Raw genomic sequence first — 56638 nt, forward strand, 5'->3', positions numbered from 1 at the left:
AGCATCCGCATTGGCGACGAGCGCCGCGCCTTCGTGTACCGCGACGGCAAGATGACCGTGCATCCGGGCGGCTTCGGCCTGTACGTGGTCAATGCGATCAACGACGACGAACTGGTGATCGGCGCCCAGTACACGGGCAAGCAATTCAGTGCGGCTTTCATGCACTCAGGCCAGCCGGCTGTGGTCACCCACGGCGGCCAGGATCTGCTGTCGATTATTGCAGCGGTGTTGACAGTTGCCGCTACGCTGGTGATATGCCGGCGCCGATACCGTGGCATCGCCGGGCTGGGCGCCAACCGTGGTCACGCCTGAACTTGCCCGCCTGGCTGCCGAGGCTGTCGCCGGCAGCGTAACACGTGTGTTGAGCAAGCCTGCCCCGTAACATCCGCACGGACCATGCAGGTCCCGTAACTGTCGTTGCCACCACGCCGATCCAGGAGCGGCCTGCGTGGCGGCCGGTCGCAAAAAAGCCGCGCGGCGGTGGCGGCGCGGCTTTTTTACGGCTGACAATCGTCTTACAGTGCCGTCAGGTCCAGTTCCACGCCGGTGGCGGCAACGATCTGGTCCCTGGTCACGCCCGGCGCCAGTTCGATCACCTTGAGGCCGGTGTCGCCGACTTCCAGCACGCCGAGGTCGGTGACGATCAGGTCCACCACGCCCACGCCGGTCAGCGGCAGGTCGCATTTTTTCAGCAGTTTGTGCGACGTGGTGCCGTCCTTGGCGGTAGCCACGTGCTCCATCAGCACCACCACCCGCTTGACGCCGGCCACCAGGTCCATCGCGCCGCCCATGCCCTTGACCATTTTGCCTGGAATCATCCAGTTGGCCAGGTCGCCGCGCTCGGACACTTGCATCGCGCCGAGGATGGCCAGGTTGATCTTGCCGCCCCGGATCATGCCAAACGAATCGGCCGAGCTGAAATACGCTGCGCCCGGCAGCGCGGTGACAGTCTGCTTGCCGGCATTGATCAGGTCGGCGTCGACTTCATCGTCGGTAGGGAACGGGCCGATGCCCAGCAAGCCATTTTCCGATTGCAGGAATACTTCCATGCCCTCCGGTACATAGTTGGCCACCAGCGTAGGCAAACCAATGCCGAGGTTGACGTAATATCCGTCTTGCAGTTCCTTGGCCGCGCGCGCGGCCATTTCATCACGAGTCCATGCCATGTTTTTCTCCGTTATTAGTTCGATGCCGGGTTGGCGCGGACCGTGCGCTGCTCGATGCGTTTTTCCGGCGTGGCGTTGACCACGATGCGGTGCACGAAGATGCTGGGCAGGTGCACGGCGTCCGGGTCGATCTCGCCGATTTCCACCAGCTGCTCGACTTCGACGATGGTGATCTTGCCGGCCATGGCGGCGTTCGGGTTGAAGTTGCGCGCGGTTTTGCGGAACACCAGGTTGCCGGCCTTGTCGGCCTTCCAGGCCTTGACCAGCGCCACATCGGCCACCAGGCTGCGTTCCATGACGTATTGTTCGCCGTCGAACTCGCGGATTTCCTTGCCGTCTGCGACGATGGTGCCCACGCCGGTCTTGGTGAAGAAGGCCGGGATGCCGGCGCCACCGGCGCGCAGTTTTTCGGCCAGCGTGCCTTGCGGCGTGAATTCGAGTTCCAGTTCGCCGGCCAGGTACTGGCGTGCGAATTCCTTGTTTTCGCCCACGTAGGACGCGATCATTTTCTTGATCTGGCGGGTTTCCAGCAACTGGCCGAGGCCGAAGCCGTCCACGCCAGCGTTGTTGGAAATGGCGGTCAGGCCCGTGACGCCGGAGTCGCGCAGCGCGCCGATCAGGGCTTCGGGGATGCCGCACAGGCCGAAGCCGCCCACGGCAATGGTTTGACCGTCTTGCACGACACCGGCCAGCGCGCTGGCGGCATCGGGGTAGATTTTGTTCATATTGTCCCTTGTTATCTCAATTCGCTCAATCAAAACGACTCAATACTAAACTTTTTTTGTTGTACGGAGTCTGAGCATAGAATAGCCTAAATAAAAGCACAATACCGTAGAACTACCGCCAATAACCACCGCCAATTGATCGCAGTTAATCTGTCCGTCATTACGCCATGAATCCATCCACCGTTATCGACTACGAAACCATCTTCCTGCAAGCGCCGGTCGGCATGTGTATCTCGGAAAACCGCGTGATCCAGAATGCCAACGACACCCTCGCTGCCATGTTCGGCTACACGCGCGCGCAATTGCAGGGCATGTCCTTCCTGGCGCTGTATCCGACCATGGACGAATTCCTGCGCACGGGCGACCGCATCATTCCCATCATGACGGCCAGGGGCCGTTATTCCGACGAGCGCATCATGCGCCGTGCCGACGGTGAGCTGTTCTGGTGCCACGTCACCGGCAACCCGATGCACGGCGAGGAACCGTTGGGCGCCGGCATCTGGACCTTCGAGGACGTCAGCGAAAAACGCCCGGTCACCGCCGACCTCACCCCGCGCGAACGCGAAATCGCCGCGCTGCTGGTGGAAGGCAAAACCAGCAAGACCATCGCCCGCCAGATCGACCTCAGCCCCCGCACCGTCGAAATGCACCGCGCCAAATTAATGCGCAAGTTTTCAGCGGCCACGTCTTCCGAACTGGTACATAAACTCGTCGGCATGCGCTTCTAATTACATTGCCGTCATTCCGTCATCCGCAGAAATGATAGCGCCGTTAATAAAATTGGCATCCTCTCCCGCCAACAGCAACAACAAGCCATCAAGATCTTCAGGCTTGCCCGGCCGCTTACGTGGCAGCAAGTCGATCAGGCGCTGGCCCTGCTCGCTGGCGAAATATGCTTCATTGATCTCGGTGGAAATGTAGCCGGGGCAAATGGCGTTGGTGTTGATGCCGTATTTGCCCCACTCCACCGCCATCGCCTTGGTCATTTGCACCACGCCGGCCTTGCTGGTGCAGTACACGCCGATCTGCGGCATCACGCGCAGGCCGGCCACCGAGGCGATATTGATGATGCGGTGTTTCTTGCTGGGGTCGCCCTTGGCGCGCGCGATCATGCGCTTGGCGGTTTGCTGGGCCACAAAAAAGGCGCCGCGCAAATTCGTGTCCATCACGAAGTCGTAATCGTCCGGGGTCACATCCACCAGGCGCTGGGTGGTGGAAACGCCGGAATTGTTGACCAGGATATCGATCGGGCCGGCCTCGGTTTCGGCATGGGCGATCGCCGACTTGATGCTGGCGTAGTCGGTCACGTCCAGGCTCACCACGTGGGCGGCACCACCGTCGGCTTCTATCTCGGCACGCAACTCTTTCAGGCGCTCGGTGCTGCGCGAAGCCAGTACCACCTGCGCGCCAGCCTGGGCCAGCACCTTGGCAAACCTGGCGCCGAGGCCGCTCGAGGCGCCGGTCACCAACGCGATTTTTCCCTCAAAATTGACTTCTATGCCCACGGCAGCTCCTCTGTATGACGATCACGAAATGCACAGCGCTTTTCTGCTCGCACTGTCTGATCGCAATCATTACACAAAATGCCAGATTAGATTGCGATGTCTAATGATGTCCCTCAGAATAGCGCCACCATTGCAATCGGACCGAAAAAGAAGCACACTCGTGCTAAAATTTTCCCCATCACCCAATATACGATAAGCACACTATAAAAATATGACACAGCCCCAGAATCTCATCGAACAGTACGGTCCACGCGAGGCGATGGAGTACGACGTCGTCATCGTCGGCGGCGGTCCGGCAGGCTTGTCGGCGGCAATCAAGATCAAGCAACTTTCGCCCGACACCTCGGTGGTCGTGCTGGAAAAAGGCGGCGAACTCGGTGCACACATCCTGTCGGGCGCCGTCATGGACCCGCGCGCGCTCACAGAGCTGATTCCCGACTGGAAAGAGAAAGGCGCGCCGCTCAACACCGCCGTCACCGAAGACCGCGTGCTGTTCCTCACCGAGACCAAGTCATACCAGACCCCGAACTTCGCCCTGCCCGCCTGCTTCGAGAACCACGGCAATTACGTGATCTCGCTCGGCAACGTGGTGCGCTGGCTGGGTGAGCAGGCCGAAAGCCTTGGCGTGGAAATCTTCCCCGGCTTCCCGGCCGCCGAGATCCTGTACAACGACGACGGCTCGGTCAAGGGTGTGGCGACCGGCAACATGGGCGTCAAGCGCGATGGCGAAGCGGGCCCCGACTTCCAGCTTGGCATGGAACTGCACGGCAAGTACACGCTGTTCGCGGAAGGCTCGCGCGGCCACCTGGGCAAGCAGCTGATCGCCAAGTACGACCTGAGCAAGGGCAAGGATCCGCAGTCGTACGGCATCGGTATCAAGGAACTGTGGGAAATCGACCCGGCCAAGCACCAGCCCGGCCTGGTGATCCACACCACCGGCTGGCCGCTCGACAGCAAGACCTACGGCGGCTCGTTCCTGTACCACATGGAAAACAACCAGGTAATGGTCGGCTACGTGGTCGGTCTGAACTACGAAAACCCGTACCTGTCGCCGTACGAGGAATTCCAGCGCTACAAGACCCACCCGGAAATCCGCCAGTTCCTCGAAGGCGGCAAGCGTGTGTCGTACGGCGCCCGCGCGATCACGGCCGGCGGCCTGCAATCGCTGCCCAAGCTGGTCTTTGCCGGTGGCGCGCTGATCGGCTGCGACGCCGGCTTCCTCAACATGAGCCGTATCAAGGGCAGCCACGCCGCCATCAAGTCTGGCATGCTGGCCGCTGAAGCTGCCGTGGCCGCGCTGGGCGCCGGCCGCCAGCACGACGAACTGGCCGCCTTCTCCACGGCCTTCGAACAATCGTGGCTGCACGAAGAACTGCACGTGGCGCGCAACGTCAAGCCATGGCTCAACAAGGGTTTATATATCGGCGCGCTGATGACCGGCATCGACCAGATTGTGTTCCGCGGCAAGGCGCCATGGACCCTGCACCACTCGCACGCCGACCACGAGTGCCTCAAGCCGGCGTCGCAGTTCGCGCCGATCGTGTATCCGAAACCCGATGGCAAGCTGACGTTCGACCGCCTGTCGTCGGTGTTCATCTCCAACACCAACCACGCCGAAGACCAGCCGATCCACCTGACGCTGAAAAACCCGAGCGTGCCGGTCGATGTGAATCTGGCCCAGTACGCGGGCCCGGAGGCGCGCTACTGTCCGGCCGGCGTGTACGAGTTCGTCAAGACCGACGCCGGCGCCGACCGTCTGCAGATCAATGCCCAGAACTGCGTGCACTGTAAAACCTGCGATATCAAGGATCCTACCCAGAACATCGTGTGGGTGACGCCGGAAGGTGGCGGCGGCCCGAACTATCCGAATATGTAAGGCGATCACTGCTTACAACACTCTACGGGGCGTCCAAGGACGCCCCGTAATTCTTTCGGGAAATACTCTATCCTGGGGCAAAGAATAGGCGTTACAATTGGTCATCATAAAATTAACGTTCTTCGCCCATGGATGCACACGATTCCACCGCCACGCCGGACGCCCTGTTGGCGCAGGCGATCGCCCACCACCAGGCCGGCCGGCTCGAGGACGCACTGAAAGACTATGACGCCATCCTCGCCAGCGCGCCCGACCATGCGCTGGTGCTGCACAATCGCGGCCTGCTGCTGGGACGGCTGGGACGGCATGCGCAAGCGGTGCTTGACTTGCGCCGCGCGGTGCAACTGGCGCCCGACGAGGGTGAGTTCTGGTTATCGCTGGCGCGCGGGCTGGTGCAAACGGGCGAGCCGGGCGAAGCGCTCGATATCGTTGACCACGTGCAATCGCGCGGTTATCAAAGCCCTACCATCGAACAACTGGTGGCGCAGGCCAGCGCCGCCCTGCCGGTAGAACCGAACGACGCGGCCCGGCAAGTCATCATCGACCTCTACAACGCCGGCCGCCACGCCGACATGGAGCAAGCCACGCAAGCGCTGCTGGCGCGTCACCCGCGATCGACCTTTGGCTGGAGCGTGCTGGGCACAGCCCTGCAACTGCAAGGCAAGAATCCGATCGCCGCCCTGCAGCGCCTGATCGCGCTGGCGCCGCACGATGCCGAAGCCCACACCCACCTGGGCGACGCCCTGCAAAATGCCGGCGACCCGCAAGCGTCGCTACCCTTGTACCTGCGGGCGATCGAACTTGCGCCGCAGTATGGCACTGCCCACTGCAACCTCGGTTCGGCGCTCGATGCGCTGGGCCGCCACACCGAGGCGCAGCAAAGCTACCGCCGCGCCCTTGGTGCCGACCCGGGTAACCTGGCCGCTCACTTCAATCTCGGCAACAGCCTGCGCGATGCGGGCCAACACGGGGAGGCCGTCGCCAGCTATCGCGCTGCCCTGGCGCTGGCGCCACAAGACCCGCAACTGCTGACCTACCTGGCCGATACCTTGCGCGCGATGCAGCGCTACGACCAAGCGCTGCCACTGTACCGGCAGGTTATCGATCTGCTGCCGGACAACGGTGAAGCCTGGGCCAACTTGGGCACGACCTTGCAAGGCATGGGCCAGTTCGATGGCGCCATCGATGCGCAACTGCGCGCGATCGCGCTTGATCAGGGCCTGAACGCCCTGCATGCCAACCTGGCACTGCTGTTGCACGCGCAACGCCGCAACGATGAAGCTGAACAACAGTACCGCCTGGCGCTGGCTGTGCAGGAGAACGATTCAGACCTGCACCGTGGCCTGGGCGACCTGCTGTGCCAGCGCGCCGCCTACGCCGACAGCCTGGCTGCCTGCGAACGGGCGCTGGCGCTCGACCCGGACAACATGCTTGCCCACATCGTGATGGCGGCTGCCCAGCAGGGCATGCACGATTACGAAAGCGCGCTGCGCAGCTACGACCGCGCGCTGGCCATCGATCCCCAGCATGCCGCAGTGTGGCTCAACAAGGCCATCGCACTGCAGGAAAGTGGCGACCTTGACACTGCGCTGGCGCATTACGAGCAAGGGCTGCGCCTGCAGCCGGACTCTGCCGATGGCTACGCCAACATGGGCGTCGCACTGCATCGACTCGGTCGCCACGACGAATCGATGGCGGCCTATCGGCGCGCCCTGGAGCTGGCGCCGGACCTGGCGCTGGCGCACGCCAATATCAGCGCGCTGTATTACAACCTGCGCGACTTCGCGACTGCCGAGCGCCATGCCCGGCAAGCGCTGACGCAACGCCCGGACTTCCTGCCGGCGCGGCGCAACCTGGTGTCGGCACTGATGCGGCAAGAACGCTACGCGGACGCGGTCGGGGAGTGCCTGGAGGGCCTGGCGCATGCACCCGGCGATGCGTCCCTGTATTCCGAGCTGGGTCGCAGTTACTTCAAGCTCGGTGACATCGATCAGGCCATGGCCAGTTTCGAGCAGGCGCTGGCGATCGAGCCCGCCCATCCCGAGACCCTGACCAGCATGGTGCCCATACTGCTCGACGAAGGGCAATTCGACCAGGCGGAGGCGGCCTGCCGCCTGGCCATGCAAGGCTTGCCCGATGATGCTTCGTTACGCAGCAACCTGCTGTTCATGCTCAGCCATGCCTCCTCCGACCCCGACCAGCTGTTCCACGAACACTGCCTGTTCGGCGACCAGTACGAAGCGCCGCTGCGCGCCTCCTGGGCGCCGCACCCGAACCAGCCGGACCTCGACCGCAAGCTGCGCGTGGGCTTCGTTTCCGGTGACTTCAACAACCACGCATTGGTCAGCTTTTTCGAGCCACTGGCGCTCTTGCTGGCGCGCGAGCCCGCATTGGAGCTGCATGCGTTCTACAACAAGCTGATGGAGGACAAGACCACGTCGCGTCTGAAACCGTTGTTTGCGCACTGGCACAGCATTGCCGAGCTTTCCCTCGACGGCGCCGAGCGACTGGTGCGCGAGCAGGAAATCGACATCCTGATTGATCTCGCCGGCCATTCTGCCGCCAACCGCCTGCAGCTGTTCGCCCGCAGGCCGGCGCCGATCCAGGCCAGTTGGCTCGGCTATGCGGGCACCACCGGGCTGCTTGGTGTTGATTATTACATCAGCGACAAGTTGCGCATGCCGGTGGGGCGGTTCGATCGCCAGTTTACAGAACACATCGTGCGCATCCCGCTGAGCTCCTCATTCTTGCCGGAACAGTACTCGCCGCCGATCAAGCCCTTGCCGGCGCTGACCACGGGCGTGCTGACGTTCGGCAGTTTCAGCCGCGCCAACAAGCTCAGCCGAGACGTCATCGCACTCTGGTCACGCGTGCTGCACGCCTTGCCAGACGCGCGCATGCTGCTGGGCGGCCTGGGCGCAGGGCGCTCGTCCGCGACGGTGCTCGGCTGGTTTGCCGACGAAGGCATTGCTGCGGACCGGCTCGACGTGCGTCCGCGCGGCTCGATGCGCGACTATCTGCTGCTGCACCACGAAATCGATGTCCTGCTCAATCCGTTCCCCTACACCGGTGCCACCACCTTGCTGCACGGACTGTGGATGGGCGTGCCAACCCTCACCATGACCGGCCCGACCATGGCCAGTCATGGCAGCGCGTCCTATCTTACCCATGTCGGTCTCGATGCGTTCGTCACCGAAGATCCCGATCTCTTTGTCAAGCGCGCGGTATTCCTGTCCAATAACATACCAACCCTGGCTGCCCTGCGCATCACGCTACGTGCACGCTACAACGAGTCGCTGCTGGGACAACCGGCCGTGGCCGCCTACGGCCTCGAACGCGCCCTGCGCATCATGTGGCAACGCTGGTGTGCAGGCATTGCGCCGGGGCCGATTGATGTCGAACTGGAAGATTTGCTGCCGGCTTCGGCAAGCGACAACGTATGAAAACCATTCGCACGCCACAAGATCTGGCTATTCATGGCGCTGTCCCGGCGTTTGCCGAATCGCTGCACGTGGGCCGCCCCAACATGGGCGACCGGGCCGCATTCATGCAATACGCCAACGACATCTTCGACCGCCGCTGGCTCAGCAACAACGGCCCGCTGGTGCAACAATTCGAGCGCGAGATCGAAGCCCACCTTGGCGTCAAGCATTGCGTGGCAATGTGCAACGGCACCATCGCGCTTGAAATCGCCATCCGCGCACTCGGCATGGAGGGCGAGGTCATCGTGCCGTCCTACACCTTCGTCGCCACCGCCCACGCATTGCAGTGGCAATCGATCACGCCGGTGTTCGCCGACATCGATCCGGTCACCCATCTGCTCTCGCCCGACGCAGTGCGGCGCATGATCACCCCGCGCACCACCGGCATCATCGGCGTGCACCTGTGGGGCCGCGCCGCGCCGGTGCGCGAGCTGCAGGACATCGCCGACGAACACGGCTTAAAACTGATGTTCGACGCCGCCCACGCGTTTTCCTGCATGCACCAGGGCAGGATGATCGGCAACTTTGGCGCGTGCGAGGTGCTCAGCTTCCACGCCACCAAGTTCTTCAACACTTTCGAAGGCGGCGCCGTGGTCACCAACGACGACGAACTGGCCCAGACCATGCGCCTGATGCGCAACTTCGGTTTTGCCGGTTTTGATCGCGTGGTCCATCCCGGCACCAATGGCAAGATGGTCGAAATCAACGCAGCCATGGGACTGGTCAACCTGAAGGCGCTTGACGACGTGGTGGACGCCAACCGGCGCAACTACCACGCCTACCGCGATGCCCTGCGCGACGTGCGCGGCCTGCGCCTGCTGTCGATGGAGACGGGCGAGCGTCACAACTACCAGTACGTGGTCGTGGAAGTCGGCCCCGAATGCCCCGCCACGCGCGACCAGCTGATCGACGCCCTGCAGGCGGAAAACGTGATCGCGCGCCGCTATTTCTGGCCGGGCTGCCACAATATGGAGCCGTACCGCAGCCTGTTCCCCCATGCCGGGCTGATGCTGCCCCACACGGGCGTGGTGGCTGCGCGCGTGATCGTGCTGCCAACCGGCCAGACCATGGATGCCGACATGATCGCCACCGTGGTGCAGATCATGCGCATGCGCATTCAAGAGCTGGGCTGATTGGAGCGCACCATGGCGCAGGGCGTCCTGATCCTTTCTGGTTATAACATCCGCGCCGTGGTCGCGTTTTGCCGCTGGGCCACGGCGCGCGGGGTGCCGTTCCACCTGGTCGCGCGCGATGGGTCCGACCCGATCTTCCTCACCAATTACGCCGCGCACGTGTTACTGACCCGCGACAGCTCGCAGTTGGCTCTGGCGCACTTCGTCCACTGGGCCGCATTGCTGCGCGCGCAGCATGGTTACGAGCGGCTGCTGCTGCTGCCCTCGACCGAGTTCCTCAACCGCTTCATGCTGGCGCACCGCGAAGAACTGGGACAGGCCGGCTGCGTGGTGCCGCTGGTGGACCAAGCGCTGTATTGCCGGCTGTCGGACAAGCATAGCTTCGGCCGCCTGTGCAGCGATGCCGGCATCGCCGTGCCGGGCGAATACGATACCTTGCCCGAGCGGTTCCCGTTTGTCGCCAAGCCACGCAGCTATGCGGGGATAGGCACCCGCCAGCTCAAACCGCACTTGGTGTACGGCCCGGTCGAACGCGAACGGTTCCTGCGCGGGGAGGACAGCCGCGACTTCTATTATCAGCAATACGTCGACGGGCGCAGCCTGTATCTGCTTGCGTACGTGCCGATCAGCGGGGAGCCTGTGCTGTTTTCCCAGGAAAACCTGGTGCAGCAGCCCGAGGGCGGCTCGGTCATCCTGGCGCGTGCTGACGATTTCCATTTGCAAGCCGATGCGCTACCCTACCTGGCGCTGCTTGCCCAGGTCCGCTTCCACGGCCTGATCATGATCGAGGTGCGGCGCGCAGCCGATGGCACATGCTATATGATCGAAGCGAACCCGCGCCTGTGGGGGCCGATGCAACTGGTGGTCGACCACCCGACCGGCATCTTCGACGCCTTCCTGGCCGATTACGGTTTCTGCACTGCAGCGGCAGCGGCAGCGGCAGCGGCAAATTCTGCCAGCGCCGCCCCCCTGCCATGCTATTACTGGTCCGGAGGCTTGCGGGCCGGGCCACCGAGCTATCACAACTTCAGCGCGGCCGCGCTGGCAGCGCAACAGGCGGCCATCGCTCCCAGTGATATTTTCCATCGGCATGACAGCATGCCGCTTTACCGTCACGAACAGGCCCAGCCATGAACCATCCCACTCCGACCCTGGCCGAGCTGTATAGCCGGACTAGCAAACACAGCAACTATCAGGTGCTGGCCCGGCCGCTGCGCGCACTGCTGGCTCAGGATCAGCTGGCCATCAGTTCGCGCCACGAGGAAGCGCGCCTCGACTATCTGCTGGCGCGCCAGCCGGTACGCGGGCTGCGCCTTGCCGACATTGGCGGCAATACCGGCTTTTTCACCCTCGAATGCGCGAGCCGGGGCGCCGCCGAAGTCCTGTATTTCGAAGGCAACGCAGCCCATGCGCAATTCGTCACTGCCGCAGCACGGGAACTGGGACTGGAACAAATCGTCAGAACCGAGGCGCGCTACGTCGACTTCCAGCACGACTTCCATGATGCTATTGACCTTTGTCTGCTGCTCAACGTGTTGCACCATATCGGCGACGACTACGGCGACCCGGGTCTGTCGCGCGAGCGCGCGCGGCAAAGTGTGCTCGACACGCTGAACCGCCTGGCCGGCTCGTGCCGCCACATGGCGTTCCAGCTAGGATTCAACTGGAAAGGCGACCGCAACCTGCCTTTGTTCGACACCGGCACCAAGGCCGAGATGATTGCCTTCATCCGCGACGGCACGGCCGGGCGCTGGGCCATTGACCACATCGGCATTGCCACAGGCAGCGCCGCTGATGCCACCTATCATGACCTGAACGACAACAATGTTCACCGAGATGACAGCTTGGGAGAGTTTCTCAACCGGCCGCTTTTCGTGCTGCGTTCACTGGTTTGAAAATAATTTCAGAAAATTTCTGGAAAGCATTTAATCAAGCGTCCCGTGATGTCGCCTTGTGTAGTTGAGAGCAGGACAACCCCGATGCTCTAAACTGACATCACCCAACCCAGGAGTAACAACATGCTGAGCCTTCACACCAACAACGCTGCCCTGTCCGCACAGAACGCAATCGCTAAAACGCAGAGCAACCTGTCGACGTCGATGACGCGCCTGAGCACCGGCTACCGCATCAACACCGCATCCGACGATGCAGCCGGCCTGCAGATCGCCACCCGTCTGAAGGCTCAGACCAGCGGCATGGCCATGGCCATGAAAAACACGCAGAACGCTACCTCGATGCTGCAAACCGCATCGGGCGCCTTCAACCAGGTGACCAACATGCTGGTCCGCATGAAAGATTTAGCCACCCAGGCAGCCGACGTGTCGTCGAGCACCAAGGACAAGGAAGCAATGCAGTCCGAGTTCGACGCACTGGGCAAAGAACTGTCCAACGTGATGAACAACACCACCTTCGGCGGCACCACCCTGCTGGCCGGCGGCACCCTGGCAAGCTCGATGACCTTCCAGATCGGCGCTTCGCAGTCGGAAACGATGACCGTGACCGTGGCCAGCGCCATGACCGGTCTGACCAGCGCGCTGAGCTCGGCATCGTCGAACTACACCACCGCCATCACCAACGCGGCTGAACTGACCTCGAACGCCAACGCCACCATCCAGCTGCTGTCGGACGCGATTGACAAAGTCGGTGTTGTGAACTCGGCACTGGGCGCGACCATCAACCGTCTGGACCACATCAACAGCAACCTGTCGAACATTTCGACCAACACCGAATCGGCTTCCGGCCGTATCATGGACACCGACTTCGCAACGGAATCGGCTTCGATGACGTCGAACCAGATGTTGCTGCAAGCTGGTACCGCAATGCTGAAGCAAAGCAACAGCATGTCGTCGCTGGTAATGTCCCTGCTGCAATAATATTGCATCGCCCGGCGCCTGATGGCGCCGGTCGCAGAGGAGCCAACCGGCATGTCGGTTGGCTTTTTTTTCACCCTTTATTGATGAGCAACGCGAATGGTAGACCGTCTCGGCGCAGCCGCGCGACCCGCCAGCATTCCCGACCGGCAGAACCCGCCAGGTCCGGTGCTGCGCGGCCCGCTCGATCCCGACAGCCGGTATGCGGTCGGAGCGCTACCGGTCGCGCTGCCGGCCGGCACCCTGCTCGATGGCCCCGACACGCAACCGGCCAACCATCCCGCCATGCAGGCGCTGGTCGAAGCAGCGCTCGACGTGGCCGATATCGTCGATTCGTCCGCCATGCGGCCCAACCAGGTGTTCCTGTCGCGCCAGCTTACCTCGCATCCGCCCGACGCCGCCATGATGGCCGCCTCGTGGCAAGTGATGGTGCGCACGTACGGCCAGCAGCGCGCCGCCTGGCTCGATCAAGCGAAGGGCCTGCATGTGCCATCGAGCCTGTTCATGGCCGACCACAATCCGTCTGCCGTGCGTGAGGGCCGTCCCGGCTTGCCACTGGTGACGGAAATGGAGCCATGGCGTTTTGCCGTGTTCGCATGGGGCACCGAACGGCTGGTGCTCAAGGTGGTGGTGCGCGAATCGGAAGACAACGCGCCGCGCCGGCGCCGGCCCCGGGTGGCGCTGCGCCTCGAATTGATGTTGCCGGGCATGGGCCGGGTGGTAATCCAGGTCGAACCCACCTCAGCCAACGGCGTGCTGATGGAAGTGGGCGCCGCCCATACTTCTGCCATGCAATTCATGCGCGACACGCTGCCACAGCTGGCGGCGCTGGTCAACCGCTACGGCCTAACAGTGGTGCGCTGCCACCTGCGCCGCGCCATCCCGGCTGGCGGCCCCGAGCTCGATCCCACGCCTGCTCACACTGCCATGCTGACGGCGCCGCTGTTCAAGGCAATGGCCGAAATGGCAGTCGTGCTATCCCAGCCACAAACCGCCAGCGAAGCCCGCTAGCCGCTTCAACCCGCACGACAAGGCCGGGAGGCTCTAGCCGACCGTACCGATGATGCTCACTTCGCGGTTTTCCGGGATCTCGTTATACGACAACACGTGCAGGCCGGGCGCAAACAGGCGCGCGTACCTGGCCAGCAGCGGGCGGATCTGTGGCAGCACCAGCAGCAGCGGCGGGGTTGCCTGCTGTTTCATCTGTTCGCGGGCGACCGGCATATTCACTTGCAATTGCGCAAGCAGGTTGGGGTCGATCGGATAGTTGTCGAGCACGACTTTACCGCCCTGGCGGGCCTGGTTCAGCGAGCCGAGCAGCATATTTTCCAGGTCGCCGCCCAGGTTGAACGCCTGCATCTCGGTGCGCTGGCCGAACAGGGAGGTGACGATCTGGCGCCGCAGCGCGCAGCGCACTTCCGCGGCCAGCAGAATCGGGTCCTTGGTGGTCTCGGAACTGTCCACCAGGGTCGTGGCGATCGGCACGATATCCTTGAGCGAGACGTTTTCCGCCAGCAGCACGCGGAACACGCGCAGCAGCTGCGTGTGGGTGAGCGACTTGTCGAGCGTGCCCGCCAGCTTGGGCGACAGCGCATTCAAGCGCTCGATCAGGTGCGGCACGTCTTCGTGGCGGAACAGCTCGGGCAGGTATTCCCGGATCAGCTTGGACAAGTGGGTGGCAATCGCGCTCGACGTCTCCACCACCTGGTAGCCCAGCCCCAGCGCGTTGGCTTTCTCGCTGGTCTCGATCCACGTCACCGGCATGCCGTAGGCCGGTTCGATGCCGGGAATGCCGTCGATGCTGCCGTAGACATTGGGCGACGGGATCGCCATCAGGCGGTCGGCAAACACTTCACCCTGGGCCACCACGCTGCCCGACAGGATCACCGAATACTGCGACGGCTTCATGCCGAGGTCGTCGCGCACCGAGATCGGCGGCAACAGCAGGCCCATTGCCTCCGACAGGCTCTGGCGCACGCCGCGCACGCGCTTGACCAGCGGTTCGCCCTGCGACTTGTCGATCAGGGAAACCAGCTTGTAGCCGAGCGCCACCTGCAGCGGCTGCGTGACCGGCAGGCTTTGCCATTCGATTTCCGGCGCATCCTCGCGCAGCGCCTTTTCAATGGCGGCGATATGCGTGGTGTCGGGCGCCTTGACCTGCTGCCCCAGCTTCCAGCCCACGTACGCCAACACGATGGCAAACGGCATGAACATCTGCCACGGCATGCCCGGCACCAGCGCCAGGATGAACATCATGCCGGCGGCGCTGAACATCACCTGCGGCGAGGTCAGGACCTGGTTGCCCACCTGCTGTTCGAAATCGCCAGTGTCGGAGATCCGGGTCACCAGAATGGCGGCGGCGGCCGACAGCAGCAGCGCCGGGATTTGCGCGACCAGGCCGTCACCGATGGTCAGCAGCGCATACTGCTTGAACGCGTCGCCGAACGACATGTCCTGCATGATGGCGCCGATCGCCACACCGCCCACCATGTTAATGATGAGAATGAGAATACTGGCGACCGCATCGCCGCGCACGAACTTGGAGGCGCCGTCCATGGCGCCGTAGAAGTCGGCCTCGGCCGCCACGTCCTTGCGGCGCACCTGAGCCTGTTCCTGGTTGATCAGGCCGGCATTGAGGTCGGCGTCGATCGCCATCTGTTTACCGGGCAACGCATCGAGGGTAAACCGCGCCGACACTTCCGAAATCCGCTCGGCGCCCTTGGTCACCACCATGAAGTTAATGATCATCAGGATCACGAACACCACGATACCGACCACGTAGTTACCGCCGATGACGACATGGCCGAACGCTTCGATCACCTGGCCGGCGGCATCGGTGCCCTGGTGGCCGTGCAGCAGCACCACCCGGGTGGAGGCCACGTTCAGGGTCAGCCTGAGCATGGTGGTGGCCAGGATCACGGTCGGGAATACCGAGAAGTCCAGCGGCCTGCGCGCCGACACCGACACCATGATGACGATCAGGGCCAGCACGATGTTGAACGTAAACATCACGTCCAGCAGGAAAGGCGGCAACGGCAGGATGATCATCGCCAGGATCGCCAGCAGGAAGGCCGGGGTGGCGAACTTGTGGCGGCGCGCCTCGACGATCAGCGCTTTGAAGAAATTCATGACTGCTTAACCTCGCTCATGGATGTGGGTACGACAACTTCTGTGGGTGGGACCGGCCGGGCATTACGGCGTCCGCCGTGGAACGCGCGCAATTGCAGCACGTAGTTCAGCACCTGCGACACCGCCTGGTACAGCTGCACCGGGATCTGCTGGTTGACCTGGCTGGTGTTGTAGATGGCGCGCGCCAGCGGCGGCAGCTCCATCACTTCGATCTCGAATTCCCTGGCAAGCTGGCGGATGTACAACGCCATCTCGTCGATGCCCTTGGCCACCACGAACGGCGCTTCGGCACGGTCGTGGTCGTATTTCAGCGCCACCGCGTAATGCTCCGGGTTGACGATGACGACGTCGGCCGTGGGCACGGTCTTGCGGGCGCTGCCGCGCGCCAGGGCCCGCTGCAACTGGCGGATCCGGCTTTTCACTTCGGGCCGGCCCTCGCTGGTCTTGTGTTCGTCCTTCTGATCCTGCTTGCTCATGCGCTGGTTCTTGGCGAAAAAATACGCCTGCGCCGGCACATCGACCAGCGCGAACAGCACGAAAATCACCACCATCGCCATCAGCCCGTCCATCATCAGCGACGCGCCCGCCACCATGGCCTGCCCCATCGGCATATGCTGCAACTCCATGTAGGCGCCGACGGTCGAGCGCGCCATATGGATGAGGACGGAGATCAGCACGCCGGCCTTGGCGATCGAAATCAACAGCTCGGTGCCGTGCTTGGCGCCGAACAGGCGACCCAGGTTGGCCATCGGGTTCATGCGCGAAAACTTGGGCGCCCAGTTCTTGGTGGATACCACCCAGCCACCGGGGATCATCGCTCCCATCATGATGCACATCGGAACGATGAACAAGGGCAGCACCATCTTGATGAACAACCACATCGACGTGATGAACAGCGTGGACATGGTGTTCTCGATCGCGCCTTCGCTGTCGAACGGCGCAAAGCTGGTGTGAAAAATCGCGTTGATGTCGGTCATATAGCTGGGCAGCAGGTACACGAACAATTTCAGGCTGACCAGGATGCCGATCGCGGTGGCCAGGTCGCGTGACCGGACCACCTGCCCTTCGTCGCGCGACTTCTTGAGCTTCTGGGCTGACGCCTTTTCGGTCTTGTCGCCGGTGCTGCCCTGGTCAGCCATGGGCGGCCGCCTGCATCTGCTGGCGTATCATTTCCAGCACCTGGTTGGTCATGCGCACGTAGTGCTCGGGAATGAATTTCACCAGTTCCCCCAGCATCATCAGGCCGAAAATGGTGATCACGGCAAAGCCGAGCGAAAACAGGTTCAGGCTCGGCGCCACGCGGTTCAAAAAGCCGAAACCCAGTTGCACCACGATGGTGGCAAACACCACTGGCAACGCCAGCAGCATCGCCGCCGAAAAAATCCACGCCACGTTGTAGGCCACCGCGTTGAGCAGCAGCGGCGAGTAGCCGTGCCCCAGTGGCCACGCATGGAAACTCTGGCCGAGGATGCCGACGATGACCAGGTGGCCGTCGATGGCAAAGAACACGATGATGGCCAGCGTGGACAGCAGCGCCGACACCACGTCCGAGGACTGGCCGTTGAGCGGATCGTTCATCACCGCCATCGACAAGCCCATCTGCGAAGTGACCATGTAGCCGAGCACGCCCACCACCGACATGGCAAAGTGGAATGCCAGGCCCAGCACGAAACCGATCAGCCCCTGCTCGATGGTGGCGACCACGCCGTGCATGGAAAACGGATCAATGGGGGCGTTCTGCGCGCCGATGCCGCCGGTCAGCGGCAGCATGACGATGGACAGCACCAGCGCGAGCAGGATGCGCACCGTGACCGGCGTGACCGCCTCGCCCAGCACCGGCGCGCCGATGAACATGGCAAGGATGCGGCAGAACGGCCACCAGATCGCGGTAAGCATGGGCAGCAGGTTGGCCAGGACCGGTTCCATGGGCAGCTAGCCCACCAGGGTGGCGGCGCGGGTAAAGATCGAGACGCAGTAATCCATCAGGTAGCCGGACATCCAGCGTCCCATCAGGATCACGGCCAGCAGCGTCACCAGCAGCTTCGGTAAAAAACTCAGCGTCTGTTCGTTGATCTGGGTGGCGGCCTGGAACAGCGCCACGATCAGGCCCACGACCAGGCCCGGCACCACCAGCATGACCACCAGCAGCATCACCATGTGCAGCGATTCGGCCACCAGGTCGACGGCGATTTCAGGAGTGAGCATGCAAGTTCCCCTTCGCCGTCAGTAGGCCTGGATACTGGTGACCAGCGTGTTGACCGTCAGCGTCCAGCCGTCGACCAGCACGAACAGCAGCAGCTTGAACGGCAGGGAAATGACCAGCGGCGAGAGCATCATCATCCCCATCGCCATCAGCACCGAGGCCACCACCAGGTCGATTACCAGGAATGGAATGAACAGCATGCAGCCGATCTGGAACGCGGTTTTCAGTTCCGACAGCACGAACGCGGCCAGCTTGACCGTGAAGGCGTGCTTGGTCGGGTCGGTGACATTATCTTCGCCGGCCAGGTGGGCGATCTGCCTGAGCGCGGCCTTGCTGGTTTGCGCCAGCATGAAGCGCGACACCGGCTGCTGGGCGATCTGCAGGGCGGTGTCGAGACCGATCTTGTCCTGGTCGTAGGGCACGAACGCTTCGGTCCATATCTGGTCGCCGATCGGGCGCATCACCAGCAAGGTCAGGATCAGCGCCACGCCGGTGATTACCCGGTTGGGCAAGCCCTGCTGCAAACCCAGGGCCTGGCGCAGCAAGGAGAGCACGATCACGAAGCGGGTAAAACTGGTCATCATCATGACCATCACCGGGAGCAAGCCCAGCAAGGTCATGATGATCAGGATCTGCATCTTGACCGTCAGCTCGGTCCTGGCGCCCGGCACCACGTTGGCCAGCAGGTCCACCGCGTGGGCGGCGCCCGGCAGCATGGCCAGCGCCACGGCAAGCGCAGCGCCGGCCAGCATGCCGATCTTCACCTTGTGCGTCGCCAGCTTGCCGGATCTTGACTCGACCACGGTCATGGGGTCATCAGGTCCAGGTTCAGGCCGTCGAGGTCCAGTACCTTGAGGCCGTAGTTCTCGCCTGCCACGACCACTTCGGCACGGCCGATGGCGGTGCCGTTGACCTTGATCACCAGCGGTTCGCCGGCCAGCACGTCGAGCTCGACCACGCTGTCGGGGCCGATGGCCATCAGGTCTTGCAGCGAAATGCGGGCGGAGCCCACTTCGAGCGTCAGCGTGACCGGGATCTTGCGCATCATGGCGGGCAGGTCGCGGCGCGGCGCCTGGGCGGCCACCGAGGTGTCGGCCAGCTCACCGCCGACTTGCTCGATGATCATTTCGTCGGACAGGTCTTCCAGCAGGGCGTCGTTGGGGTTGGCTACGTTCATGTTCATCGTTATTCAGCATCTTCAAAGGAGGTGAGGCAAAGCTTGCCCTTGTGCTCGGTCACGGCGGCCGTGAACAGGCGCGAGTCCTCGAGCAGGACGTCGGCCCGGTGCAAGCTGATCGGGATGATATCGCCGACTTGCAGGTCGTACAGGCTGCCCAGCATGACTTCCTTGCTGGCCAGGCGGCCCGTGATACCCAGGTGCAAGCGCTGCGCCAGCGGACCGGCCGGCTTGCGCTTTTTGGCGCCGTCGCGGTCGCGCAGCAGGCCGCGCAGCACGCCGGCCATCAATTGCTTGTCGAGCGCGAACCAGAACCGGCCCGCCGTCACGCCGCTGGTGGCGCCGGCAAGGGTGACCACGATCACCCACGCGCCTTTGGCGGGGTGGGCGCCGGTGGTCGGCTTGAAACCATAATCTTCGACCGGTTCTTCAGCGGCAGCCGCTGCGCCGCTCGGCAACCGCGCGCCCGGCGCCAGGTTGGTTTCGGGCAGATTGGCCTCGATGCGGCCGGCCAGAATGCCCGCTAACTGTTGCCCTAAAACCACAGCCAGGCGTTCCTCGGTGGCGGTCACGCGCACCGCTGCCTCGTCCACCTCGGCCACGCTGTCGCTCTTGGCGCCACTACTATAGCGATAGTTGAGGACGCTGAGCAACACCTTGCGTTCCAGCGAAAAAGCAATCTGGCCGGCTGGCGCGGCAAAACTGAGCCAGCGGCTGCTGGGGGCCGTGGCGCTGTCGATGCGGCTGAACTGTACGTCTTCCACCTGGAAGCCGCCCCAGTAGCGCCGGTGCATATTCAGGCGCATGGACTGCGTGAGGTCGTCACGCAACTGCGCCGCAAAGATGGGCAGCAGGTGCACGGGACGCCCTAACAGCGAGGGGTCCAGGACTTGATGTTGCGCAGTTTGTTTCGTCATTGTCGTATCAGGGGATGGTCCGGAAAATCGCACTAAATTTGCACCACAGTGCATCATCGCACCTCTCGCTCGCGAACAACAGACCGAGCGGGAATCGACACATAATTTATTTATTGCAACAGCATAACTGAAAGTAGGATGCTTCCGGTAGCGACAGCATACCCGAAAATTCACATTATTGCCATTGAACAATATTACCCTTGAATTGTGTCATCCGCCGTGTCGCATCATGTTTACGCAGGGCAAATAAACCTTTACAGGAGTATTGCTAGCCGGTAAGCTTATTCCAGCATTACTTGGTATTCGCTGCAACGCAACAAACCTTTCGCATCGTGCTTAGTGAATGATTTATAACGATATTTGCTCATAGAAAACATGATAAAAGGCCTTTGCAGCATGCGGCGCGTCGCCCCGCCAAGCGACAGTCAAACGTGAATTTTTTTCGGATTTCCCCCTACTTTTTCATTCAGCGCCATGTTACCCGGCTGGCCCGCGCCTGCTTTGCTGTCCCGACTTGTCCGACAAATCGAGATGGTAATTGAGCAACACTGTGACATATGCAACATGCAGTGTCGTACGAACGGAACACGCCAATGCGGGGCCTCAGGCAGTGCTTGCTGGGTGGTGGCAATCTGGCTATGTTAGGGACATCAACGCTGTAGTAACCGGAGGTAGCAATGAGTAACGGAATCGCAGGCCTGATCCAGGCCGACCTGGCCGCGCTGACCAACGCCGCGCAAGCGCTGTCAAACGCTGCCGTGGCCCCCGCCAGCCAGTTCGGCGCCAGTATGCCGCACCAGGGCTTCTCGTTTTCCCAGGCCATGCAAGACACCATTGGCAAGGTCAACGATGGCGATGTCGCCGCCGGCCAGAAGATGGCCGACGTGGAATCGGGCAAAAGCGACGACCTGATCGGCGCCATGCTGTCGAGCCAGGAAGCGAGCCTGTCCTTCTCCATGTTGATGCAAGTGCGTAACAAGGTGATGGGCGGCCTCGACGAGCTCATCAAGTTGCCGTTGTAATGACCCGCTGTAACCGCCCGCGAAAGTCCATCCGTGATTAACACCTTCAAGACCGCCTTCGGCCGCTGGCGCACCAACCCGGCCGCCATGTCCGTGTCCCCCAGCCTGCTCAAGAACCTCTACCCGCTGCTGCTGCTGGCAATCGGCGTGACGGCGCTGGTGCTGATGCTGTTGTGGAAAGACCAGTCCGATTACAAGCCGGTATTCGGCGCGCGCGAAAAAGTCTCGGCGTCCGACATGATGAATGTACTGGAAACTGAACGGGTGCCGTACCGCGTGCACCCGGAAAGCGGCCAGGTCCTGGTACCGGCCGACATGCTGGGCAAGGTCCGCATGCTGCTGGCCGCCAAGGGCGTCACCGCGCAACTGCCGGCCGGCCTGGAACTGATGGACAAGAACGATCCGCTGGGCGTGTCGCAATTCGTCCAGGACGTGCGCTTCCGCCGCGGACTCGAAGGCGAACTGGCGCAATCGATCATGACCATGGACGCGATCGCCCATGCGCGCGTGCATCTGTCGATCGCCAAGTCGAGCTCGTTTGTTTCGTCCGACGGCGACAAGTCGTCGGCCTCGGTGGTGGTGGCGCTCAAGCCGGGCGCCACCCTGCAACCGGAAGCGATTGCCGCCGTGATCAACATGGTCTCGGGCAGCGTGGCCAGCCTGGCGCCAGCGCGCGTCAGCCTGGTGGACCAGGCCGGCAACCTGCTGTCGTCGCACGTGGACCTGTCCGAAGGCTTCGATGGCGCCGCCGGCGGCAACGAAGCGGCCAAGCGCTACCAGGACGACGTCAAGCAAAACATCAAGGGTCTGCTCGGTCCGGTGATCGGCGACGACAATTTCCGCCTGTCGGTGGCCGCCACTGTGAGCAACGACCGGGTCGAGGAAACGGTCGAGAAATACGGCGCCGATCCGAAAGTGACCAGCGAAGCGATGCGCGAGGAGCAGGACCGCAACCGCATGGTGATGGGCGTACCGGGCACGCTGTCGAACCGGGCGCCGCCGGCCAATGCCAATCCGGCCGACGCCGCCAAGCCCGCCACCGATCCGGCCAACGGCAACGACGGCAGCGCGCGCAAGAACGCCACCACCCGCCAGTACGCTTACGATCGCAGCATCACCCAGACCAAGCGCAGCCGTGGCAGCCTGGAAAAACTGAGCGTGGCCGTGGTGCTGGCGCAAGCGGCCGCGCCAACGCCGGCCTCCGGCTGGAGTGCGGCCGAGATTGCCAATATCGACAAGCTGCTGCGCAACGGTCTCGGCATCAACGCCGAACGCGGCGACCAGCTGGTGGTCTCCGCCATGAACTTCCCGGCCAAGGCGGCCGTGGTGCCATGGTGGCAGGAACGCGACAACGTGGTCGATATCAGCTCGTACGTGATTTACGGCGTCGGCTTCCTGCTTGGCTACCTGCTGCTGCTGCGTCCGTTGCTGCGCCTGGTGACGATGCGCTTTGCCCCGGATCCGAAGGAACAGGCCCGCACTGCAACCGAACGCCGCGCGGCCGAAGCGGCCGCCGTGGCCGCCGCCCGCGAAGCCAAAGACGCCAATGGCAACCCGGTTGCCGCGCTGCCTGGCACCCCTGCCATGCCGGCGCTGGGCGCCGACGGCCTGCCGACGCTGCCAAGCGCCACCGGCCCGACCACCATGGTGCCGCTGCTGGAAAACTACGATCTGCCGCCACCAGGCTCGGCGGTGGATGTGATGGTCGATCACCTGAAAGTACTGGCCGAGAAAGAGCCGGAGCGCGTCGCCGAAGTCGTCAAACAATGGATGCAGAAAAATGGCCGAACTCAATAATTACCAGGATAACGACGGCGAATTTGGCGCTCAAGCCAAGCTGACGCCGGTCGAACAGGCCGCCATCGTGCTGCTGAGCATAGGCGAGGAACCGGCTGCCGCCGTGCTGCGCTGCCTGTCGCGCGAGGAGCTGATCGAAGTCACGCAAGTGATGTCGCGCATGAGCGGCATCAAGGTCGAATCGGTCAAGAACGCGATGCAGACCTTCTTCGACGACTACCGCCAGCAATCGGGTGTGCACGGCGCGTCGCGCAGCTACCTCAAGCGCTCGCTGGACCTGGCGCTCGGCTCCGACCTGGCCAACACGGTGTTGAACAATATCTACGGCGACGAACTGCGGCCGAAAATGGCGCGCCTGCAATGGGCTTCGCCGAAGTGGCTGGCCGAGTACATCTCCAACGAGCACGTGCAGATGCAAGCCGTGTTCCTGGCCTTCCTGCCGCCGGCGCTGGCCGGCCAGATCATCGACGCCCTGCCGGTCGAAGGCCGCGACCTGGTGCTGCTGAACCTGGCGCGCATGGACGAGATCGACCGCGAACTGCTGCAAGAGCTCGATGAGCTGGTGGTGCGTTGCCTGAGCTCGTTCGATTCGCAGAGCACCAGCGTCGAAGGCATCCGCCAGACCGCCGAGATTCTCAACCGCCTGCCAGGCAACCGCGCGCAGATGGTGGAGCTGCTGCGCGCCCACGACCCGGACGTGGTCTCGAAGATCGAACTGTCGATGTACGACTTCCTGATCCTGGCCAACCAGTCCGAAAATGCGCTGTCGCGCATCATCGAGGAAGTACCGCTCGAGCAATGGGCGATCGCGCTCAAGGGCGCCGAAGTGTCGATTCGCGATGCCATTCTCAAGACCATGCCGAAACGCCAGGCGCAAGCCTTCGAGGACATGATGCGCCGCGCCGGCCCGATGCCGATGTCGCGCATTGAGCAAACCCGCCAGGAAATCATGAACACCGTCAAGGCCCTGGCCGACAACGGCGAAGTCGAGATCCAGCTGTTTGCCGAACAGGTGGTTGAATGAAGCAGTTCCGCGCCTACCGCTTTCCGCCGCTGGCCCAGTTCACCAGCATGGCACAGCAGCGCGCGGCCGCCAACGGCAACGCCGGTGGCGGTGACGCTGGCGCCCAGTGGGCCGCCTCGGTCACCGAAGGCTTCGAACAAGGCCAGCGCGACGGCTATGAAATCGGCCTGGCCCGGGGCCAGGAAGACGGCTACGAAGCCGGCCGCAACGCCGGCCAGCAGCAGGGCCGCGAAGAAGGCCGCCACGAAACCCTGGTGGCCTACGACCAGATGGCGCGCCCGGTCGATGCCATGCTCAAGAGTTTGAAGAAGCTGCGTTCCGACTACCGCGCCGCCCAGCGCAAGGAAGTGGTGGACCTGGTGGCCAAGGTGGCGCGCCAGGTGATCCGCGCCGAGCTGGCCTTGCAGCCGGTGCAGCTGATGTCGCTGGTAGAGGAAACCCTGGCCTCGATGCCGCCCACCCGCGAAGAAATCGACGTTTACCTCAATCCCGAAGAACTCAAACGCATCACCGAGCTCGATCCCAAGCGTTCCAAGAAATGGCACCTGATCGGCGACGCCCGCCTGGAAGTGGGCGAATGCCGGATCAAGGCTGGCGATAATGAAGTCGATGCTGGCTGTCATCAACGTCTTGCTGCGGTCATGGAACAGGTCGATAATCAATTGCAGGCCGCCGACGGCGGTGATGATGACGATACGGAGAGCGAACAGTGATCGCCGATGCCTTGCGCAATCTCGAACTGGGCAGCGTTCCCATGGCCACCCCTACGGGTCGGCTGGTGGGCGCGTCCGGTTTGCTGCTCGAGGCGGTCGGCTGTCCCTTGCATACCGGCCAGCGTTGCCAGATCGAGACAGTGAGCGGCGAGTGGCTCGACGCCCAGGTCGTCGGTTTCCGCGACAAGGTGTCGTATTTGATGCCATTCAAAAAGGCGATCGGCCTGACCACCGGCGCGCGGGTGTTGCCTTCGCCCGACAAGATCAACCTGCAAATCGGTTCCGGCTGGCTGGGCCGCATGGTCAACGGCCTCGGTGAACCGATCGACGGCCTGGGCAAGCTGGGCGGCGACTTTCCGCTCGACTCGCAGCCGCCGCGCATCAACCCCCTCAGGAAGAAGCCGGTCACCGAGCCGCTCGATGTCGGCGTGCGCGCCATCAATGCCATGCTGACCCTGGGCCGCGGCCAGCGCGTGGGCCTGATGGCCGGCTCCGGCGTCGGCAAATCCGTGCTGCTGGGCCTGATGACGCGGCAGACCGTGGCCGACGTGGTCGTGGTGGGCCTGATCGGCGAACGCTCGCGCGAAGTGCGCGAATTCGTCGATATGTCGCTCGGTAAAGAGGGCTTGCAGAAGGCGGTGCTGGTGATCGCCCCGGCCGACGAAAGCCCGCTGATGCGCATCATGGCCACCGAATTGTGCCACTCGATCGCGGCGCATTACCGCGACCAGGGCAAGAACGTGCTGCTGCTGGTCGATTCGCTGACCCGCTACGCGATGGCGCTGCGCGAAGTGGCGCTGGCGCTGGGCGAGCCGCCGGCGACCAAGGGTTATCCGCCATCGGTATTTTCCGCCCTGCCCCAGCTGGTGGAATCGGCCGGCAACGGCGAAAACCAGGTAGGCAGCATGAGCGCCATCTACACCGTGCTGGCCGAAGGCGACGACCAGCAGGATCCGGTGGTCGATACCGCGCGGGCGATTCTCGACGGCCACATCGTGCTGACCCGCGAACTGGCCGAGCGCGGCCATTACCCGGCGATCGATATCGGCCAGTCGATCAGCCGCTGCATGAGCCAGGTGATCACGCCGGAGCACATGCTGGCGGCGCGCGCGCTGAAAGCGAGCATGTCGCGCCACGACCGCGTGCGCGACCTGATACCGCTGGGCGCCTATGTACCGGGCGCCGACCTGGTCACCGACAAGGCCGTGATGCTGCATCCGCGCGTGGAACAGTTCCTGTGCCAGGGCACCAAGGAAGAAGCGCCGTACGCGCCATGCATCATCCAACTTGAAACGCTGATGAAGTGACACCTTGAAGTGAGACCGACACTATGAGCCAGCACAACATCCGCAACCTGACCACCCTGGTCGCCCTGCGCAACACCGAAGTGGAGCGCCTGCAGACCGAGATGGCCGAAAAGACCAACTTGCGCGATCGTTACCAGAAAAACCTCGACCGCCTGACCGGGCTGTACGTCAACATGGGCGCCAGCGGCAACCTGCACCCTGCCCTGGCCGGCAATTGCGGCGACTACAAGCAGGCCGTGATGGTGATGGCCGACAACCACCGGGTGGACCTGCATTTGCACGAGGCCGACATGGCGGTGTCGCAGCAGGCGCTCAACGCGGCCTGGGCCAAGCGCGAGGTATTGGGCAAGGTGCTCGACAAGCAGCACAAGGTGGTTCAGAAGGAGCAACATTCCAAGGAACGCAAGCAGCATGATGAATTGGCAACGCAAGCGTGGTGGCGCGGGCAAAAGTAAGTGGGCTTGCGCGCAACACCGGAAAAATAGTTAAAAAACTTTTCATATGGAAACGATTAGGGTCGCCTTGTATCAGGGTACACTCACTCATTGTTTCCAGGAGCAACAAAATGGCCGTCATCACCAGTCCAACCTACGATCCGCAAACCACGGCCACCAACTTGGCCAACGCCTATATCAAGGCGCCCCAGGCCGTGCTCGACGCCCAGGTCGCGCGGGACAAATCCGACACGGCCGCGCTGGCGACGCTGGGCACGGCCTTGTCCACGTTCCAGACCGCGATCAACGCGCTGGCCAATGGCGCCAGCAAGACCATCAGTGCGCGCGGCGCCACCTTCAGCGACACCACCATTGCCACCGGCAGCGCCGGCGCGCTCGCTGCTGCCGGCAGCTATTCGTTCTACGTGGAACAGGTGGCCACGGCCGGCCAGGTATCGTTCGGCATCAGCAACGGCCTGGCGCCGAATAACGGCAAGCTGAACATCAAGATGGGCGACAACTCGAACATCGAGATCGACCTGGCCACGGCCAACACTGACAACAATGGCGAACTGACGCCGAAGGAAATCGCCGCCGCCATCAACGCGTCGGCCGACAACGACGGCAAGCTGACCGCATCGACCATCACCATCAACGGCGACACCCGCCTGGTGCTGACCTCGACCAAGACCGGCAAGGACGCCGGCGTGGAAGAGATCACGCTGACCGGCGCCAGCGACCAGACGCTGGCCGACGATCTGGCGGACAAGACCATATTGACCGCTGCCAACAACGCGATTGTCTGGTCCGGCCCCAAGACCACCGGCACCAAGATCGAACAGGCTTCCAACACCTTCACCGTCATCGACGATGTGAGTTTCACCATCGCCAAGGCGCAGGGCGCCAGCGATGCGCCAATCACGCTCAAGGTAGGTGCCGACACTGCCGCCACCACCGCCAATGTCCAGGCGTTTGTCACGGCATATAACAATTTGTATAACGCCGTCAACGCGCTGACCCAGGCCGGCAACGCCGCCAGCAACGTCACCCCGGGTGTGCTGAACGCCGACTCGGGCGTCAAGGCGCTGCGCGACCAGCTGGGCACCGCCTTGCGTGCGGCGACCGGCGGCCTGTCCCTGGTGAGCTTTGGCATTACCGGCAATCGCGACGGCACGCTGTCGCTCGATACCGCGCGCCTGACCAAGGCCGTGGCCGCCAACCCGGGATCACTGGACACCATGTTCGGCAGCTCGTCGTCGCTGGGCCTGAACGACAGCGGCGTGCTCGGTAAAATGAACAAGCTGATCAGCAGCTGGACCGACACTTCCAAAGGTACGATCTCGGTGCGCAAGCAGGCCAGCGCCAAGCTGCAAAGCCAGCTGGCCGACCGCCAGACCGCGCTGGAAGTGCAGTTCAACAATGCCTACCGCCGCTACCTGACCCAGTTTACGACGTTGCAGCAGTTGCAGTCGTCGATGACCAACACGTCGAACCTGTTCACGGAGCTGTTCTCCAGCAGTAGTAAAACTTAAAGCATCAACCACGGGCGGCAACCGCCGCCTTTTACATAGTACGGTGAACACCATGTTGAATCACGAAGCTTATAGCAGTTACCACGCCACCAACCTCGACGCGCAGGTCGCCCGCGCCTCGCCCGTCGAACTGGTGCTGGTATTGACCGACGGCCTGCTCGAAGAGCTGGCGCGCGCGCGCGGCCATATTGCCGGCAAACGCTACGAGCTCAAGGCGATTAGCCTGAACAAGTGCACCGACATCATCAACGGTCTGTCGAGCTCACTCGACTACGACAACGGCGGCGAGGTGGTCAAGAATCTCGGCCGCCTCTACGAATACTGCGCCAGCCGCCTGTACACGGCCGGCATCAATCTCGACCCGCTGGTGATCGACGAAGTGATCGCCCTGCTGACCACCATCAAGAAAGGCTGGCTTGGCGTCCAGGCCAAGGCCAATGGTGGATAGGCAACGCACACTGCTGTCGCTGACGCAAAAAATGCATGCCGCTGTCGGCGCGGAAGACTGGTCGATGCTGGCGGCGCTGAACACGCTGCTGTCCACGACCCTGCCGCAGATGGCGGCGCAAGGTCCGTGGGACGCGGCCGAAAAGGCCGCCCTCTCGGCCCTGTACCAGGTACACCAGGAAGCCGCCCGCCGCTGCGACCTTGCCACCGCAGAAGTCGGCCGCAAGCTCAGCGAATTGCAGGCGAATAAAGAAGGCTTGCTCGCCTATGCGCTGGACAGCGAGCTGGCAGAAAACGGATACACAGCATGACCATGACCATCACCAGCCCGGCCACGCCGGGCACCACCAGCACCCTCAGTACCGGCATTGCAGCAGCCGGGCAGCCGGGTGCGAGCGAAGATTTCTTGTTGAACGGCATCGTTGGCCGCCAGCCCGCGCCGGCCGGCGCCCCGGTCAACGCCGCTGCGCCGGGCATGCCGGCCGTACCGACCGACCGCGCCGCGCAAGCGCCGCTGTTTGCGCACATCATGGACACGACCACCGAAGGTGACGCGACCGTTGCTGCACCAGCAGGCGCTACTGCCACGCAAGAGCCAGCCGATGCCGATAATGCCGGCATCGCCGCCGCGGGGGCGCCCGCCATCATCGTCGCCCCCGTCTTCGCTGCCGTCATGGCCCCCGCCATCGCGCTGCCTGCCCTGGCCGGCAACCGGTCCATCGCGCCGGCGCCGGTCGCGGCCGACACCACGGTGAGTACTGCGGTCAGCGCGGTGGCTGGCACAAGTGCCGGCGCCACGCTGTATCCGTCCGCTACCCCGTTCAACCTGCCTGCCGCGAATATCGCCGTGACCACGCCTTCAGGCGCGGCACCGCAGGCCAGCTATACCGCGCTGCAGGATGCCAACCAGTTGGCGCTGGCACAGCAAGCTGCGCGTGTCACCGAGGACATCGGCGCGCCGTTATTGGCCACGTACGGCTATGCATCCGCAGTCACGCCAGCGAACCCGCAACTGGTCGAGGCCGCAACCGCCGCAGCAGTCACAACAACCTCACCGCGCACGTCCGGCATCCCGGTTACCGGCATGATCCCGGCTGTTGCCAGTCACGGGGGCACCGTAGCCGACGCGGCCGCACCTGCGGTCTCCAACACCGCCATCACGGAAAATGCCGTGCCTGCCTCGGTCGCGGGCTCGGTCAAGCCATTCAACCCGGCGCTGGCCACCAACGCCGCTGCCATGCCAGGCCACCAGGCAGGCGCGGCGCCAACCACGACGGCCGCTGCTGCTGCCAGCACCATGGCTGCAACGGCGGACAGGACGACCGCCACGACGGCCGCCACGGCACCGGCAACGACACGGTTCGCCACGTCGGAGTATGCAGCCGCTCCCGCAGTGGCAACGATCGTGGCCGAGGCAAGCGGCCAGCAATTCAGCGGGCGCAAGGCCGCTGCGGTGGCCAATGCGGCGCTGCCACTCCCGGCCAATGCGTCATTGCCACCCTCGACCAATGCGGCAATTCCATTCCCGACCGCTGCCGCACAGCCACTCCGCGCAACCGCCGCAGCTACCGCCAGCGCGACCATTGCCAGCTACCCTGCCATTACCGGGGCTGCCCAGTCCCGCGCGATGCCTGCCGTGGCCAGCGCAGGTGTGGACGTCGCCGTGCCCGCACCAGTTGCAGCCAACCGCGACCATGGTCTCGGCATGTCCAGCGACGACGGCCAGGCAACGGCGAAATTTACCAGCGCACTGGCGGCCACTGCCAGCGCTACCCCGCCCACCGTGGCGGCCGCAGCGACAACGCCTGCCGGCTTCGCCGCGCCCGTCAAGCTGGCGGGGGCGCCGGAACAATGGCAGCAACCACTGCGCGAAGCGCTGGGCGACCGCCTGCAAGTGAATTTGCAACGTAACAACAACCAGGCCGTGATCCGCCTCGACCCGCCAAACATGGGCAGCATCGAGATTTCGATCCGCCAGAGCGCCGGCGCGCTGCAAGTGAACCTGTCCGCCAGTAACAGCGAGGTCGTCCGCCAGCTCAACGCCATCGGCGATTCGGTGCGCCAGGACCTGGCCACCCGCCAGTTCAGCGACGTGGCGGTGACGGTATCGACCGCCCGCACGTCGGCCCTGTCGCAAGCGACACCGCAGCCATCCTATTCGCAGGGGCAGCCAGATGGCGGCCGCCAGCAGCAACAGGAGCAGGAACGCGGTCGCAACCCGGGCCGGGCCCTGTACCAGGATGACTCGAAACCAGTTTTTGCCATGAATGACCAGGAGTAATCTGTAGATGAACAAGAAAATAATTGTCGCGATCGCGCTGGTCGTCGTGGTTGGCGCGGCCGTGGCCGGCGGTGCGTTCTGGTATATGTCCAAGGACGCCCACGCGGAAGAGACTTCTGCCGATGGCAAGAAGGCCGCGAAGAAGGAAGAGAAAAAGAAAGAAGGTCCCCCAAAGTACATGACGGTGGACAAGGTCATCATCATGCTCAAGCGTCAGCCCGGTGACACCAGTTCCCACTACATGTCGGCCGACCTGGTGATCACCACGGACGAGAAGACCGAGAAGCAGGCCAAGGAACATTTGCCGATGTTGCGCAGCGTTGCCGTACGCACGCTGTCCGACCTGACCATGGCCACCGCCCAGACCATGACGATCGACCAGTTTGCGGCGGCATTGAACAAGGCTTTCGATGAAGCGTACGAGCACGAAGGCCTGGACAAGCCGTTTACCGATGTCATGATCGGCAAGCTCATCATTGAGTAAGCCACAGCCAGCATGGTTAACAGTGGAGCGGGCATGGCCTATGTAGAGCATCCTGGCAATGCGTATGCCGATGGTTACGGCGACGGCGGCGACGGCGCGGTGGCGATGCACAGCCCGGCCGACGAGCAGAAATACCTGCTGTCGTATGCGCCGCTGGTCAAGCGCATCGTGCGCCAGCTCAACTCGCAGGTGGCGGGGGCAATCGACCGCGACGACATGGAGCAGATCGGCCTGATCGGTTTGCTGGAAGCGCTGCGCCGCTATGGCGCGCCCGACGAAACGTTCGGCAGCTATGCCAGCTTGCGCATCCGCGGCGCCATCCTCGACGAGTTGCGGCGCCAGGACTGGCGCCCGCGCGCGGTGCGCCAGCACAGCCACAAATTGCGCGACAGCGTGCGTGCGCTGACCCGCAAGCTGGGCCACGAACCGAGCGAACAGGAAATCATGACCGGGCTGTCCTTGACGCCCGAGCAATACCAGGCTTACCAGCTCGACGAGAATGCCGAGCTGATCGCCAGTTTCGATGAAGTACTGCAGGAATCCGTGGGCCAGGACAGCGCCCCGGGGCCGGAAGAGCAATTGATCGTGCGGCGCAGCCTGGAGCAGGCCTTGCGCAGCCTCGACGAGCGTGAGCAGCGGGTGGTGCAGATGTACTACGAATTCGAACTGAGCTACAAGGAAATCGCTGCCGTGCTGGATCTGACCGACGCCCGCGTCTGCCAGCTCAACAAGGCGGCCCTGAACAAAATGAAAGCCGTGCTGCAAGCCGCGTAGCGACTCGCACAACACGACCACCAGGAATCAAGAAAATGACGCGGAAAGGCGAATCATCATGCAGCAACTAGTTGGCATCCTCATCATTTTAGGTAGCGTCTTCGGCGGCTTTGCCCTGATGGGCGGCACGTTCCACCAGATCTGGCACCCGCTCGAGCTGATCGTGATCGGCGGCGCCGGCCTCGGTGCATTGGTGCTGGGTAACCCGACCCACGTGCTCAAGGAGCTGATGACGCAGATCAAGAAGATCATCGTCCGCAAAAAATACGACTCCGAATTCCAGCGCCAGTTGCTGCTGCTGATGTACGAACTGCTGCAACTGGCCGCCGGCGGCCTGAAAGCGCTGGACGCCCACGTCGAAGCGCCCAAGGACAGCCCGCTGTTCCAGCGCTACCCGCGCGTGCTGGAAGAGCCGAAGCTGCTGGCCTTCATCGTCGATAACTTCCGCCTGATGGCAATGGGCAAGATCAACGCGCACGAACTCGAAGGCGTGCTGGACCAGGAGCTGGAAGCGCTGCACACCGAGCTCGAACAACCGGCCAAGTCGCTGGGCAAGATCGGCGAAGCGATGCCGGGATTCGGCATCCTGGCGGCCGTGCTCGGTATCGTGATCACCATGAGTACCGTGAGCCAGGGCGCCACCTCGGGCGAGATCGCCGAAAACGTCGGCGCGGCCATGGTCGGCACCTTCATCGGTATTTTCCTGTGTTACGGCCTGATCGATCCGCTGTGTAATATGCTCAAGCAGCTGGTCAACCAGGAGGCGTCGAACAAGGAAACCGTCAAGGTGGTGCTGGTGACCCACGTGGCCGGCAAGCCGGCGCTGCTGGCGATCGACTCGGGCCGCCGCCTGGTGCCGCTGAACATCAAGCCGAGCTTCGCCCAGCTCGAACGCTGGATCAACGATCTGGAAGGCCGCGACAGCGAACCGGCCGACGACAGCCGCCGGGGAGGTCGTGGTGCTAAAGCCGCATGAGAAAGCGCATGACCAGACCATCGTCAAGCGCGGTGGCGGCAAGCACAAGCACGACGACCACGGCGGGGCCTGGAAGGTAGCCTTCGCCGACTTCTGCCTGGCGCTGATGTGTTTGTTCCTGGTGCTGTGGCTGATCGCCGCCCGCAATACCGAGGCGCTGGAGCAGGTCATGACCGAATCGGACGGCGCCAAGACCGACCAGGGCAAGGGCGTGATGCCCGAGCAGGTGGGCGGCCCGCGCGGCAGCCTGATCGAACGGTTCCCGATGCCGCATACCGGCAGCACCGACCAGCCCGGCGAAAAGCTGGCGCCGGGCGAGCCGGCCGATCCGACGTCCGCCGCCAAGGTCAAGTACGAAAGCCCGGACGATTTGCAGGCGCTGTCGAAGGCGCTCACCAAGATGAGCGCCGACTTCGGCCTCACGTCCAACCTGGAAGCGGTGGTCACGCCCTACGGCTTGCGGGTGATGCTGCACGACACCGACAAGCAAGGCATGTTCGTGCGTGGCAGTGCCGTGCCGACCGACAAGTTCCGCGCCCTGCTGCGCAAGATGGGACCGCTGTTCGCAAAGATGGAAAACCAGATGCTGATCGTCGGCCATACCGACTCGATGCAGTACGCCGATACCAGTTATGCGGCGTTTTCCAACTGGACGCTGTCGGCCAACCGCGCCATGTCGGCCCGCGCCCAGTTGCTGGCCGGTAGCATGAATGCGGAATCGGTGCTGCAAGTGGTGGGCATGGCCGACCGCGCCCCGCTCGATGTCAAGCGCGCCGATGCCGGCGTCAACCGCCGCATCGAACTGCTGATCCTGACCACCAGCCAGGCCAAAACCATCGCCTCGATGTTCGGCATGCCGGACCGCACGGTGCCGCTGACCGAGCAGATCAACACTGCCCTGCCCGATCCCGGCCTGCTGCAAAAGCTGCGCGATTCGCTGGGCCGCAACAACTGACGCTACAATAACGCCATGCAAACCAAGCCAACCAGAGGCACCCGTATGAGAATCACGACCGCGACTCCCGACGGCATGGCCATCCAGCGTGTTGCCGAGCCGGCGCCGGTGGACGGCGCCGACGCTCCCGCTGCGGCGGCCACTGCAGCGCCGCTGCAGTCGGCGGTGATGCAGCCGGCGCTGCAAGCGATGCGCGACATGCCGGAAATCGACCAGGAAAAAGTGGACATGCTGCGCGACGCGCTGGCCAAGGGTGAACTGCCGTTCGATCCGGCCAAGCTGGCCGGCCTGATCCAGCGCTTCCATGGAGTGGAAAAGTGAGCAACCCGGCGTCGCCCCCGCCGGTATCGCGCCAGGAAGCCATGCGCGCGCTGCTGGCCGGCATAGCCGCCGACATGCAGGCATATGCCGGCCTGGCGGCGCTGCTGGAAGAGCAATTTGACGCTGCGCTGCGCCACCAGGGGCCGCGGCTGGGCGATATCGCCGAAAAAATCACCGGCATGGTGGCCGAAGCCGACGCCCGCCGCATCCAGCGCGTTGCACTCGCGCAACACCTGAATGGCCCGAACGGGACCATGGCACAAGCATTTGCCTTGCTCAAACCGGCAGCCCGCGAGAAAATGGAAGCCGACTGGCTGGCGCTCGAAGCGCTGGTCATCGAATGCAAGCGTTTATCGAAGCGCAATGCCGATTTGCTGGTCGAACAGCATGGCATCATGCAGCGCGTGCTGCATGGCGAAGAACACATTTATGAGCCAATTTAATCCCACTGCTTTTACTGCGGCGACCGCCGCCACTGCCTCGAACATCAGCGCCACCCGGCCCACGGCCGGCTTTGGCGGGATGGTCTCGACCGGCGCATTTTCGAGCACGTTCCAGCAGGTGCAAAGCGACGTGGTTGGCTATATCAGCCGCGGTGATGGCGGTTTCAGCAGCTCAGGGGCAAATTCTGCGGCGCCGTCATCGGCCCAGGCCATGCAACTGGCGGCCTTGAATGCCAGGCACGCTACCGGCGTCATCGACGATGGCGGCATGGACAGCGACAGCCGCCAGCAATTCCTGGCGTCGGTCACGCCCTGGGCCAGCGAAGCGGCCGACAAGCTGGGGGTCTCTCCCGAACTGGTGGTGGCCCATGCGGCGCTGGAGTCCGGCTGGGGCCGGCAACCGCTGCGCAAGGGCGGCATCGACACCAACAACCTGTTCGGCATCAAGGCCGGTAGCGGCTGGCAGGGCGATGTCGCCAGCGCCACCACCACCGAGTTCGAACACGGCGCCATGCTCAAGAAGACCGAGCGCTTCCGCAGCTACCCGGACACCGCCAGCGCGTTCCGCGATTACGCAGAACTTTTAGCCGGCAACCCGCGCTACCAGGGCGCGCTCAACACGGGCAGCGATGCCCGTGCCTTTGCCAACGGCCTGGCACGCGGCGGCTATGCCACCGATCCCGGCTACGCCGACAAGCTGGCCCGCCTGGCCACGCAGTTGCAGCGCGCCTCTGCTGCTACGGCCGACTGACACCCCGACCAGACCAGCCATGCAGGCTGCCCCGCCAGCTGCCGGCGCCGGTCTGTCCATCCGGTATCAGCGTGCCGCAGGCGTATCCGCCGGCTGCACCGCCCCCGGCCCCGTCACCCGCGCGCGGATGATGTTGCCACTGGAATTGCGCACGCGCACCTGGCTGCCCTTGGCGCCCGCATCCATGGCTTCGCCCGACATCGACACCGTGACCTGGTCGCGGCTGGCGATAATGTTAACAAGGTCACCACGCTTGACCAGGATCGGCGATGCCAGCGAACCGGTACGCAACACTTCGCCCACGCGCACGGTGCGCTTGGCACTCATCCCCACGACCTCTTGCGGATCCGACACACTGTCTCCCACCGTCGAAATATCGTGGCGCTCAAGCAACACATCTTCATCTGTAATGATTTTTCCGGCGCCGATGTCATTGGCCGCAATCACGATCCGCGCCGACACCTTGGCGCGCACCACGAACTCGTAACGCCAGCTGCCACCGCGCGCACCGTCGCCGCTGCAAATGGCGTTGAAACGCATGCGCGCGGGCTGGCGGGTGTCCGCCGCCTCGACTGATACTGCACTGCCGCATGAGGCCAGCGGACGGCTGCCGCGCACCACCGTGATGTCGAATTCGGGCTCGGCCAGGCCGCGACTGTCGGCCCAGCGCAACACATACTCGCGCGCAGCGTCCTCTACCAGCAGCAGTACTTTGTCTGCGGGAACAGGCGCGGCATGGGCGGAAGTGTTAAAAAAGATGCTTCCGGTTAGCAACATTCGGCTCAAACCAGTTACAATAGTTTTGTTGAACATGGGCAATACCTCTACTATGATGCAAGCGAACGGGCCTGTCGTGCGAGACCAACATTCTACATGCCGAGCAAGATTGCAATGAGGAATAGGCGGGAAATTTCCGCTGCGCAATAGAGCTTAACAGTTACATAGTATTCACTGAAACACCATTCGATCCTGCAAGGAGACCACCATGGGCATCAATTTCAACCAGGTAACCGGCGTCCACGGCGATGCGCTGCAACTGCGGGCGGAACGCACCCGCATTCTCGCGGCCAACCTGGCCAATGAAAACACTCCCGGCTTCCAGGCGCGTGACATGGACTTCGGCGCCGCCCTGGCCAATCTGCAAGCCGAAGCCTCCGGCGAACCAGGCGGCGATGGCGAAGCCGCCCAGATGTACCGCGTGCCATTCCACCCTGCCCGCGACGGCAATACCGTCGAACTTGGCGTCGAACAGGCGGCATTCTCGCAAAACGCGGCCGACTTCCAGACCAGCCTGACCTTCGTCAACATGAAATTCAAGGGTCTGGCCAAGGCCATCGCCGGTCAGTAAGACTGCCCAACCACCGTAAGGGAACGACATGTCGTTTAAAGATATTTCCGAGATCGCCGGCTCGGCCATGGCCGCACAGAGCGTGCGTCTCAATACCATTGCCTCCAACCTGGCCAATGCCGACGCCGTGGCCGGCAACGAGGGCGAAACCTACCGCGCCCGCAAACCGGTGTTTGCCACCGTGCTGGGCGAAAACAGCGAAGGCATGATGACCGGTGGCAAGGTGCAGGTGCTGGACGTGGTCGAGTCGTCCGAACCGCTGCGCAAGGTGTACGAACCGGGCCACCCGATGGCCAATGCCGACGGCATGGTGTTCTACTCCAACGTCAACGAAGTGGCGGAGATGGCCGACATGATGTCGGCCTCGCGCGCGTTCGAAACCAATGTCGAAGTCATCGGCCGCATCCGCACGATGCAGCAATCCCTCCTTAAACTTGGTGAAAGTTAAGTCATGGCAGTCAGTCTTCTCAATAACGGCACCACCACGACCGGCACCGGCGTCAGCAACGCGGTAACACCGAACACGGCCAGCGAAGCGTCGGAGATGTTCACCAAGCTGCTGGTCGCGCAGATCCAGAACCAGGATCCGCTGTCGCCATCGGACCCGGCGCAGTTCGTCCAGCAACTGACGCAACTGTCGCAGACCGAGGCGCTGCAAAAGCTCTCGACCCTGACCAGCGCCAACTCCAGCATTCTGCAGAGCATGCAAGTGCTGTCGCTCGGTGCGCAGGTGGGCTCCGACGTCATGGCCCAGTCCACCCAGGTCCGCGTCGATGGCACCACGCCCGTCAGCGGGCAGGTGGTGCTGGAAACGAGCAGCACCAATACCAACCTGGTGCTGACCGGCGACAACGGCGAGAAATATACGGTCAAGCTTGGCACCCAGGCGCCCGGCAATGTTCCGTTCACCATCGACCCGGGCACGCTGGGCCTCAAGGAAGGTACTTACACCATGGCGGTGGAAACCAGCACCAAGGAAACCCCTGCCATCGACATCCAGGGCCGCCTGAACAGCGTGCGCATTTCGGCGACCGGCGGCGTGGTGCTCAACGTCGCCAACCTGGGCGAAATCGATCCCGGCAACATTACTGCGTTTAACGGCAAGCCTGCTTTAGCCATTCAATAATTCAATCTCTTAAAGGATTTCCATCATGAGTTTCGATATCGCATTGTCTGGCATCCAGGCCATCAACGAGGCCCTCAACAGCACCAGCCAGAACATCGCCAATGCCGGCACCTATGGCTACAAGGCCCAGGGCGCGAACTTCTCGTCGCTGGTGTCCGGCGAACTGCAGACCGGTGTCACCATCGGTTCGGTCACCCAGAACATCAGCAAACCGGGCGGCGTGCTGAGCACTGGCCGCTCGCTGGACGCGGCCATCAACGGCGGCGGCTTCTTCATCGCCAAGGCAGCCAATTCCGACGTGCCGCAGTACTCGCGCGTGGGCATTTTCGAAACGTCCAAGGATGGCTACCTGGTCGATACCCAGGGCAACCGCGTGCAAGGCTACCCGATCAATCCCCTGACGTCGGCGATGGGCGCCGTGGGCGACTTGCCGATCCAGACCGGCGCGATCCCGGCCGTGGCCTCGGGCAAGATGACGTATGTCGGCAATATGTCGGCCGACTGGACCACCCCGGCCGCCTGGGGCACGGTGCCGGTCACGGGTACAGTCGCGATCACGCCACAGAACCCGCCTGACCCGAGCACCTTCAACATGTCGAAAGCGACGGTCATCTACGATACCCTGGGCGGCAAGCACACGCTGACCCAGTACTTCGCCCGCGACGCGGCATCGCCGAACACGGTCAACGTCCGCTACCTGCTCGACGGCGCCGAGTTGCCAGACAAAACGCCGACCGTCCTGAAATTCGACACAGCTACCGGCTCCCTCAATGACGTCAACGGCCAGCCCGCCGACCCCGTCACCGGCGCCATCGCCAGCACGACCACGATCGACCTGACCGGCATCACGCTGGCCAACGGCGCCAACCTGACCAAGCTGACCATCGATTACGACGGCAGCACCGGCAACTCCGGCGAAGCGACCACGTCCGCCAACAATGCCGAAGGCTATGCCTCGGGCACCTATACCAGCCTGGCGCTGGGTAACGACGGTTCGCTGATCGCCACCTACTCCAACGGCCAGAAACAGACCGTGGGCAAACTGGCGCTGGCCACCTTCGTCAACGAAGGCGCGCTGACCACGATCAGCGGCACCAGCTGGACCGAGTCGCTGGAATCGGGCCGTCCGCTGGTCAACGCACCGGGCACCGGCACGGGCGGCACCATCACCAGCTCGTCGCTGGAACAGTCGAACGTCGACATCACGTCCGAACTGGTGGGCCTGATGACGTCGCAACGCAACTACCAGGCCAACTCGAAAGTCATCCAGACCGAGAGCACGATGATGCAATCGCTGATGCAGGCGATCTAAGGTAACGCATGGATTCGTTGATCTTCACCGCCATGAGCGGGGCCGAGCGGGCCCTGCGCGGCCAGCAGGTACGCGCCAACAACCTGGCCAATGCCGATACCGTGGGCTTCCGGGCCGACATGGAAATGTCCACCTCGCAGTCCGTGCAGGGTTACGGCTACGACGACCGCCACATGGCGCAGTTGCAGGCCAACTCGGTCAATACCCGGCAGGGCACGCTCAAGGCCACCGGCCGCGAGCTCGACGTGGCGATCTCGGGCGCCGGTTTCCTGACGGTCGAGGGACCGACCGGCGAAGCCTATACCCGCGCCGGCGCCATGGTGCTCGATGAAACCGGCACCCTGCGCATCAACGGTAACGTAGTGCTGGGCGAAGGCGGCCCCATCACGCTGCCCGAGTACAGCAAGATCGACATCGGCACCGATGGCACCATTTCGATCCAGAACCCGGGCACCACCACCATGCAAACCGTGGACAAGCTGCGCCTGGTGAAGGCCGAAGGCTCGGAGCTGACCAAGAACGAGTCCGGCCTGCTGATCGCGCGCGACGGCGTGCCGCTGGCGACCGATCCGACCGTGGTATTGCAATCCGGTCACCTGGAAGGCAGCAACGTCTCGGCGGTGGAAGAAATGGTCGCCACCATGAGCCTGAACCGCACCTTCGAAGTCCAGATGAAGTTGTTCAAGTCCACCGACACCATGGCCGAAACCGGCAATCGCCTGATCAGCGGCTAAGCTGATCCCAACAGTATTTAGGAGAAACCATGAATCCAGCAATGTGGATCAGCAAGACCGGCGTGCAAGCGCAGGACCAGAAACTGCAAACCATCGCCAACAACCTGGCCAACGCCAACACCATCGGTTTCAAGCGCGATCGCGTGGTGTTCGAAGACCTGTTTTACACGGTCGGCCAGCAGCCGGGCGCGCAAGTGGCCGACAATAACACCCTGGCGCCATCGGGCGTTCAGCTCGGTAACGGCGTACACATGGTCGGCACCCAGAAAGTATTTACCAGCGGCAGCCTGCAAACCACCGGCCGCGAGCTCGACGTGGCCGTCAATGGCAACGGCTTCCTGGCCGTGCGCCAGCCCAGCGGCGAAACCGCGTACACCCGTGCCGGCCAGTTGCAGATCGACGCCAACGGCATCCTGGTCAACGCCCACGGCCTGCCGTTGATTCCGCAAATTACCGTGCCGGACAACGCCACCGCGATCACCATCGGTGAAAACGGCACCGTCTCGGCCACGATCGCCGGCACCGCCACCCCGAGCCAGCTCGGCCAACTGACGCTGACCAGCTTCATCAACCCCACCGGCCTGATGGCCCTGGGCGAAAACCTGTACGCGGAAACCGCATCGAGCGGCACCCCGACCGAAGGTGCGCCCGGTACGGCGCAGTGGGGCAAGATCAAGCAAGGCACGCTGGAAGGCTCGAACGTGCAGGTCGTGGAAGAAATGGTGGACATGATCGCCGCCCAGCGCACCTACGAAATGAACACCAAGGTGCTGTCGGCCGCCGACAATATGTTGCAATACCTGGCTTCGGCAGCACGCTGATGAAAGCCGCACTGCCCTTGCTGGTCCTGGCCGCCTTGACCGGTTGCGCCAGCCTGGAACCGCCGGCGGTCCGCCCCGGTCCGATGGACGAACCGCCGCCGCTGGTGCGTTCGACCATGCCGCGCGTGTCCGGCGGCGGCGTCTACAGCCCCGACATGGGCATGTCGCTGACCTCCGACAGCCGCGCCTTCCGCGTCGGCGACGTGGTGACCGTGATGTTGCAGGAAACCACGCAAGCGAGCAAACGGGCAGGCACCAGTTATTCCAAGGAATCGTCGAACAATGTGGCGGCCCCGAGCTTGCTGGGCAAGGTGTTCCCGAAAGCCAGCATCGGCGTCGGCGCCGACAATTCGTTTACCGGCGACGCCACCAGCACCCAGCAGAACGCCTTGACCGGGGCGATTACCGTGGTCGTGCAGGAAGTATTGCCGACCGGCTTGCTGCGCGTATCGGGCGAAAAAGTGTTGACCCTGAACCAGGGCGAAGAATTCGTGCGCCTGCGTGGCTACTTGCGCGCGGCCGACATCGACGCCGACAACCAGGTCTCGTCGCTGCGCATCGCCAACGCCCGCATCGCCTATTCAGCCCAGGGCACGCTGGCCGATACGCAATCGGCGGGATGGTTATCGCGCTTTTTCAACGGCCCGTACATGCCTTTCTGAGGCTGAGAACATCATGAACTTCCGCACGCTGTCCCGCTTCATCGCCCTGCCCCTGGCCCTGTGCCTGACTTTTGCCACCCTGCCCGCACAGGCGGCGCAGGTGCTGCGCAACCTGGTCTCGGTCGAAGGCATCCGCGACAACCCGCTGGTGGGCTACGGCCTGGTGGTGGGCCTGAACGGCAGCGGCGACTCGACCCAGGTCAAGTTCGCCAGCCAGTCGGTGATCAATATGCTCAAGCAGTTCGGCGTCAAGGTGCCGGACGGAACCGATGCCAAATCAAAAAACGTCGCCACCGTGATGGTCTCGGCGGTGCTGCCGCCCGGTTACCGCAAGGGCCAGGCGATCGACGTGGTGGTCAGTTCGCTGGGTGACGCGAAAAGTTTGCGCGGCGGCGCCCTGCTGCTGACGCCTTTGCGCGCGGCCGACAACGAAGTGTATGCGCTGGCCCAGGGCAACGTCGTGGTTGGCGGCTTCTCGGCGCAGGGCAAGAGCGGTTCGTCGGTGACGGTAAATACGCCGACCTCGGGCCGGATTCCCAACGGCGCCGCCATCGAGCGCGCGATCCCGACCGATTTCGCCAGCACCCCGAGCGTGCGCCTGTCGCTGCGCCATCCGCACTTCCAGACCGCCATCAATATCGTCGATTCGATCAACAAGCGCTTCGGCGACATTGCCACCGCCAGCGACGCCACCTCGGTCGAGGTGCAGGCGCCGTCGAACCCCACCCAGCGCATCGCCTTCATGGCCAAGCTCGAAGGGTTGTCGATCGACGTGGGCAAGGAATCGCCAAAAGTGGTGTTCAACTCGCGCACCGGCACCGTCGTGATTGCCGAAGGCCTGCGTGTGCGGGCAGCCGCCGTCACCCACGGTTCGCTGAAAGTCGTGATCTCGGAAAGCACCAAGGTCAGCCAGCCGAACGCGCTGGCCGGCGGCAACACGGTGGCCACGCCGCAGTCGCAGGTGAGTGCGGAACAGGGCGCACGCCAGATGTTCAACTGGCCGGCCGGCGCCAAGCTGCAAGCGATCATCGACGTGGTCAACAGCCTGGGCGCCACGCCCGACGATATCATGGCGATCCTGCAAGCATTGGACCAGGCCGGCGCCATCGAAGGCGAACTGGTCGTCATCTAAGGACATCATGAGTTTTCCTCCCCCCTTCGATCCGTCGCGCCTGATTCCGGGCATCCCCGGCAAGTTGCCGGACGTGGTGGTGGCGCCCGCTGTCAGCCAGCCCGGGCAGCCCGCCGACACCGTCGATCCGGCGTATCGCGCCAAGGCCACCGAGGCGGCGGTCAAGTTCGAGAGTTTTTTCATCGGCCACATGCTGCACCAGATGCGCTCCGGCGTGCGCGTGCTGGCCGACGAGGACAGCGCCATGAACAACAAGGTCAACCAGGACATGCTGGACATGGCCGACAACCTGGTGGCCGACCAGATCGCCGGGCGCCGCGCCTTCGGCGTGGCCGACGCCATCCTGCGCCAGTTGTTGCCGCAGCCGTCAGCCCCGGTACCGGCATCGGCCGGGGGCGCGGAGAAAGCCGTGCCCGCCAACGACAGAATAATTTCCGAAGCGCAAAATTCTTCGCCAGCGCTTAATCTTTCCCGCTAAGCCGTCGCCTTCTACAAGTAACGGACCGGCATCACTCGCGCAATGCAAGCTGCGGTCCTTCGCGTTCACCAGGAAAGACCCTTGCAAACATGAGCATAACGTACAACGCATTGTCGGGCGCCCTGGCGGCCCAGGCCGCCATCGCCACGGTCAGCCAGAATCTGGCCAACTCGCAAACCAAGGGTTACACGCGCCAGGGCGTGCTGCTGCAATCGAATGTCGCCGATTTCAGCCGTAATTCGCCGGGCAATGGCGTGACGGTCGGCGCGTTGCTGCGTTTTTCCGATTCCTACAAGTCGCAACAGATGTGGCGCTCCAACTCGGAGCTGGGCCAGCGCGCCCAAACCCAGCCTTACCTGACGCAGCTCGAAAAAGTCATGAACGATCCGACGTCGAGCATCAGCTATGGCTTCGATAATTTCTTCAAGGCGCTCAACGCGGCGGCCGTCGATCCCACCTCGACGCCGCTGCGCCAGCAGGTGATCAGCTCGGGTGATGCGCTGTCCAAGCAGATCAACAGCATTTACAACCTGGCTGCCAACCAGAAGCTGTCGACGCAACAGCAAAGCAGTGCTATCTTGCCCTCACTCAACGATTCACTGGCCAGTATCGCCGCGCTCAACTCCAAGATCCAGCAAGTGGGCGCCAACGGCACCAACACCTCGGCCTTGATCGACCAGCGCGAGTTGCTGATCGACGAAGTGTCGTCCCAGGTAGGCGTGGAAGTCGTGTACGATCCGGACGGCAGTGCCAGCGTGTCGCTCAAGAGTGGCCAGCCACTGGTCGCGGCCGACGTCGCAGCCAACCTCAGCTACAGCAGCGCGGGCGGCGAACAAACCCTCAATCTCAGCTTTGCCGGCACCAGGTTCGTGCTCGACGACAGCAAGATCGGCGGCAAACTGGGCGGCCTGGCCAACTTCCGTACCAACACCCTGGCGCCGCTGCAACAATCGATTTCCGACATTGCCCAGCAGTTCAGCAGCATGTTCAATACCCAGCTCGAAAGCGGCGACAAGACCGATGGCGCCCCTGGCATCGCCATGTTCGCGTTCGACCCGACCAGCACCACCGGCCTGTTGAAGGTCAGCGAAGGTTTTACCACCGCCGACCTGGCTTTCGCCGAACGCGGCCAGCCTGCAGGCGACAACAGCAATTTGCAGGCGCTGATCGCCATTCGCGGCAAACCGATCACGGTAGCCTCGGTGGGTACGGTACTGCTTGGCGACGCCGACACCCAGCTGGTCGGCAAGCTTGCCATCGAAAGCCAGCAAAACCAGGCCCAGCTCAAGACTGCCACCACGGTCCGTCAACAGGCCGAAGATGACTGGAAATCGACCAGCGCAGTCAACGTGGACGAGGAAGGCATCAGCCTGATCGAGTTCCAGAACATGTACCAGGCGAATATGAAGGTGATTTCCGTCGCGAACAACCTGTTCGACGCCACCTTGCAAATGTTTAACTAATTAGGGGAAGCGCGATGCGTATCGCCAGTAGCCAATACCAATCCACCATGTTGCGCGGCCTCGGTGAAAACCAGACCTGGCTCAGCAAGATCAATGAGCAAATGGCGACCGGCAACCGCATCCTGGTCCCCTCCGATGATCCGGTCGGCAACGTCCAGATCTCGCGCCTGACGCGCGAGCAGGCCCTGGTCACGCAGTACCGCTCCAATATCGCCTCGGTGCAGATCCGCATGTCGAGCAACGAATCCTACCTCTCGAGCATGACGCGCGACATCACCGACGTCAGCGACCTGCTGGTGTGGGCGGCCGACGGCAGCAACGTGCCGTCCGACCTCAATGCCATGGTGACGAGCCTGACCTCGCTGCGCGACAGCCTGGTCAACACCGCCAACCAGCGCGACGCCGAAGGCCGCTACGTGTTCTCCGGCACTGCGGTGGACCAGGCGCCGATCGCCGTGGTGGCAGGCAGCTATGTGTATCAAGGCAACGAAAAGAATCAATCGACGGTGGTGGGCAACGGCGTTACCCAGACCACCAACGTCAACCTCAAGGGCATGGAAGACATGCTCGACAAGCTGACCGCGGCGATCACCGCCCTGTCCGATCCCGCCGTGCAGCCGAATTCCCCTGCGCTGCGAGCCATCGTTGGCGACGCCATGGCCAGCACCTCGGCCGGGCTCAGCCTGGTGTCAGGCAAGATCGCGCAACTTGGCGGCGCCCAGAACATCCTGCAAACGCTCGATGACAACCATGCCAATGTCAGCCTGTCGAATGCGATCGCCATCGGCGACCTGAGCAAGCTCGACTACGCTGTCGCCGCCACCGAACTGGCCGGCTACAGCCTGGCGGTGGAAGCGTCGTACAAGGCCTATTCCAAGGTCAGCGGCATGTCCCTGTTCAGCCTCATCTAAGCGCCGAGCGTCCATATCATGCAAATTCCGTCACCATCGTCCCCTTCCGTGATTGTCACCGGCAATGGTGGCAATACCAGCGCGGTGGATGGCACCGCCCTAGGCCAGCACGGCCAGAACGCGGTCACCGCCACGCCGGTCACACCTCCCGCCAGTACGGCAGCGCCGCTGCGGCGCGGCCTCAACAACTGGGACCAGCCGCTCCAGCGCGATATTTCCGGCGCCCAGCAGGCGCTCGACTTTCTCGAGCAGAGCGCCGGCCAGCTGCGCAGCCTGAAAGCCGACCTCAGCGCCCGCCTGGCCAATCGCCAGCGCGCCGACGGCAACCTGGAAAACAGCGTACGCCAGTTCAGCAATACCTGGCGCAGCCGCACGGCCGCCTCGGGCGGCACGCTCGACGCCCAGCTCAATTTCAGCAACGAAAACACCAGGACCCGCTTCACCGTGCGCGGCATGAACGTGGCCAACTTGCGCCAGGGCGGCCGCGAAGTATTGGCGCTGTCGCTGGGCGGCCAGAACCTGAGCTCGGTTGTGCTGGAGCCTGGCATGTCCGACCAGCAAATTGCCCAGCGCTTCGACGATGCGCTGGCGCCGGCTGGCGTGCGCGTCAAGCTCAACGATGACGGCCAGCTTGAATTTTCCGCGCCGGAGAACCAGTTCGCGGGCATCCGCGACAGCCTGGCCGTGCAGGGCAATGGCCAGCGCTTCCCCGCCGGCCAGCTCAATCGCCTGCGGGCCGAGCCGGAGGCGGCCGCGCTCAATCCCGAGTCCTGGCAAACCTCCGACGCGGAAGGCTTGCGCACGACCTTGCAGCAAGTGGTGCAAGCGCTGGCCCACGTGGAAAAATCGATCAGCTCGGTACGCTCGGCGCTGGCCGAGGCCAATACGCGGGTACAGAGCACAACGGCCGAGACCTCCACCGAGGGCATGGAGCAAGTGGCGGACAATTTCGTCGATACCGCCAAGCAGCCCGGCTACCAGTCGATGCTGTCGATCACCTCGGCATTGTCGGGCATTAGCCGGGAACGCGTGGTATCGCTGCTGCGCCTGCGCTGAGCTCGTGCCGCAGACCGCGCTGCGCCAGCGCGGTCAATTCCGGCGCCGCCATTGGCTGCGCATACACATAGCCCTGGGCAAAATCGCAGCCGGCCAGTTCCAGCAAATGGCGCTGCGCTGCCGTCTCCACCCCTTCCGCCACCACCCGCAGGCCCAGCCGATGGGCCATCAGGATCAGCGCCTCGCACATGGCCAGGTCGCCGCTGTCGCTGGCCAGGTGCTGGATGAAGCTGTGGTCGAGCTTGAGCAAGTCGATGCCGAAATGCTTGAGATGCGCCAGCGACGAATAGCCGGTGCCGAAATTGTCGAGCGCCACCTGCACGCCCATCTCGCGCAATTCGCGCAAGCGGTCCGCCACCTGGGTCGCCTTGTCCAATAGCACCCGCTCGGTGATTTCGATCACCAGGCTGCGCGGCGCCAGGCCCAGCTCGGCCGCGTAACCGAGCCAGCCCGCATACAACGCCGCGTCGCCGCGAAACTGCGCCGACGACTGGTTGATGCCGACCTGGAAACCGGCACCGATCTCGTCCTGCCATTGGCGCGCCTGGCGCGCCGCCTGGCGGAACACCCAGTCGCCGATTTCCATCATCAGCCCGCCCGACTCCGCAAACGGTAAAAAATCGCCGGGCGCCAGCAGGCCGCGCTGCGGATGGCGCCAGCGCAGCAGCGCCTCGGCGCGCTCGATACCGCCGGTGCGCAGGTTGACGATCGGCTGATAGTGCAGTTCCAGCTGGTCGTGGGCCAGGGCCGCGCGCAGGTCGAGCGTGACCTGCTGGCGCGCCTGCGCCGCCTGTTGCAGGTCGGCGGTGAAATAGCTGTAGCGGCAACGGCGGTTCTGCTTGGCCGCGTACATGGCCTGGTCGGCATTGCGCACCAGGTCCTCGGGCGAGACCGCGTCGGCCGGGAACACCGAGATGCCGATGCTGGCCGACACCACCGGGTTGGCGGCCTGCAGCGCGAATGGCGCCTGCAGGCGGCTGACAATGGACTGGGCGATGCGCTCGACGCCGTTCATGCTTTCGAGCCCGGTGAGGATCACGGTAAACTCGTCGCCGCCCAGGCGCGCCACGGTATCGGTGGCGCGCACGCAGCCGACGATGCGGCGCGCCGCCTCGACCAGCAGCGCATCCCCCTGGCCGTGGCCGAGCGTATCGTTGACCTGCTTGAAACCGTCGAGGTCGATGAACAGCAGCGCCAGCAACGTGCCTTCGCGGCGCGCCTTTTTGACTTCCTGCCCCAGCCGGTCCTGGAACATGTGGCGGTTGGGTAGCGCGGTCAGCGTATCGAAATTGGCCTGCTGCCAGATCAGTTCGGCAGAAGCGCGGCTGTCGGTGATGTCGGACACCAGCGCCAGCGCGCCGAGGTAGGCGCCGCCGGCATCAAATATCGGGTTGGTGGCCAGCGTCACCCACAGCTCGCTGCCATCGCGGCGCAGGAACTTGAATTCGTGGCGCTCGGCCTCGGCCCCCCGGTGCTGGCGGCTGGCGATATTGTGCTCGAGGATGGCGCGGCCTTCATCGTCCATGAAAGCGACGAGCGGCCGGTCGAGCATGTCTTCGATGGTGTAGCCGAGCAGTTGCGCCATCTTGGGATTGACAAAGCTGGTGCGGGCATTGGCGTCGATTTCCCAGATACCCTCTTCGGCGCAGTGGACAATGCGGCGGAAGCGCTCCTCGCTGCGCTCCAGCGCTGCCAGCTTGCCTTCGGCCGGTTCAAGTTGCACCCGCAGCGCCTGGCCGCTGCGGTCGGCGCAGGCGCGCAGTGTGACCGGCACGCCCGGCTGGTGGACGTCCGGGCCGCGTACCAGTTGCAAGTCACAGTGCTGTGGCTGGGCATCGTTGAAGGCGGCGCGCACGAAGCGGTCGAAGTCGTCGAGGAAGCGTGGCGCCACGAAATGGCGCAGGGTGAGCCGTTCGGGATTGACGCGCGGCACGCCCAGCAGGTCGGCGCCACTGACGTTCATTTGCAGGATGGTGGCGTCCAGGCCCAGCACGAAATAGCCGACCGGCGCCAGCAGGAACAAGTCGTTGACGAACGCCTGTTCGATGTCGACCTGCGCGGCAGCGGCTGGCGGCAACTCGGCAACCTGGTCGGCGGCGATGGCGGCCAGCGCCGCATGGTACGACTCGGCCCCGGACAGCACGGCAAAACCCGGCAGCATGCCGACCGGCTGGTCGGCCAGCAGCGGCGGGCGCCGCTGATCAGTGGTGTAGTTCTCCATACCCTCCCTTTGCAGTGCTACCGGGAAATGTCCTGAAGACTAGCCTAACATTGTCATTAAGAGATGTCGAGAAAACACCAATCGTCTGGCACGCGCGCGCTGCGAACGTTGTCAGCGCGCCATTACCAGCCCGCGCCCATGCGGCGGCGGCCGAAATTGTGGCCCACGACCAGGATCGAACTGGCGATCAGGCTGGAGAGACCTATCATCAGCTGGATCAGCTTATCGTCGGGCAGCACCCAGATCGAACCTTGGGGCGGCTCGGCCACGTTGGCGGCGGCCATGATCAACGGCGCCACCCATTCGGCCTCGGGCGTCACATCGAGGATCAGGGCGCCGTCCTGCGTCGTGTGCAGGTAGATTTCGCCGCCGGCGTCGAGGGTGAAGCAGACGCCGTAGCCGGTTTCGTGCGGAGCGATATGTTCCTGCAAACTCAGGTTATGTTCGGCGATCCACAGTTCCACGTCGGCCGGGGTTTCCAGGCCACTCCACGGCACCGGCCGAAAGCGCGGGCGCGCGTTGCGGTCATCATACTGTTGCTTATCCAATCTGAACTTCCTGTGCGGTCACCAAGACGCCAGTGTAACCGATGGCGGTGCAGCCGTCTGGCCCCGGGATTGCGCTCGAACTGCGGCGCCGAGGTGGCAGCGCCGGCTTACCCCTTCCAGGTGCGATTGAGGCCGGTGTCGGCGTGGATCCAGCCGCCGCGCGGGCCGCCGCGATAATAGAAGCCGACGCCGCCCTGGCGGAAGCTTTTCACCAGGCCGCCCAGCACTTCCTCGTTGAGGTTGACGATGCGGATGTCGGCGGCGCGGCCCACCATGTGCAGCGACTGGCGCGCGGCCGGCACGCCCGCTTCGCGCAATTTATTGTTCGACGCCGGGGTGCGGTAGCCGGACAGGATTTCCAGCGGCGTGTCGATGCCGAAGCGGCGCACGAACGCTTGCGCGCCCCACAGGGTTTCGAACAGCTTGGGATCGATCTTGGCGGTTTCCTTGCCGTTGACGTCGCGCAGCAGGTGGCACAGGTCCTGGTAGGCGGAGTCGATGACTTCGCCATCGCGCCAGTACAGCAGCTTGGCGCGCTCGTTGCTGGCCGGGCGATAGACTTCGATGGTGCGCGGACGCAGCCAGAACTCCAGGTCAAGCGCCTGGGCGTCGAAAATGTCGGGCGGCGGTTCGAGCTCGCTGCGCTTGCCCGATGGCGCCGACTGCTGCGATGCATGCGGCATGGCCGAGGCGGTTTTGGAATCGGTGACCACGGCCGGCGCGGCCGGACGTGCCACCGGCCTGGCCGGCTTGGCAGCGGCGGTGGTGGTCGATGTATTGCGCGGGGTAGTGGTGCCGCATCCGATCAACGGCAACGCCAGCACACTGGCTGCCGTCACCCCGAAACCCTGCTGTAAGAACTCTCTGCGCGAAGCCATGGCACATCCGTGAAAAGTGATAGGGGTACTATAACTTATGCTGGGGGAAATAAAAAAGCGCGCACGGATCGATTTCGGTCGATTTGCCGCCCAACGGACAGGAATCGACAAGTCTTAAGCGTGGATTAAGCGAATGCTAAGTCTCCAGCAAGGTTAGGGGCGCCGTTAACGCGCTTCAGGCGGCAACCGCTTGCGCTTGCGCTTGCACGCCGGCCAGGGTGGCGCGCGGTTCATCGAGCAAGTACCCCTGCCCCAGCAATGGAACTCCGGCAGCCGCGCCCAGTTCGCGCAGCGCCTGCAGCGACTGGTCGGTTTCGATGCGCTTGAACACCACGCTGACACCGGCCTCACGGGTGCGCTGCAGCAGCGCCTGCAAACCGTCGGTGTCGTGCAGCACCCGCGTATCGAACTTGAAGACGTCGGGTCGCAAGCGGTCGAGTATGCCGACCGCGTCAGCTGCGCTATCGACATTGACCGCAAAGCGGAAGCCGTTGCGGCGGTAGTTGTCCGAGACATAGTTGAGCAGCCAGCCCTGCTGCGGCGTGGCCACCGGCAATTGCAGCACCACGCGCGACAGCGGCAGTTCCAGCGCATCGAGGATGCGGCGGAAGGCATGGCCGTGGTTGCTGCTGACGGCACTCAGCAGCCGGTCGTGCACGTTCAGGTACAGGTCGGCCGCGGCATTGGGCGCGGCATCGGCTTGCCGGAAAAAATTAATCGAATGCAGCATGCGGCACAGGCGGTCGAGTTCGATCGACTCGTTGTCGCTGGCCGCGTGGTCGAGCAGCTTCCACAGGGACAGGCCCTTGTCCTGTGCCGAAACGCTGCGCGCCAGCCCTTCGTAGGCGGCCACCTCGCCGGTCGCCACCGCGCGGATCGGCTGGAAGGCGCTGCTCATGGTGCAATTGAAGAACCGACCCTGCGCCCTGCCCTCGTGGTCAAGCCAGATGCTCGAGGTGACAGCGGCGGCGCCGGTCGCACCAGTCGCGCCGGACAGGCGCGTCAGGTACTTTTGCAAGATGGGAAATGACATGGTAATCCTCGACAACAAAACAATACCGACAGCGTATGCGCGCGCCCCGCAAAGCTGAACGAATGCTTTCAGCTATGGATATGCCAAAACATTCCTTCCGGCGCAACAGTGTGGCCGTTATCGTGGACCATCGTTATTGATTTTGGTCCGCCATGTGTCAGCTCCTTGCCATGAACAGCAGCAAACCGGCAGCCGTCGATTTTTCCTTCGCCGGCTTTGCCGAGCGCGGCGGCCGCACCGGTGAACACAAGGATGGCTGGGGTGTCGCCATCCACACCGCAGACGGCTGCCGGCTGGTTACCGATCACCTGGCCTCGATCGATTCCCCGCTGGCGCTGCAATTTCGCCAGCAGCCAGTCAAGGCGAAAAACGTGGTGGCGCATATCCGCAAGGCCACCCAGGGCCGCATTGCGCTGGAGAACAGCCATCCATTTACACGCCAATTGTGGGGCCGGACCTGGTCGTTCGCCCATAACGGCAACCTGGTCGATTTCGAACCGAACCCGAGCCTGTATTCGCCGCTGGGCGACACCGACAGCGAGCGCGCGTTCTGCCACCTGCTGTCGGGCCTGGCGCTACGGTTCGAGCACCAGCCGCCGCGCCCCGTGCTATATGCGGCGCTGGCAATGCTGGCCGGCGAGATCGCCGCGCACGGCACCTTCAATTTCATCCTGTCGAACGGCGAGCTGCTGTTTGCCCATTGCAGCACCGAACTGCACTACGTGGTGCGCGAATACCCGTTCTCGGTGGCCAGGCTCATCGATTGCGACCTGAGCATCGATTTTTCACGCCACAACCACCTCGACGACCGCATCGCCGTGATCGCTACCCAGCCGCTGACCTCCAACGAAACCTGGATCAAGCTGCAAGCGGGGGAATTGACACTGTTTGTCGGGGGCGAGGAAGTGGGCGCGGCGCCGGTGCGGTGCCGGCGCCAGGAACTGCTGCTCAGTTACTGAGCAGCTAAGCGGAGTTGCAATTGCAGAAGCGTTTGCGCTTGGTGGCGTCGGCGCCGGCATCGCCGGATGCATCGAGCTGTTTCCAGAAAAATACTGTTTCCACGCCATACGGCGAACGGACCTTGCCGGCGTCGGTGTAACCGCGGCTGGCAAAGAAGCCCTGGCCTGTAGCCGTGCTATGCAACTGCAACGCCTTGACGCCCCAGCACAGCACCTGCTCCTCCACCCGCGCCAGCATGGCCTTGCCCAAGCCCTGGCCACGGGCCTCGGGCAGGACGTAGCACAACGCCAGCTTGCCGGCCCCGGTCAGCAGGGCCACGCCAGCCACCGCGCCATCGAGCTCGGCCACCACGGAAAAATTGGTGGGCGAGACAAACCAGCTTTCGACCATTTGCGGGGTTTTATTGCCCAGCCAGGCATCGAGGATGGCGCGGTCATTTTTATGATCGACTTCACAGCACTCCGCGATGGAGCGGCGCAACACATTGCACGCCGCTTGCGCGTCTGCCGCCACCGCCACGCGAACCTGGGGGCTAGGTATTTCAAGACTCATGTATGCTCACAAAACATTCCAATAGCAAAAGAAGCGTTGTGCGCTTCCCCGTGCTTGAGCGCGACTATACACCAAGCGGCAGATTGAGGTTGACGCGCACCCCGGTGCACGTGATCCACCTCGAAAGCCTAGGGTATCGCCCTGCTTTTGCCCACGAATGTTTTCAAAAATCGTTATGCACTTTCCAGTGAACAGCCCCGGCTTTTAACCCGGCTTCTAAGCATATTACGAAATATTCGTTTCTTTTCTGTATGAAATTTTACACCATGACGGTGTTCCTTATTACCAAATCTCATTAAGAAAGCCATTATGACCTACCAGAATGCGACCCGCCGTTTCGTTGTCACTTCGTTACTGGCCACTTCGGCAGTGTTCCTGGGCTTGCCACTGCAGGCCAGCGCCGCCACGCCCGTGCTGCTGAATGCATCGTATGACGTGGCGCGCGAGCTGTTCAAGGAGATCAACCCGGCGTTCGTGGCCGAGTACAAGAAGACCACCGGCGAGACCGTCGATATCAACCAGTCGCACGGCGGCTCGTCCAAGCAGGCCCGCTCGGTGGCTGACGGCATGGAAGCGGCCGTTGTGACCATGAACCAGGCCAACGACATCGACCTGCTGGTCGATCGCGGCACGGTGGCGGCCGGCTGGGAAAAAAAGTTCCCCAACAACGCTGCACCGTTCTATTCGACCATGGTGTACCTGGTGCGCAAGGGCAACCCACAAGGCATCAAGGACTGGAACGACCTGGCCAAGCCGGGCGTCAAAGTGATTGTGCCGAACCCTAAAACTTCGGGCAACGGCCGCTACACCTACCTGGCCGCCTGGGGTTCGGTGATCAAGAACAAGGGTACCGAGGTGCAGGCGCGCGAACTGGTGACGCGCATCTTCAAGAACGTGCCAGTCCTGGACGGCGGCGGCCGTGGCGCCACCACCACCTTCACCCAGCGCGGCATCGGCGACGTGCTGGTGACGTTTGAAAACGAAGTGAACCTGGTCCGCGCCGAATTCGGCAACAACTTCGATGTGGTGTACCCAGCGTCGTCGATCCTGGCCGAGTCGCCGGTGGCCGTGGTCGATAAAGTGGTGGACAAGAAAGGCTACCGCAAGGAAGCGACCGCCTACCTGAACTTCCTGTACTCGCCGCAAGGCCAAGACATTATTGCCAAGCATTACTTCCGTCCGCGCTCGGAAGCGGCGTTCAAGAAGTACAACGCCAACTTCCGCCAGATCAGCCTGTTTACCGTCGATGACGTGTTCGGCGGCTGGAAAGCAGCGCAGAAGAAACACTTCGACGATGGCGGCGAGTTCGACAAGATCTACCAGAACAAATAACGATAGTCGGAACCATTCGTTCACGAAACGGACCGTCGGCCTTACTCTGGCTGGGTAGACATCAACCACACAAAGGAATCACGATGGCCATTTCTGAAATTAATGTACGTAACCAGTTCCGCGGCAAGATCAAGGAAATCATCTTCGGACCGGTGGTCTCGGAGGTGGACGTGGAAACCCAGCATGGCATCGTCACCTCGGTGATCACCTCGCGCTCGATCCATGATCTCGACCTGAAGGTCGGCAGCGAAGTGATCGCGCTGGTGAAATCGACGGAAGTATCGATCGCCAAGATCAGCAGCTGATTCTCGTTGCGCTGTTCCCTTAAAAGCCCCGCGCCGCGTGCCCGGGGCTTTTGTTTTATTAAAATGCTTAAAATAATGGAATCCGCGAGTTACGCACAATAGACGAGAAACCACTTTAATGTTATCGTCCAACCTCAGTGTTGCCGCATAGCCAGTGGTTTTCTACCGTCCTGGTCATGTGCTGCGTCGCCTCCACGACGCCCTGTTCCACCCTACATCCCAAACCGAAACTACCGAACATGCTCAAGAAAATTGTTGCTGTCTTGCTGAGTACGTTTACTGCCGCCGCCCTGGCAGTGCCGCTCGGTTCACAGTCGGTGCTGGTTGTCGAAGACGACACCGGCAAAGTCATTCTGGAAAAGAATGCCGACATTCAAGTACCCATTGCCTCCCTGACCAAGCTGATGACCGCCATGGTCGTGCTCGATGCCAAGCAGGACATGAAGGAAGCGATCGAAATCGACCGCGCCGACGTGGACATGCTCAAGCACAGCACCTCGCGGGTACCGGTCGGCGCCGCCATCACGCGTGGCGACGTGCTGCAACTGGCGCTGATGTCCTCGGACAACCGCGCTGCAGCCTCGCTGGCCCGCACCTATCCAGGCGGCACCGAGGGGTTCCGCCGCGCGGTCAACGCCAAGATCCGCGCGCTGGGCCTGGCCAACACCGTGATCGAGGAGCCAACCGGCCTGTCGCCGCACAACCGCTCCACCGCGACCGACCTGGTCAAGATGGCACGGGCGGCGTCGGTCTATCCGGAAATCACCCGCATCACGACCGACAAGAAGGACTTGATCAAGATCAAGGGCCGTGACGTCGAGTACCACAACACCAACCGCCTGGTCGGCGCCAAGGGCTGGGACGTCGGCTTGTCCAAGACCGGCTACACCGAAGAAGCGGGCCGTTGCCTGATCATGCGCTTCAAGAGCGGCGGCAAGAACAACACCCTGGTGCTGCTCAACGCCAAGGCCAACTCGGCGCGCATCACCGACGCGGTCAATATCCGCCGCCTGATCGTCGGCCCGGAAGCGCGTTCGCTCGAGCGTCCGCGCCTGCTGGCGGCATCGGCCAAGGTCAAGGCCGAGAAGCCACGCATGGTCAAGGCTTCAGCCAAGGTCAAGGCCGACAAGCCGCGCGTGGTCAAGGCATCGGCCAAGGCCAAGCCGGTGCGCAAGGCCAAGATCGTCAAAACCTCGGTCAAGGCGAAGAAACAGGCGGCTGTCAAAGCGTCGAAACGGACCAGCCGCGAGATGTAAGTGCGGTGGTTGTAGAACAAGAAACCGGACCCTGGCGTCCGGTTTTTTTTCGCCTGCCTCAGCGCGTGATGTTACCGAATCTACCAGGAATGAGCACCATCACGCCAACTTCTGGCATTACCTCTCCAGCAAATCCCTCAATCCACTGGCCCGCTGCGTGCGCTGCGCTATCGCTTCGAGCAAGACTTGCCCGTTCGGCGTCAGCAACGTGAAGAACTCCCGGGCGCGGGTAATGCCGGTATAAATGAGCTCGCGCGCCAGCACCCCGCCGCCATCTTTCGGCAGCACCAGCACTGTGTGCCGGAACTCCGAGCCTTGCGACTTATGCACGGTCATGGCAAATGCCGTATCGACGTTGCGCAGCCGCGTGGCCAGCACGCTGCGCACGGTATCTCCTTCCGAGAAATACACGCGCAGCGCGCCGGGCCGGGCCGGGTCGGGCAAGGTCAAGCCGATGTCGCCGTTGAACACGCCGGTGCCGTAGTCGTTGCGGGTGACCATGACCGGCCGTCCGACGTACCATTCGCCGGTACGGCGCAACAGTCCGGCCGCCTGCAAGCGCTTTTCGATGGCCTCGTTCAAGCCGGAGACACCCCACTCGCCGTCGCGCACGGCGCACAGGATGCGGAAGGTCTCGAACGATTTCAGCACCGCTTGCACCCATGCGAGGTGGTCGCCGGGGTCGTTGCCGGCAGGGCCCTGCTCGACCAGCCGCAGGTAATCGCGGTAGCCGCCAGGGGCGCCGTCGCGGCCGGCCAGTGACAGTTGCAGCAGGTCGCCCGGCAGCGCCGGATCGGTCCAGGCCACTTTTTTCTCTTCGCCCGCGCGCAGGATGCGCACCGCACCGGCCGCATCGCCGCCGTTGACGGCCAGCGCCAGCGCGCCGATCGGACCGCCGAAGCGGCGGCTTTCGCGCAGCATCACGGTTTGCTGGGCAATCGGACCGGCACGCCCCGCGTATTGCTCGGGCAACTGCTGGCCGGTACTCGCTTGCACATACGACAAGGTTTCCGCATCGTAGCCGCCGGCCTCGGCGTGATGGCACAGATCTCCCAGCACGGCGCCC

At 63.2% G+C, this 56638-nt stretch carries 59 protein-coding genes (2 of these 59 cut by a window edge); 42 read left to right on the plus strand and 17 right to left on the minus strand.

The window, feature by feature from the left end; all coding sequences use genetic code 11:
- A protein-coding gene (locus SR858_RS14890) for a DUF3466 family protein (RefSeq protein ID WP_019919791.1) crosses the window boundary here: on the plus strand, positions 1 to 312 show its 3' end. Its footprint begins 759 nt before the window's first position; the window shows 312 of its 1071 coding nt (coding positions 760–1071); its start codon lies off the left edge, out of view; it ends in the stop codon at positions 310 to 312.
- 203 nt (positions 313 to 515) lie between these two features.
- Here the strand turns inward: SR858_RS14890 and SR858_RS14895 are convergent, their stop codons facing one another.
- Together SR858_RS14895 and SR858_RS14900 are read right to left on the minus strand one after the other, a co-directional pair.
- Entirely contained in the window at positions 516 to 1166 is a 651-nt protein-coding gene (locus SR858_RS14895; protein ID WP_084669770.1) for a CoA transferase subunit B, read from the minus strand.
- A 14-nt stretch (positions 1167 to 1180) separates the two neighbouring features.
- A complete protein-coding gene (locus SR858_RS14900; protein WP_019919793.1) occupies positions 1181 to 1891 on the minus strand; it encodes a CoA transferase subunit A in 711 nt (236 codons plus the stop codon).
- 167 nt (positions 1892 to 2058) lie between these two features.
- On the opposite strand from SR858_RS14900, the gene SR858_RS14905 reads away from it, so the two are divergent.
- Positions 2059 to 2619, plus strand: a complete 561-nt coding sequence (locus SR858_RS14905; RefSeq protein ID WP_019919794.1) for a LuxR C-terminal-related transcriptional regulator — start codon at positions 2059 to 2061, stop codon at positions 2617 to 2619.
- Here the strand turns inward: SR858_RS14905 and SR858_RS14910 are convergent, their stop codons facing one another.
- Positions 2620 to 3396, minus strand: coding sequence for an SDR family oxidoreductase (locus SR858_RS14910; RefSeq protein WP_019919795.1), 777 nt, complete (start codon positions 3394 to 3396; stop codon positions 2620 to 2622).
- Between the two features lie 211 nt (positions 3397 to 3607).
- On the opposite strand from SR858_RS14910, the gene SR858_RS14915 reads away from it, so the two are divergent.
- The 7 genes from SR858_RS14915 (at position 3608) to SR858_RS14945 (ending at position 13768) form a co-directional block, all read left to right on the plus strand.
- Positions 3608 to 5272: an electron transfer flavoprotein-ubiquinone oxidoreductase gene (locus tag SR858_RS14915; protein ID WP_019919796.1), complete on the plus strand. Its 1665-nt coding sequence runs from the start codon at positions 3608 to 3610 to the stop codon at positions 5270 to 5272.
- A 128-nt stretch (positions 5273 to 5400) separates the two neighbouring features.
- Positions 5401 to 8715, plus strand: a complete 3315-nt coding sequence (locus SR858_RS14920; protein ID WP_019919797.1) for a tetratricopeptide repeat protein — start codon at positions 5401 to 5403, stop codon at positions 8713 to 8715.
- The gene (locus SR858_RS14925; protein ID WP_019919798.1) at positions 8712 to 9887 is read left to right on the plus strand and encodes a DegT/DnrJ/EryC1/StrS family aminotransferase; all 1176 of its coding nucleotides are present in this window, start codon (positions 8712 to 8714) and stop codon (positions 9885 to 9887) included. The genes SR858_RS14920 and SR858_RS14925 overlap by 4 nt, the downstream gene beginning before the upstream one ends.
- A 12-nt stretch (positions 9888 to 9899) precedes the next feature.
- Positions 9900 to 11021 carry a hypothetical protein gene (locus tag SR858_RS14930; RefSeq protein ID WP_154819700.1) on the plus strand — a complete coding sequence of 374 codons (1122 nt, stop codon included), beginning with the start codon at positions 9900 to 9902 and terminating at the stop codon, positions 11019 to 11021.
- Positions 11018 to 11782, plus strand: a complete 765-nt coding sequence (locus tag SR858_RS14935; RefSeq protein ID WP_019919799.1) for a class I SAM-dependent methyltransferase — start codon at positions 11018 to 11020, stop codon at positions 11780 to 11782. The genes SR858_RS14930 and SR858_RS14935 overlap by 4 nt, the downstream gene beginning before the upstream one ends.
- A 123-nt stretch (positions 11783 to 11905) precedes the next feature.
- Positions 11906 to 12760 (plus strand): flagellin N-terminal helical domain-containing protein, encoded by an 855-nt coding sequence (locus SR858_RS14940; RefSeq protein WP_019919800.1) that lies wholly within the window; start codon positions 11906 to 11908, stop codon positions 12758 to 12760.
- A 96-nt stretch (positions 12761 to 12856) separates the two neighbouring features.
- Positions 12857 to 13768 carry a hypothetical protein gene (locus tag SR858_RS14945; protein WP_019919801.1) on the plus strand — a complete coding sequence of 304 codons (912 nt, stop codon included), beginning with the start codon at positions 12857 to 12859 and terminating at the stop codon, positions 13766 to 13768.
- 33 nt (positions 13769 to 13801) lie between these two features.
- Here the strand turns inward: SR858_RS14945 and SR858_RS14950 are convergent, their stop codons facing one another.
- The 7 genes from SR858_RS14950 to SR858_RS14980 are packed head-to-tail and all read right to left on the minus strand — an operon-like array spanning position 13802 to position 20183.
- Entirely contained in the window at positions 13802 to 15886 is a 2085-nt protein-coding gene (locus SR858_RS14950; RefSeq protein WP_019919802.1) for a flagellar biosynthesis protein FlhA, read from the minus strand.
- Positions 15883 to 17025, minus strand: coding sequence for an EscU/YscU/HrcU family type III secretion system export apparatus switch protein (locus tag SR858_RS14955; protein ID WP_019919803.1), 1143 nt, complete (start codon positions 17023 to 17025; stop codon positions 15883 to 15885). Before SR858_RS14955 ends, SR858_RS14950 begins: the two co-directional genes overlap by 4 nt.
- A complete protein-coding gene (gene fliR, locus SR858_RS14960; RefSeq protein WP_019919804.1) occupies positions 17018 to 17812 on the minus strand; it encodes a flagellar biosynthetic protein FliR in 795 nt (264 codons plus the stop codon). Before fliR ends, SR858_RS14955 begins: the two co-directional genes overlap by 8 nt.
- Before the next feature lie 6 nt (positions 17813 to 17818).
- Positions 17819 to 18091, minus strand: coding sequence for a flagellar biosynthesis protein FliQ (fliQ, locus tag SR858_RS14965; protein ID WP_019919805.1), 273 nt, complete (start codon positions 18089 to 18091; stop codon positions 17819 to 17821).
- Between the two features lie 18 nt (positions 18092 to 18109).
- Positions 18110 to 18898 carry a flagellar type III secretion system pore protein FliP gene (gene fliP, locus SR858_RS14970; protein WP_019919806.1) on the minus strand — a complete coding sequence of 263 codons (789 nt, stop codon included), beginning with the start codon at positions 18896 to 18898 and terminating at the stop codon, positions 18110 to 18112.
- Entirely contained in the window at positions 18895 to 19272 is a 378-nt protein-coding gene (locus SR858_RS14975; RefSeq protein WP_019919807.1) for a FliM/FliN family flagellar motor switch protein, read from the minus strand. The genes fliP and SR858_RS14975 overlap by 4 nt, the downstream gene beginning before the upstream one ends.
- A gap of 2 nt (positions 19273 to 19274) precedes the next feature.
- On the minus strand, positions 19275 to 20183 hold the full coding sequence (locus tag SR858_RS14980; protein WP_154819701.1) for a FliM/FliN family flagellar motor switch protein: 909 nt from the start codon (positions 20181 to 20183) through the stop codon (positions 19275 to 19277).
- A gap of 677 nt (positions 20184 to 20860) precedes the next feature.
- Between SR858_RS14980 and SR858_RS14985 the strand changes: the two genes are divergently transcribed.
- From SR858_RS14985 to SR858_RS15065, 17 genes are all read left to right on the plus strand, one after another.
- Positions 20861 to 21205, plus strand: coding sequence for a flagellar hook-basal body complex protein FliE (locus tag SR858_RS14985; RefSeq protein ID WP_019919809.1), 345 nt, complete (start codon positions 20861 to 20863; stop codon positions 21203 to 21205).
- Between the two features lie 33 nt (positions 21206 to 21238).
- Positions 21239 to 23002, plus strand: a complete 1764-nt coding sequence (gene fliF, locus SR858_RS14990; protein ID WP_019919810.1) for a flagellar basal-body MS-ring/collar protein FliF — start codon at positions 21239 to 21241, stop codon at positions 23000 to 23002.
- A complete protein-coding gene (locus tag SR858_RS14995; protein WP_019919811.1) occupies positions 22986 to 24026 on the plus strand; it encodes a flagellar motor switch protein FliG in 1041 nt (346 codons plus the stop codon). The genes fliF and SR858_RS14995 overlap by 17 nt, the downstream gene beginning before the upstream one ends.
- Complete coding sequence (gene fliH / locus SR858_RS15000) at positions 24023 to 24739, plus strand: flagellar assembly protein FliH (RefSeq protein ID WP_019919812.1); 717 nt, start codon at positions 24023 to 24025, stop codon at positions 24737 to 24739. Before SR858_RS14995 ends, fliH begins: the two co-directional genes overlap by 4 nt.
- Entirely contained in the window at positions 24736 to 26046 is a 1311-nt protein-coding gene (gene fliI / locus SR858_RS15005; protein ID WP_019919813.1) for a flagellar protein export ATPase FliI, read from the plus strand. Before fliH ends, fliI begins: the two co-directional genes overlap by 4 nt.
- Positions 26047 to 26069: 23 nt before the next feature.
- Complete coding sequence (fliJ, locus tag SR858_RS15010) at positions 26070 to 26501, plus strand: flagellar export protein FliJ (protein WP_019919814.1); 432 nt, start codon at positions 26070 to 26072, stop codon at positions 26499 to 26501.
- A 110-nt stretch (positions 26502 to 26611) separates the two neighbouring features.
- Positions 26612 to 28012: a flagellar filament capping protein FliD gene (gene fliD / locus SR858_RS15015; RefSeq protein WP_019919815.1), complete on the plus strand. Its 1401-nt coding sequence runs from the start codon at positions 26612 to 26614 to the stop codon at positions 28010 to 28012.
- 52 nt (positions 28013 to 28064) lie between these two features.
- The gene (gene fliS / locus SR858_RS15020) at positions 28065 to 28460 is read left to right on the plus strand and encodes a flagellar export chaperone FliS (RefSeq protein ID WP_019919816.1); all 396 of its coding nucleotides are present in this window, start codon (positions 28065 to 28067) and stop codon (positions 28458 to 28460) included.
- On the plus strand, positions 28450 to 28770 hold the full coding sequence (locus SR858_RS15025; RefSeq protein WP_019919817.1) for a hypothetical protein: 321 nt from the start codon (positions 28450 to 28452) through the stop codon (positions 28768 to 28770). Before fliS ends, SR858_RS15025 begins: the two co-directional genes overlap by 11 nt.
- Positions 28767 to 30740: a flagellar hook-length control protein FliK gene (locus tag SR858_RS15030; RefSeq protein WP_020647633.1), complete on the plus strand. Its 1974-nt coding sequence runs from the start codon at positions 28767 to 28769 to the stop codon at positions 30738 to 30740. Before SR858_RS15025 ends, SR858_RS15030 begins: the two co-directional genes overlap by 4 nt.
- 7 nt (positions 30741 to 30747) lie before the next feature.
- On the plus strand, positions 30748 to 31224 hold the full coding sequence (locus tag SR858_RS15035; protein WP_019919818.1) for a flagellar basal body-associated FliL family protein: 477 nt from the start codon (positions 30748 to 30750) through the stop codon (positions 31222 to 31224).
- A 33-nt stretch (positions 31225 to 31257) separates the two neighbouring features.
- On the plus strand, positions 31258 to 31998 hold the full coding sequence (locus SR858_RS15040; protein WP_019919819.1) for a FliA/WhiG family RNA polymerase sigma factor: 741 nt from the start codon (positions 31258 to 31260) through the stop codon (positions 31996 to 31998).
- A gap of 58 nt (positions 31999 to 32056) precedes the next feature.
- Positions 32057 to 32974: a flagellar motor stator protein MotA gene (gene motA, locus SR858_RS15045; RefSeq protein ID WP_019919820.1), complete on the plus strand. Its 918-nt coding sequence runs from the start codon at positions 32057 to 32059 to the stop codon at positions 32972 to 32974.
- Complete coding sequence (locus SR858_RS15050; RefSeq protein WP_026636909.1) at positions 32958 to 33929, plus strand: flagellar motor protein MotB; 972 nt, start codon at positions 32958 to 32960, stop codon at positions 33927 to 33929. The genes motA and SR858_RS15050 overlap by 17 nt, the downstream gene beginning before the upstream one ends.
- Positions 33930 to 33974: 45 nt before the next feature.
- The gene (gene flgM, locus SR858_RS15055; RefSeq protein ID WP_026636910.1) at positions 33975 to 34250 is read left to right on the plus strand and encodes a flagellar biosynthesis anti-sigma factor FlgM; all 276 of its coding nucleotides are present in this window, start codon (positions 33975 to 33977) and stop codon (positions 34248 to 34250) included.
- Positions 34247 to 34693 (plus strand): flagellar export chaperone FlgN, encoded by a 447-nt coding sequence (gene flgN, locus SR858_RS15060; RefSeq protein ID WP_019919823.1) that lies wholly within the window; start codon positions 34247 to 34249, stop codon positions 34691 to 34693. The genes flgM and flgN overlap by 4 nt, the downstream gene beginning before the upstream one ends.
- Positions 34680 to 35444: a glycoside hydrolase family 73 protein gene (locus SR858_RS15065; RefSeq protein ID WP_019919824.1), complete on the plus strand. Its 765-nt coding sequence runs from the start codon at positions 34680 to 34682 to the stop codon at positions 35442 to 35444. Before flgN ends, SR858_RS15065 begins: the two co-directional genes overlap by 14 nt.
- Positions 35445 to 35510: 66 nt before the next feature.
- Here SR858_RS15065 and flgA read toward each other — a convergent pair whose 3' ends face one another.
- The gene (gene flgA, locus SR858_RS15070; protein ID WP_154819702.1) at positions 35511 to 36257 is read right to left on the minus strand and encodes a flagellar basal body P-ring formation chaperone FlgA; all 747 of its coding nucleotides are present in this window, start codon (positions 36255 to 36257) and stop codon (positions 35511 to 35513) included.
- A 172-nt stretch (positions 36258 to 36429) separates the two neighbouring features.
- Here flgA and flgB point away from each other — a divergent pair, with 172 nt between their 5' ends.
- The 12 genes from flgB to SR858_RS15130 all read left to right on the plus strand — a co-directional run bounded on the left by flgB (position 36430) and on the right by SR858_RS15130 (position 46487).
- Positions 36430 to 36792 (plus strand): flagellar basal body rod protein FlgB, encoded by a 363-nt coding sequence (gene flgB / locus SR858_RS15075; protein ID WP_019919826.1) that lies wholly within the window; start codon positions 36430 to 36432, stop codon positions 36790 to 36792.
- Between the two features lie 28 nt (positions 36793 to 36820).
- Positions 36821 to 37240 carry a flagellar basal body rod protein FlgC gene (flgC, locus tag SR858_RS15080; RefSeq protein WP_019919827.1) on the plus strand — a complete coding sequence of 140 codons (420 nt, stop codon included), beginning with the start codon at positions 36821 to 36823 and terminating at the stop codon, positions 37238 to 37240.
- A 3-nt stretch (positions 37241 to 37243) separates the two neighbouring features.
- Complete coding sequence (locus SR858_RS15085; RefSeq protein WP_019919828.1) at positions 37244 to 37918, plus strand: flagellar hook capping FlgD N-terminal domain-containing protein; 675 nt, start codon at positions 37244 to 37246, stop codon at positions 37916 to 37918.
- 25 nt (positions 37919 to 37943) lie between these two features.
- The gene (locus tag SR858_RS15090) at positions 37944 to 39230 is read left to right on the plus strand and encodes a flagellar hook protein FlgE (RefSeq protein WP_019919829.1); all 1287 of its coding nucleotides are present in this window, start codon (positions 37944 to 37946) and stop codon (positions 39228 to 39230) included.
- 8 nt (positions 39231 to 39238) lie between these two features.
- Entirely contained in the window at positions 39239 to 39964 is a 726-nt protein-coding gene (locus SR858_RS15095; RefSeq protein ID WP_019919830.1) for a flagellar basal body rod protein FlgF, read from the plus strand.
- A 29-nt stretch (positions 39965 to 39993) separates the two neighbouring features.
- Positions 39994 to 40785 carry a flagellar basal-body rod protein FlgG gene (gene flgG / locus SR858_RS15100; protein WP_026636912.1) on the plus strand — a complete coding sequence of 264 codons (792 nt, stop codon included), beginning with the start codon at positions 39994 to 39996 and terminating at the stop codon, positions 40783 to 40785.
- The gene (gene flgH / locus SR858_RS15105) at positions 40785 to 41447 is read left to right on the plus strand and encodes a flagellar basal body L-ring protein FlgH (RefSeq protein ID WP_019919832.1); all 663 of its coding nucleotides are present in this window, start codon (positions 40785 to 40787) and stop codon (positions 41445 to 41447) included. The genes flgG and flgH overlap by 1 nt, the downstream gene beginning before the upstream one ends.
- Before the next feature lie 13 nt (positions 41448 to 41460).
- Positions 41461 to 42579 (plus strand): flagellar basal body P-ring protein FlgI, encoded by a 1119-nt coding sequence (locus tag SR858_RS15110; RefSeq protein WP_019919833.1) that lies wholly within the window; start codon positions 41461 to 41463, stop codon positions 42577 to 42579.
- Between the two features lie 7 nt (positions 42580 to 42586).
- The gene (locus SR858_RS15115; protein WP_019919834.1) at positions 42587 to 43057 is read left to right on the plus strand and encodes a rod-binding protein; all 471 of its coding nucleotides are present in this window, start codon (positions 42587 to 42589) and stop codon (positions 43055 to 43057) included.
- Between the two features lie 89 nt (positions 43058 to 43146).
- Positions 43147 to 44520 carry a flagellar hook-associated protein FlgK gene (flgK, locus tag SR858_RS15120; protein WP_019919835.1) on the plus strand — a complete coding sequence of 458 codons (1374 nt, stop codon included), beginning with the start codon at positions 43147 to 43149 and terminating at the stop codon, positions 44518 to 44520.
- A 14-nt stretch (positions 44521 to 44534) separates the two neighbouring features.
- On the plus strand, positions 44535 to 45431 hold the full coding sequence (gene flgL, locus SR858_RS15125) for a flagellar hook-associated protein FlgL (protein ID WP_019919836.1): 897 nt from the start codon (positions 44535 to 44537) through the stop codon (positions 45429 to 45431).
- Positions 45432 to 45449: 18 nt separating this feature from the next.
- A complete protein-coding gene (locus tag SR858_RS15130; RefSeq protein ID WP_026636913.1) occupies positions 45450 to 46487 on the plus strand; it encodes a hypothetical protein in 1038 nt (345 codons plus the stop codon).
- Here SR858_RS15130 and SR858_RS15135 read toward each other — a convergent pair.
- The 4 genes from SR858_RS15135 to SR858_RS15150 form a co-directional block, all read right to left on the minus strand.
- Complete coding sequence (locus tag SR858_RS15135; protein WP_019919838.1) at positions 46447 to 48708, minus strand: putative bifunctional diguanylate cyclase/phosphodiesterase; 2262 nt, start codon at positions 48706 to 48708, stop codon at positions 46447 to 46449. The two genes, SR858_RS15130 and SR858_RS15135, sit on opposite strands and share 41 nt — an antisense overlap.
- A gap of 122 nt (positions 48709 to 48830) precedes the next feature.
- Positions 48831 to 49256 carry a hypothetical protein gene (locus SR858_RS15140; RefSeq protein ID WP_019919839.1) on the minus strand — a complete coding sequence of 142 codons (426 nt, stop codon included), beginning with the start codon at positions 49254 to 49256 and terminating at the stop codon, positions 48831 to 48833.
- A 107-nt stretch (positions 49257 to 49363) separates the two neighbouring features.
- Complete coding sequence (locus SR858_RS15145) at positions 49364 to 50134, minus strand: YcbK family protein (protein ID WP_322533652.1); 771 nt, start codon at positions 50132 to 50134, stop codon at positions 49364 to 49366.
- A gap of 175 nt (positions 50135 to 50309) precedes the next feature.
- Complete coding sequence (locus tag SR858_RS15150) at positions 50310 to 51167, minus strand: EAL domain-containing protein (protein ID WP_019919842.1); 858 nt, start codon at positions 51165 to 51167, stop codon at positions 50310 to 50312.
- Between the two features lie 152 nt (positions 51168 to 51319).
- Between SR858_RS15150 and SR858_RS15155 the strand changes: the two genes are divergently transcribed.
- Positions 51320 to 52126: a class II glutamine amidotransferase gene (locus tag SR858_RS15155; protein ID WP_084669771.1), complete on the plus strand. Its 807-nt coding sequence runs from the start codon at positions 51320 to 51322 to the stop codon at positions 52124 to 52126.
- A gap of 4 nt (positions 52127 to 52130) precedes the next feature.
- Here the strand turns inward: SR858_RS15155 and SR858_RS15160 are convergent, their stop codons facing one another.
- Complete coding sequence (locus SR858_RS15160) at positions 52131 to 52679, minus strand: GNAT family N-acetyltransferase (RefSeq protein ID WP_026636914.1); 549 nt, start codon at positions 52677 to 52679, stop codon at positions 52131 to 52133.
- A 309-nt stretch (positions 52680 to 52988) separates the two neighbouring features.
- Here SR858_RS15160 and SR858_RS15165 point away from each other — a divergent pair, with 309 nt between their 5' ends.
- The 3 genes from SR858_RS15165 (at position 52989) to SR858_RS15175 (ending at position 55572) form a co-directional block, all read left to right on the plus strand.
- Complete coding sequence (locus tag SR858_RS15165) at positions 52989 to 54011, plus strand: sulfate ABC transporter substrate-binding protein (protein ID WP_019919845.1); 1023 nt, start codon at positions 52989 to 52991, stop codon at positions 54009 to 54011.
- An 83-nt stretch (positions 54012 to 54094) separates the two neighbouring features.
- Complete coding sequence (locus tag SR858_RS15170; protein WP_019919846.1) at positions 54095 to 54316, plus strand: TOBE domain-containing protein; 222 nt, start codon at positions 54095 to 54097, stop codon at positions 54314 to 54316.
- 239 nt (positions 54317 to 54555) lie between these two features.
- Positions 54556 to 55572: a serine hydrolase gene (locus SR858_RS15175; RefSeq protein WP_019919847.1), complete on the plus strand. Its 1017-nt coding sequence runs from the start codon at positions 54556 to 54558 to the stop codon at positions 55570 to 55572.
- Positions 55573 to 55689: 117 nt separating this feature from the next.
- Here the strand turns inward: SR858_RS15175 and recD are convergent, their stop codons facing one another.
- Positions 55690 to 56638 carry the 3' portion of an exodeoxyribonuclease V subunit alpha gene (recD, locus tag SR858_RS15180; RefSeq protein ID WP_019919848.1) on the minus strand. Its footprint extends 1034 nt past the window's final position, so 949 of the gene's 1983 nt are visible here — the last part of the coding sequence; the start codon falls outside the window, past its right edge; its stop codon occupies positions 55690 to 55692.

The organism is Duganella zoogloeoides (assembly GCF_034479515.1).
GTDB lineage: Bacteria > Pseudomonadota > Gammaproteobacteria > Burkholderiales > Burkholderiaceae_D > Rugamonas > Rugamonas zoogloeoides.

Coding starts and splice junctions, on each gene's coding strand:
- SR858_RS14895 (WP_084669770.1), bottom strand. CDS start 1,166: ATGGCATGGACTCGTGATGAAATGGCCGCGCGCGCGGCCAAGGAACTG.
- SR858_RS14900 (WP_019919793.1), bottom strand. CDS start 1,891: ATGAACAAAATCTACCCCGATGCCGCCAGCGCGCTGGCCGGTGTCGTG.
- SR858_RS14905 (WP_019919794.1), top strand. CDS start 2,059: ATGAATCCATCCACCGTTATCGACTACGAAACCATCTTCCTGCAAGCG.
- SR858_RS14915 (WP_019919796.1), top strand. CDS start 3,608: ATGACACAGCCCCAGAATCTCATCGAACAGTACGGTCCACGCGAGGCG.
- SR858_RS14920 (WP_019919797.1), top strand. CDS start 5,401: ATGGATGCACACGATTCCACCGCCACGCCGGACGCCCTGTTGGCGCAG.
- SR858_RS14925 (WP_019919798.1), top strand. CDS start 8,712: ATGAAAACCATTCGCACGCCACAAGATCTGGCTATTCATGGCGCTGTC.
- SR858_RS14930 (WP_154819700.1), top strand. CDS start 9,900: ATGGCGCAGGGCGTCCTGATCCTTTCTGGTTATAACATCCGCGCCGTG.
- SR858_RS14935 (WP_019919799.1), top strand. CDS start 11,018: ATGAACCATCCCACTCCGACCCTGGCCGAGCTGTATAGCCGGACTAGC.
- SR858_RS14940 (WP_019919800.1), top strand. CDS start 11,906: ATGCTGAGCCTTCACACCAACAACGCTGCCCTGTCCGCACAGAACGCA.
- SR858_RS14945 (WP_019919801.1), top strand. CDS start 12,857: ATGGTAGACCGTCTCGGCGCAGCCGCGCGACCCGCCAGCATTCCCGAC.
- SR858_RS14950 (WP_019919802.1), bottom strand. CDS start 15,886: ATGAATTTCTTCAAAGCGCTGATCGTCGAGGCGCGCCGCCACAAGTTC.
- SR858_RS14955 (WP_019919803.1), bottom strand. CDS start 17,025: ATGGCTGACCAGGGCAGCACCGGCGACAAGACCGAAAAGGCGTCAGCC.
- fliR (WP_019919804.1), bottom strand. CDS start 17,812: ATGGAACCGGTCCTGGCCAACCTGCTGCCCATGCTTACCGCGATCTGG.
- fliQ (WP_019919805.1), bottom strand. CDS start 18,091: ATGCTCACTCCTGAAATCGCCGTCGACCTGGTGGCCGAATCGCTGCAC.
- fliP (WP_019919806.1), bottom strand. CDS start 18,898: ATGACCGTGGTCGAGTCAAGATCCGGCAAGCTGGCGACGCACAAGGTG.
- SR858_RS14975 (WP_019919807.1), bottom strand. CDS start 19,272: ATGAACATGAACGTAGCCAACCCCAACGACGCCCTGCTGGAAGACCTG.
- SR858_RS14980 (WP_154819701.1), bottom strand. CDS start 20,183: ATGACGAAACAAACTGCGCAACATCAAGTCCTGGACCCCTCGCTGTTA.
- SR858_RS14985 (WP_019919809.1), top strand. CDS start 20,861: ATGAGTAACGGAATCGCAGGCCTGATCCAGGCCGACCTGGCCGCGCTG.
- SR858_RS14995 (WP_019919811.1), top strand. CDS start 22,986: ATGGCCGAACTCAATAATTACCAGGATAACGACGGCGAATTTGGCGCT.
- fliH (WP_019919812.1), top strand. CDS start 24,023: ATGAAGCAGTTCCGCGCCTACCGCTTTCCGCCGCTGGCCCAGTTCACC.
- fliJ (WP_019919814.1), top strand. CDS start 26,070: ATGAGCCAGCACAACATCCGCAACCTGACCACCCTGGTCGCCCTGCGC.
- fliD (WP_019919815.1), top strand. CDS start 26,612: ATGGCCGTCATCACCAGTCCAACCTACGATCCGCAAACCACGGCCACC.
- fliS (WP_019919816.1), top strand. CDS start 28,065: ATGTTGAATCACGAAGCTTATAGCAGTTACCACGCCACCAACCTCGAC.
- SR858_RS15025 (WP_019919817.1), top strand. CDS start 28,450: ATGGTGGATAGGCAACGCACACTGCTGTCGCTGACGCAAAAAATGCAT.
- SR858_RS15030 (WP_020647633.1), top strand. CDS start 28,767: ATGACCATGACCATCACCAGCCCGGCCACGCCGGGCACCACCAGCACC.
- SR858_RS15035 (WP_019919818.1), top strand. CDS start 30,748: ATGAACAAGAAAATAATTGTCGCGATCGCGCTGGTCGTCGTGGTTGGC.
- SR858_RS15040 (WP_019919819.1), top strand. CDS start 31,258: ATGGCCTATGTAGAGCATCCTGGCAATGCGTATGCCGATGGTTACGGC.
- motA (WP_019919820.1), top strand. CDS start 32,057: ATGCAGCAACTAGTTGGCATCCTCATCATTTTAGGTAGCGTCTTCGGC.
- flgM (WP_026636910.1), top strand. CDS start 33,975: ATGAGAATCACGACCGCGACTCCCGACGGCATGGCCATCCAGCGTGTT.
- SR858_RS15065 (WP_019919824.1), top strand. CDS start 34,680: ATGAGCCAATTTAATCCCACTGCTTTTACTGCGGCGACCGCCGCCACT.
- flgA (WP_154819702.1), bottom strand. CDS start 36,257: ATGTTCAACAAAACTATTGTAACTGGTTTGAGCCGAATGTTGCTAACC.
- flgB (WP_019919826.1), top strand. CDS start 36,430: ATGGGCATCAATTTCAACCAGGTAACCGGCGTCCACGGCGATGCGCTG.
- flgC (WP_019919827.1), top strand. CDS start 36,821: ATGTCGTTTAAAGATATTTCCGAGATCGCCGGCTCGGCCATGGCCGCA.
- SR858_RS15085 (WP_019919828.1), top strand. CDS start 37,244: ATGGCAGTCAGTCTTCTCAATAACGGCACCACCACGACCGGCACCGGC.
- SR858_RS15090 (WP_019919829.1), top strand. CDS start 37,944: ATGAGTTTCGATATCGCATTGTCTGGCATCCAGGCCATCAACGAGGCC.
- SR858_RS15095 (WP_019919830.1), top strand. CDS start 39,239: ATGGATTCGTTGATCTTCACCGCCATGAGCGGGGCCGAGCGGGCCCTG.
- flgG (WP_026636912.1), top strand. CDS start 39,994: ATGAATCCAGCAATGTGGATCAGCAAGACCGGCGTGCAAGCGCAGGAC.
- flgH (WP_019919832.1), top strand. CDS start 40,785: ATGAAAGCCGCACTGCCCTTGCTGGTCCTGGCCGCCTTGACCGGTTGC.
- SR858_RS15110 (WP_019919833.1), top strand. CDS start 41,461: ATGAACTTCCGCACGCTGTCCCGCTTCATCGCCCTGCCCCTGGCCCTG.
- SR858_RS15115 (WP_019919834.1), top strand. CDS start 42,587: ATGAGTTTTCCTCCCCCCTTCGATCCGTCGCGCCTGATTCCGGGCATC.
- flgK (WP_019919835.1), top strand. CDS start 43,147: ATGAGCATAACGTACAACGCATTGTCGGGCGCCCTGGCGGCCCAGGCC.
- flgL (WP_019919836.1), top strand. CDS start 44,535: ATGCGTATCGCCAGTAGCCAATACCAATCCACCATGTTGCGCGGCCTC.
- SR858_RS15130 (WP_026636913.1), top strand. CDS start 45,450: ATGCAAATTCCGTCACCATCGTCCCCTTCCGTGATTGTCACCGGCAAT.
- SR858_RS15135 (WP_019919838.1), bottom strand. CDS start 48,708: ATGGAGAACTACACCACTGATCAGCGGCGCCCGCCGCTGCTGGCCGAC.
- SR858_RS15145 (WP_322533652.1), bottom strand. CDS start 50,134: ATGGCTTCGCGCAGAGAGTTCTTACAGCAGGGTTTCGGGGTGACGGCA.
- SR858_RS15150 (WP_019919842.1), bottom strand. CDS start 51,167: ATGTCATTTCCCATCTTGCAAAAGTACCTGACGCGCCTGTCCGGCGCG.
- SR858_RS15155 (WP_084669771.1), top strand. CDS start 51,320: ATGTGTCAGCTCCTTGCCATGAACAGCAGCAAACCGGCAGCCGTCGAT.
- SR858_RS15160 (WP_026636914.1), bottom strand. CDS start 52,679: ATGAGTCTTGAAATACCTAGCCCCCAGGTTCGCGTGGCGGTGGCGGCA.
- SR858_RS15165 (WP_019919845.1), top strand. CDS start 52,989: ATGACCTACCAGAATGCGACCCGCCGTTTCGTTGTCACTTCGTTACTG.
- SR858_RS15170 (WP_019919846.1), top strand. CDS start 54,095: ATGGCCATTTCTGAAATTAATGTACGTAACCAGTTCCGCGGCAAGATC.
- SR858_RS15175 (WP_019919847.1), top strand. CDS start 54,556: ATGCTCAAGAAAATTGTTGCTGTCTTGCTGAGTACGTTTACTGCCGCC.